Source organism: Methylocystis rosea, assembly GCF_003855495.1.
In the GTDB taxonomy this organism is placed as follows: Bacteria; Pseudomonadota; Alphaproteobacteria; order Rhizobiales; family Beijerinckiaceae; genus Methylocystis; species Methylocystis rosea_A.
Genome location: NZ_CP034086.1, coordinates 342,567 through 398,229, shown reverse-complemented (window position 1 = coordinate 398,229; position 55,663 = coordinate 342,567). Strand labels below are relative to the sequence as shown.

Below are 55,663 nucleotides of genomic sequence, written 5' to 3'. Positions count from 1 at the left end.
CGAAGACGTAATCCCGGCCGGGCTTCGCGCCAAGGGCGCCGCCGAGCCGCAGCGCCTCGCGGAGCCTGCGGCGAATGCGGTTGCGACCCACCGCGCCGGCGACCTTCCGCGTGACGGTGAGGCCGAAGCGGGCCGGCGCGTGCGAGTCCGTGAGCTCCCGCGGCGCCATCTGCACCGTAAAGGCGGGCAACGCAACGCGCGCGCCGCGCGCCGCGCGCACGAAATCCGCGCGCCGGCGCAGCGTCTCCGGGCGCGGGGACTTCTCATCTTCGGCGGGGACTTGCGCCTTCATGCAGTCATCCGCCTCGTCCGCATTCAGCCGGATCAGGCCGAGAGGCGCTTGCGTCCGCGGGCGCGCCGCGCGGCGATAACGTTGCGGCCGCCGACCGTGGCCATGCGGGCGCGAAAGCCGTGACGGCGCTTGCGCACAATCTTGCTAGGCTGAAATGTCCGTTTCACCGTTCTTCTCCGCTGGCGAAAGGGGCTTGCGCCCGGCTCCCGCGCTTGTCTTGCCTGTCGCCGTCGGCGGCCGCGCCGCAGACGGCTCAAAAAAGTTTCGGCGCCCGCGACGACGCACAGCCGTCACAAAACATTCGCCGCCCCTTTTGGAGCGGCGCCGATCGCAGGCATATAGGAGAAAGCGCAGGTTCAAGTCAATGTTCGTCCCGCCCGTTTTGCGCCGGCGCCTTGCGAAAACGGCCTAGTGCGGCGCGACCGAGGATCGGGGAGTTCCCGCCCGCCGGTCTCGCGTCAAAGCGCCTCAAGAAAGGCGACGATCGCGGCTTTTTCTTCTAGAGTCAGATCCAGCGGACGGATTTTCGGGTCGAGCGACGGATTGGCGCCCCCGCCGCCATCGTAGAACTCGACGACCTCGGCAAGCGTCCTCAAGCTTCCGTCGTGCATGTAGGGCGCGCTCTCGCTGACGCCGCGCAGCATCGGCGTCGTATAGGCCCAACGGTCGGCCGGCGCATTGGTGATCTCGAAACGGCCGACGTCATTCGGCGCGCCGGTCTGAGCGAGGCCGATCGCAGCAATGTCGACATTTTGGAGAATCCCGGGCGCGAGCTGCACCAGCCTTTTGCCGCCCGCCGCCCCGGACCGAAACGCGACGCCTGTGTTATGCCAGGACTGATCGGTGAAAAGCGCCATCTCAGGTCCAATCGCGTGGCAGGCGGCGCAGCCGGCCTTGCCGATGAAAAGCTCGTAACCGCGCCATTCCTGAGGCGTCAACGCCGACCGTTCGCCGCCATAGACGGCGCGATCGAAACGCCCGCCGCCGCGCAGCAGCGCAGCCTCATAGGCGGCGATGGCGCGCCCGAGCGTCATCATCGTCGCGCCTTCGCCCGGAAAGGCCGCCTCGAACAGCGGCCCATAGTCGGCGTCGGCGCGAAGCCGGGCGATGAGCGGACCGATCCCGGCGTTGCCCATCTCGTCGGCCGCGAGCAGCGGCCCCCAGACCTGCGCGGCGAGATCGGTCTCGCGGCCGTCGTGAAACAGGAATTTCTTGAAGGCGACATTATAGAGCGACGGCGCGTTGCGCCGCAGCGACCGCCCCTCCATGCCGATCGAGAGCGCGCTTTGGTTTGAGGCGAAGCCCTGTGCGGGAATATGGCACATGGCGCAGGACAGCGTGCCGTTCGCCGAAAGGCTGCGGTCGAAGAACAGTTTCTCGCCGAGATTGCGCATGGCCGGCGTTCCCGCGACCGTTGCGGGAACGGGCGGAAGCCCCAGCGGCGATTGGATGTCCTCCGCTGCGGCGTGGCCGACGCAAAACAATAGCGCCAGCGCTTGCAGAAAGCGCGCAATACCTCCCCCTTGCGGGGAGGTCGCGACACGTAGTGTCGCGGGTGGGGGAAAAAGCCACCCCACCCCGAACCGCTTTGCGGTTCGACCCTCCCCGTGAAGGGGAGGGATGACGCGCCCGTCCGAATGACCGCCGTTATTGCAAGGGAAGCGAAGCGATCCAGAGCTTCGCGTGCGGCGCTTGGACTGCTTCGTCGCCGCGCTCCTACGAATGGCGAACGGCAGGACGCTCACCTCGCAGCGCCCGCATTGTTCGCCTCCGGAAACTCCATGGCGAGCGTGCGCGCGTCATTGAGCAGATTTTCGGGCGTGAGGAAGGCGGCGCTATAGATCTCGCGCACCCAGCCGTCTGGATCAATCAGAAAGATCTTGAGCATATGATTGATCGCGCCCGAACGCCGCCCAGTTTGGTCGGCTTCGAAAGCGATGTCCTGACCCATTTGCGCGATCAGCGGCGAGAGGTCGCTCAGCGAACGACTGGTGACAAACGCCCAAGGAACCCTGTCGGCTTCGTTCTCGCTGCTTTGCAGCAGGCGCATGACGTTGGGCGTATCGTGCTCGGGATCGAGGCTCGCGAAGACGAGCCGCAATCTCGATTTGAGCAGCGGATCGTCGTTGGCGTCGCGCGCGACCGTCTCGAAGGTCGACCAGGCGAGAGGACAGCCTGCCGGATCGGCGCACTGCGCATAAAAGAAGGCGAGAGCCGTCACCGCGCCGCGCGTATAGGCGGAGAGCTGCGTCGCCCTGCCCTCGGCGTCGAGCAGTTGCGCCTCGGGGGCGCGCTGAATGCGCTGAAGAACATAAGCGCCGGGTCGCGGAAGATTAGCGGCCTCGGCCTTCGCAGGCTGCGCGCGCGTCTCAGCCGCGCGCAGCGGCGCGGCCAAGGGTGCGGTCCAGAGCGCCGCCAAAACCAGCGCGAGACCGACGAACGCGGCGAAAGGCGCGCGTGCGCACTCCGTCTGTCGTGCTCCGCCCGTCACCGCAGCTCGGCCTTTTGGGCGCGCGCGGTGAATTTCATGTGATGCGCGCGGCCGAGTCCCTCCTTATGAAAGTCGACGACGAAATCTTCCCTCAGCTCCTTCCCGTCCCAAGAGTAGCCCTTGAGGAACTGCTCGTTGTCGGCGTTCTTCTTGTCCCAGTTGGCGAGCAGCGAGGTCGTGAAGTAGACGCGCTTCCCGTCCCAGCTTTGCGAGACCATGTTCACCTGCGCGCCGATCTTTTTCGCATAGACCTGTTTCGGCGCTTCCGGATTGGAAAGATCAAAGAGCCGCGCCGTTCCATCCATGAAGGTGTTGACCCAGAGCGACGATGCGTCAGACGAAATCGAGATGTCGACAGGCAAGGGAATTTTCGATGGATCGCCGACGTCGGCGACGGCTTTCGCCTGCCACTCGTTCTTGTCGTCCTGCTTGATCAGGTAGAGTTTCGAAGTGAGCGCGCCGGCGGTGATCGCCCAATTGGCGCCCGGCTTCAGCGCCCAGCGAATTTCGAGCGGCGCGCCGGGAACGGAAAACACCTTGAGAGGCTTCATCGCCTTCAAGTCCCACATTACCATCGTGTTCCCGAAATTCTTCATCGCGGAATCGTCTTGGATGAGTTGGGAAAGATCCATCATGTAATTGGTCCAGCCGGTGAAGCTCGACGTCAGCATGCGGTTCTGGGCGGGATTGATGGCGATGTCATAGCCATAGCCGTCACCGCCGTCAGTGAGCGGCATCGGCGTCGTCGTCACGAGTTCGCCAGCGTTGTTGTAGGTGATCAGCCCGGTGACGCCGCCGTGATCCTTCTTGTTCGAAAGCGCTTGCACCAGCATGCGGCCGGGCAGCGCATAGAACGTGTGCGGGCCGACATAGCCCGTGCTCTCGGCGAGATTGTCGATGGTTTTGACAAGCTTCGGCGTCGAGGGATCAGAGCCGACGTCGAAGATGAAAATCTTGCTGTCGTCGAGACGGCCCGCCCAGAGATATTTGCGATCGTCGCTGAATCCCATGTGATGCGCTTCGCCGCGTCCGCCGACGGCAATCGTGTGAATCACCTTTCCGTAGGTCGCCGAGCCAGGAATGACGTCGATCGTGACGAGCTTGTCGGATCCGTCGCCGACGCCCTTCTCGCCAAGCGTCCAGACGTGGAGATATTGCTCCTGCCCCTTGATCAACCCGCTCATGAACGGCGAGTTGCAGGTCTCATCCGCGATGGCGGGCGCAAGCGCGCCCCCCAAAAGAAGCGCGCAGAGGACTGCGCGTGACGGCAAGCTTTTCATTTGAACCACTCTCCCTTGTTGGTCAGTCCCCGGTCAGGCGGTCGCAGGGTCTATGATCGCTCTGATTTCGCTGATCCGGTTGGCCGGAAAGCCTCCTTGCTCCGCATGTTCTTTGATCGCCGCCGCGTTCTCGGCGATGTAGACGCAGTAGACCTTATCCTCGGTGACATAGCTTTCGACCCACTGGGTCTGCGGGCCAAGCGCGCGCAGGACGGCGCAGGAGCGCTGCGAGATCGCCTGGAGATCGGCCCGCGTCATCTTCCCGGCGCCGGGGATGTCCCGTTCGATGATGAATTTCGGCATCGTCTTTCCCCTACTTGGAGCCCAAATTGATATGACCGGTCGTCTCATTAGGGCGCAAATGGATCACGCCTTGAAGTAGCCGTTGAGCAGCATGTCGCAGAACTGCGTCAGCGGACGCACCGAGCGCTCGATCTTCATGCGCAGCAACGCGCCCTGCCAGAAATTGACGAGAAGGTCAGCCATTTCCTTCGCGTCCATGTCCGTGCGGAAACCGCCTTCCCGCTGAGCGCTGGCGATTCCCTCGCGCAGCTTGTCGCGATAGCGGTGCACGGCCTCGCGCAGCGACGTCTGGCAGAGATCGCTCGTGTCGCCGATCTCGCCGATGAGATTGCCGAGCAGGCACCCGCCCCGGAACTCCAGGCGTTCGGTCTCTTCGATCAGCTCATCGAAGTAGGCGCGCAGCGCCGCCGCGGCGCCAAGATCCTTGCGCTGAAGCTGTGCGTCGAGCCGTTTGATGAACGGTTCGATGTAATGTGCGACGACCTCTGCGCTGAAGGCCTCTTTGCTCTCGAAATAATTGTAGAAGGAGCCCTTCGGCACGCCGACGCTCTGCACCAGCTCCTGCAGACCGGTGCCGTGATAGCCCTGCTCCATCAGCAGGACGACCCCCCGGTCCAGAAGCTTCTCCTTCAGCTCTTTGGCGTCGCGTCGGCTCATGGCGTCATAATATGACCAGTCGTCTTATCTTGGCAAGAGCGCGCGTACGACGCCGGCGCGAAACGACTGAATCAGAAGCGCGAAGCGTTTTGCACGTCATCGGCCGCGCTCGCTTCGCAAGCGTGTGTCGTCGCAAGCCTGACGTCGCCCCGCCTCATTGACGCCGCGCATTGGGCGAGGCGATGGCGCTAATGAGGCCATAAGCGCCGGATGAGCGCCCTGCCCGCATGCGCGCCGCGCGCCGCGCAATTCGTTACGCGCTCCGTATTTTGTCTTTGCCCACCGGACTCGCCGCGGCGTATAGATTGGAAACGACGCGTGATTCGCGCGTCGCTGTCCGTGTCCTTCCAGACGTAGCGTGACGCGTCCGCCTTGCTTACCGCCCAAGATTAAGATTTAGGGCAGCGTTTGAGGCGTAAGTGAAGGTTTATTAACCAATTCCGCTTACCTTCGCTGAAGGTCGGTCAGGTCGCTGAGGCGAGGACTCTCGCCGGCCGCCGGCGCGCGTCCTTCGCGCGGTCGGTCGCGGACGATGGAGCTCGGTGGGGAACCAACATGCGCGTTTTATTGATCGAAGACGACAGCGCGACGGCTCAAAGTATTGAGCTCATGCTCAAATCCGAGAACTTCAACGTCTATACGACCGATCTCGGCGAAGAGGGCATCGACCTCGGCAAGCTCTATGATTACGACATTATTCTTCTCGACCTTAACCTGCCCGACATGTCCGGATATGAGGTGCTGCGCACGCTGCGCGTCGCCAAGGTGAAGACCCCGATCCTCATTCTCTCCGGACTCGCCGGCATCGAAGACAAGGTGAAGGGCCTAGGCTTCGGCGCCGACGATTATCTGACGAAGCCCTTTCATAAGGACGAACTGGTCGCGCGCATTCACGCCATCGTCCGCCGCTCCAAGGGCCACGCCCAATCGATCATCATCACCGGCGACCTCATCGTCAATCTCGACCAGAAGACGGTGGAAGTCAGCGGCGCCCGCGTGCATCTGACCGGCAAGGAATATCAGATGCTGGAGCTGCTCTCGCTGCGCAAGGGCACGACGCTGACGAAGGAGATGTTCCTCAATCATCTTTATGGCGGGATGGACGAGCCGGAATTGAAGATCATCGACGTGTTCATTTGCAAATTGCGCAAGAAGCTCGCCAACGCCAGCGAAGGCCGCAACTACATCGAGACCGTTTGGGGCCGCGGCTATGTGCTGCGCGAGCCCAGCGAAGCGGAAGAACGCATCACCGCCTGATACGGCGCCATCGCCAACGCTGAAGCAAAAGCGCGATCACGAGCGAAACGCAAAACGCCGCGTCCGAGGATGCGGCGTTTTCTTTTTGCCAACTGAAGCATCTCGAGGAACAGGCGTGTGCGCGATCGGTTTACGGTGCGGGGGCCAAACGTCGAGGAGACGAAGATGAGGAAACCCCTGCTGGCCGGCGCCATGGCGCTTGCGCTTCTGGCGCCCAGTTACGCGCTTGCCGGGTCTTGGACGAAATCCGGCTCAACGGCCACGATGACCCGAACAAACCGAGTGGACGCCACGACCCAGAACTTCGTGGACAAGGCCTGGAACATCGGCAATTTTGAAATTCAGGCCGGACGCGAAGCTCAGAACAAGGCAAACACTCAGGACTTCCTCGACTATGCCCGTAGGATCATCAGAGATCACACGAACATGGACGACGAACTGAAGCCGATCCTGCAGCAAGGCGGGATTAACGCGCCGACCGCGCTCGACAAGGAACACCAGAATCTTCTGCAGCAATTGACCTCAGCGACGGGCGCGCGCTTCGAAGAGCGCTTCCGGACACAGCAGATCGACGGACACGAGAAGGCTGTGAAGCTTTTCGAAAGCTACGCCAAGAACGGTCAGAACGCCGATCTGAAGCGATGGGCGCAGAGCGCCATTCCGATGCTGGAGAACCATCTGCGCGACGCCAAGGCGCTTCCGCGCGCGACTCAGCGAAGCACCAGCGCCGATTAGTGCGTCTGCGCTTGGCTGAGACGCTTCATCGAAGACGGCAGGATCCGCGGGTCTCGCGCGGGTCCCGCAAGGCTCCACCCCGGGGCTTGGCTTCAGGCGACGGCGCTCTCTGCAGGCGCATCCATCCCCGCCGCCGCTTGGACAGGGATCGCCTCGATCGTCACGAGTTCCGGCTCACTGGAAACAACAACCTGCATGCCGCAGGCATTGGCCACAAGGCCGGCGTAATAGGCTTGAATGGCGCGGGCGTCTATCGCGCCCTCTTCCGATTCGCCTTCGAGCAGCCGAGGAACGTTCGACGCGACGCGCGCATTGACGCCTTTCGCCTCGATCCTGAACGTCACCCGATCGTCTTCACCCGCCGAGCTAACGGAAATCACGCCGCCACGCGGGATCGCCGCGTCGGCCAAGACGCAGAGGTTCAGCAGCAGCTTGACCTTGTTCTTGGACATCAGCACGCGCGGAACGCTCCAAAACAGTTGCGTGCGCTCGTCCGCGATCAGCTGGCGCGTCACCAGTTCGGCGTCGCCCGTGTCGATCGAGGCGCCCTTGGAACCGGCGGCGCCGAAGGCGAGCCGGCAAAACTGCAGCCGCGCCGACGCCTCATTGGCGCTCGATTTGATCAGCGCCAGCGCATGGCCGCGCATCTCGGCGTCCTTCTCCTCCTCGAGCACTTCAAGACCATTGACGATCGCGCCCACCGGCGAAATGACGTCGTGACAGACCCGCGAGGACAGGAGCGCGGCAAGATCGAGAGGGTCGAGCGAGAATTTGGTCATGATGCCATCCAAAGCGGGTGAAGGCGGCGACGTCTCAAGAAAGCTTGATCCCGTCTTCCTGTATGATGCGCGGCGGACTGACGCGGCGCGCGAATCACTGCGTTCAGGCTAAAACGAAACTAGCGGGCGCCGCGCGGATTGCAAATGACATGCGCCTGAATCGCAAACAAACGTTGGGGGAATCGAACGATGGCGGCGGAGAGATTTGTTCAGTCGGCGAGCGCGTCTGGCGACATCGAAGACCTCGCCCGCCTGTTCGCGAATATGGCGATTGCGGCGGGCGCGCTGGCGATGGAGACGCTGGCCAATGCAAGAATCGAGTCGCGACTCAAGGGCGATACATCGCCCGTGACCGAGGCGGACGAGCGGATCGAGGCCTATCTGCTCCGCGAACTCGAAGCGGCGCTGCCCGGCGTGCCCTTTTTGGCCGAGGAGAGCGCCGCGCGCGGCAAGACGCTCGGCGCCGGCGACGCCTTTTTGTTGATCGATCCGATTGACGGCACGCGCGAGTTTCTCGCCCGCAGCTCGGATTTCACCATCAATGTGGCGCTCGCGGAGAAGAACGCGCCGCGCGTTGGCGCCGTTTACGCGCCGGCGCAAGGCCGCGTCTGGTTCGCCGGCGCGCAGGGCTATGAGGCGCAGGCGGCCCCTGGCGGGTCCTTGCCGCCGATGCAGGACTGGCGTCCGCTGCGTGCGCGGCCGCGTCCCCCGGAAGGGCTGGTCGCGTTGATTTCGAAGTCTCACCTCGACGAGGCGACGAAAGCGTTTCTCTCGCGACAGCGCATCGCGCGCAGCGCGCCCGTTGGCTCCTCGATTAAATTCTGCCTGCTGGCCAATGGCGAGGCGGACGTCTATCCGCGTTTCGGACCGACGATGGAATGGGACACCGCCGCGGGCGACGCCGTGCTGCGCGCGGCCGGCGGCGTCACGCTCGATCCGGATGGCGCGCCGCTGCGCTACGGCAAGAAGGCCGACGATTATCGCAATGGTCCGTTCATCGCCTGGGCCGACGCGGCCGCGCTCGAAGCCGCCGCAACGCTTCCTTAACTACGGCGCGCGACTTTGGCGGGCGCAAGTCCGCCTGTCGCCTTTGCGACGCAACTGCGCCGCGGGTCGGCCATCGTTGACGCCGACGCATGGCGCTTGAACACGTTCGTCCTGGAGTTCGTCGTCATGAGCAAATCTTCGTTCAACGCCGCCTCGCGCCGCGACCTGTTTCGCCTCGCCGCCGCCTCGGCCTGCGCTTGGGCGGCTCCTGGTTCTTTCGCCCGCGCGGCGCAGCGGCCCGAAACCTATTCCAGCGGTGAGATCGTCGAGAACGGCCACCGCTTTTTCGGCTCTATTTCGCGCGGCCTCGCCGAAGGCGTCGAGCGCGCGTCGCGGCAGTGGGGCAGTCCCAACGCCTATATCCTTGGCCAGGAGGCGGGCGGCGCGTTCGTCGGCGGGCTCCGCTATGGCGAGGGCAGGATGTATACGCGCAACGCCGGCCAGCAACGCGTGTTCTGGCAAGGCCCATCGATTGGCCTCGACGCCGGCGCCGACGGCGCCCGGACGATGATGCTCGTCTATAATCTGCCGTCGGTCGACTCTATCTATCGGCGGTTCTCCGGCGCCGCCGGATCAGCCTATCTCGTCGGCGGCCTCGGATTCACCGCGCTCAACAATGACGAAGTGGTCGTCATGCCGGTGCGCTCGGGACTTGGCGCGCGGCTCGGCCTCAATCTCGGCTATCTGAAATTCACGCCGGAATCGACCTGGAACCCGTTCTGATCCGCTTCTCACGCGCCGACTTAAGGCGCAAAAGCCCCGTTCGCCCCCACACGGCGCGGAGACGGAGCGAGCGGCTCCCTGGCGACGAATCCGCAAATCCCGCAGGCCTCGTCGCCGCGCTGCCCGCGCCAGCGGCAATCATGACGAATGCTGCATTCGTAGGCGGGACTGCGCTTCACCGGCGCAGCCGCCTCAGCGAGCAGTTGCGCGATGCGGCCGAGCACGGCGCATCCGCCGCCGCTCCAATGCGCACAGTCGTTTTCAACACAAATCGGCGCGAATTGGATGCGCGCGGCCGGCGCGGCCTGCGTTTGCGCGGCGGCGAGAACGCTTTCATCCGCCGCAAGGGTAGTCGCGAAGACTCGCTCATTGGTGGCGCCTTGCGGGCTTCTTTCGGCCGGATCGCCGACAAGAAGCGCGGGCGCGCCGGGACAGCGCATGGCGCTCATCGCCGAGCCCGCCGCAATCGCGGCGCGCCGCGCGCGCGGCCCCCGCGAAAAACGCCAGCGGATAAAATCATTTGGCTTCTCCTGCTTTCAGCGAGCAACGCCAGCGGCCGTTGCTTCCGCCGTTCTGCGGCCCGCAGGCGGGAAAGTCGTCATTCAAACGGACGACGCGGCGCGCCGCGGTCGTATTGCATCGCGCGCGCCGACGAACCATAGCTCGTGCTTTGCGTTCCGCGTCATTACGTGGCAAAATCCGCAGCGCCGTCCACCTTGAGACGGATCAAGGATTGCTGCGTCTTGATCGAACAAGCGATGTATTTCGCGCTCGGCTTCCTCGTCGCCGGGCTTTTCGCCTTGATGTTCCTCCCCGCTTTCTGGCGGCGCGCGCTTCGTCTTTCGATGCGACGGCTGCAGATGCTTGCGCCGATGTCGATGGAGGAAGTCGTCGCCGAGCGCGATCTGCTGCGCGCGGAATTCGCCGTGCGCGAGCGGCGGCTCGAACAAGCGATGGAGGCGACGCAAGCCGCGCGGGCGCACGATCTCGCGACGGTCGGCCGCCATGTCGCGCGGATCGCCGATCTCGAAACGCAGCTCAATCGCGCCGAAGCCGACAATCGCGACATGAACCTGCGCGTCAATGAGGCGGAGAAGGTTTTGGGCGAGCGCACCGAGCTTCTGAACGCCACGGAGAGAGCGCTGCACGAAATGACCGACCGCGCCGAAGGCCGCGTCGCGCAACTGCGGCTGATTCGATCGGAAACGGCGGCGCAGGACGAAGGGGCCGGGGCGCAGCTGGACGGTTTCGTCGCCGCCTATGAGTCGCGCGTCGCGGCGCTGCATCAGCACAATAGCGAGATGCAGCGCGAGCTGCAGGTCTTGCGCGAGGAGCATGCGCGCGCCGCGCAGTCGGGCGCGCGGGCCACGGAGCTTGAAGATCTGCTGACGCGCATGTCGGGCGAACTTGCCGCGACCCGCACGCTGGGCGAGACGCTCGCCGCCGAGCTCGACGCGGCGCGGGCGCAGCTCAAAGCCGCCGAAGAACGCCAAAAGAGCGACGGCGACCAATTGGAGGGAGCGCTGCGCGTCGCGCGCGCCGAAGCGAACGAGGCCGCCGGAAAGCTCGAATCGGCGCGCGCCGACAACGCCATGCTGCAAGGCGCCGTCGAGGCGCTGCGCGCGGAGCGAGCCAATCTGCGCCGCGCCGCCAACGGGTCCAAGGCTTTGTCCATCGTCCCCATCGCAGCGAGCGACGCCGAAATCGCCGCTTTGCGCGAAGCCATCATCGATTTTGGCGACCGCGTCGTCGCGCAGGAGCTCGAGGCGCCGGCGACGCGCGCCTAAAGCGCGCCTTCCAGACCCGATCGCCTGGCACCTCCGCCTTCCCGAAGCCCTCGCCTCTTCGAATATGAAATCGTCATTTCGTCGGCGGCGCTGTTGACCGGCGGCGCGCGCTTTGGAACAAGTTGCGCCTTCGTCACGCTTACGCGAGGCCGCCTGTGTTCTTCGTCGCCCTTTGCCTGGATAAGCCCGATCACGTCGAGCTGCGCATGTCGACCCGCGCCGCGCATCTCGCCTTCCTCGACAAGCACGCCGCGCGCGTGAAGCTCGGCGGCCCCTTTCTCGACGGCGAGACCCCCGTCGGCTCCCTGCTCATTCTCGACTGCGAGAATGAGGCGGCGGCGCGCGCGCTGCTTAGCGAAGATCCTTACGCCGCCGCCGGCCTCTTCGCCTCGGTGGAGCTGAAACCCTGGAAACGCGTGGTGGGAGCGCAGCTCTAGTGGCGCATTGGCTGTTGAAAAGCGAGCCGTCGAGCTGGTCCTGGGATCAGCAGGTCGAGGCCGGCGCCAAGGGCACGTTCTGGAACGGCGTGCGCAACCATTCGGCCAAACTCAATCTGATGGCGATGAAGAAGGGCGAAAAAGGCTTCTTCTATCATTCGAACGAGGACAAGGCGGTCGTCGGCATCGTCGAGATCATCAAGACCTATTATCCCGACCACACCGACGAGAGCGGCAAATTCGGCATGGTCGATGTGAAGGCGGTGAAGGCCCTGAAAAAGCCGGTCACGCTCGCCGAGATCAAAGCCGAGCCGCGCCTCAAGGACATGGTCCTCGTCAACAATTCGCGCCTCTCCGTGCAGCCGGTGAGCGACGAAGAATGGCGCGTCGTGTTGGAGATGGCGGACGAGAAGGCGTAATCACCCGCCGTTCTGCGCCGCCTTGTCATGGGCGAGCGTCGGATTGTCGGCCAAGCCGTTGTTGATCTTGTCGAGAATCTTCGGCAGTTCGTCGGGCTCGGGATTGAGATCGCGCGCATGGTTCCACTGGAAACGCGCTTCGAGCTTGCGGCCCACGCGCCAATAGGCGTCGCCGAGATGATCGTTGATCACCGGGTCTGACGGCTTCAGGTCGATGGCCTTCTCCAATTCGCGCACGGCGTCGTCATAGCGCCCCAGGCGATAATAGGCCCAGCCGAGACTGTCGACGACATAGCCGTCGCGCTGCCGCAGATCGACGGCGCGGCGCAGCATCTTGAAGGCTTCGTCGAGATTGGAGCCCTTGTCGACCCACGAATAGCCGAGATAGTTCAACACGAGCGGCTGGTCGGGATTGAGATCCAGCGCCTTTTTGAGATCGGCTTCCGCCGCCGGCCAATCCTTGCGCCGTTCATTGGCGATGCCGCGATAATAGTAGAGCAGCCACAGACTCTTGTCCGCCTTCGACCGCAAATCGAGCACGCGCGTATAGGTCACGGCGGCGTCGGCGAAAGCCTTGCGCGAGCGCTGAAGATTGCCGAGCGCCGTCAACGCCTCCTGATTCTTGGGGTTGGCGGCGACGATCGCGGACAGATTTTCGCTGGCCTCTTTGGTTTTGCCGAGCGTCTCCAGCAGAAGCGCCGCCTGCACGTCGGCGTTGACGCGCAGCGGACTGTCTTTCGGCACGCTCTGATAAAGATCGATGGCGGCCTCTTCCTGCTTCATGCGCTCATAGACGTCGCCGAGCGTGACGATGGCGAGAGCGTTCTCCGGCGCAAGATGCAGCGCGAGGCGCAGATAGATGAGCGAGGCGAGTTCGTCGCCCTGGCGGCCGCCGACGGCGCCCAGCCCGTACAGCACTTCACCCGCGCCTTCGTCGGCGGTGCGCACGAAGGGCGGCAACGGCTTGCCTTCATCGAGCGCGGCGAGGCCGGCGACGACGATGGGATGATTGGGGGCGACCTCGTCGAAGGAGAGGTAGAGCTGCTTCGCCTCGTCGCGCCGTCCGTTCGTCGCGAGAAAGCGCGCATAGGCGTCGACAAGCCGCAGCGTGTTCTTCTCGGAGGTGTAGGCGGACTTGAAGCGCTTTTCCGCCTCCGCCTTGTCGCCGCCGAGATCGGCGATCAGGCCCGCATGATAGTCGCGAAACACCACGAAGGCGTCATCGGTGAGCGTATCGAGCGTTGCGAGGGCGCGACGCGTGTCCTTGGCGCCGGCGTAGCTCCATGCGGAGAGCAGCGTCGAGGTGATGTCGCGGCGCCGATCCCCGCCGCCCTTGGCGAGTTCGGCGCGCGCGGCGGCGTATTTGCGAGTCTTGATCAGATCGACGCCGCGGGCGAGATGCGCGAGCCCGTTCGTGCGGTCATGCGCGATCACGCGGCCGGTCAGCGAGAGGGCCTCCGACATATTGCCGTTGGCGAGCGCCGCGACGAAGGCGCGGTCGGCGAGATCGGTGTTCTTGGGATCGTCGCGCAAGGCCTCGCGGAAGAAGGTCGAGGCGGCGAGCGTGTCGCGCTGCGCGCCGGCGACGATCGCCGCGAGATAATTGCCCGACAGACTGGAGCCGACCTCGAAGGGCCGCGCGACGATGATATTTTCTCGCGCCGCGAGGCTGCTGTCGCAGGAGAGCCCGAAGGCGCTGGAGCCCGCAACCAAGATGCACGACAGGCGCGCCAGAGCGCGTCTCGCGCGGCTGGCCGGAGACGCAAACAGAAGAGCTGATTTGGGCACTGGCGCTTCCCTAAAAGGCGACGATCGCGCGCAAAGGCCGCCCCACGCGGAACAGCGGCCTAAAAGTCCAAGGTCGCGCCTAAAGATGGCCCTTTTGGGCCGATGACGCAAGGCGGAAGAAAGCTTGGCCAGTGGACTTAAGCGCGACTTTCGCAGAAAAATCCAAGCCGCAGCCCCACGCCGCTTCCGGAGACGCGCGACTCCTTCTCCTGTTTACGGGAGAAGGTGGCCCGGCGAAGCCGGGTCGGATGAGGGCGACCGCAACGCGCGGAAAATATCGTCTAGCGCCGCGCCGCCGATAACCCGCTCATTGGACAAGCGCAGAACGCGCCATCCATTCTTGATGAACCAAGCGTCGCGGCGTCGGTCTCGCGCCGCTTGACCCGGGTTTTCGTGTGGACGCCCGTCAGCTCCACGATCAGCCGGTGGTTCAAGCAAGCGAAGTCGGCGATGAATGGGCCGATCGGAACTTGTCGGCGAAACTTTGCGCCCTCCAGGCCGCGTCCCCGGAGATGTCGCCATAGCAATGTCTCCGCATTCGTCATGTCGCGACGAAGCGTCGGGGCTTGATGGAACCTTTCGATGGGGGTGTCGTCACGCATTTTGCGCCCTCATCCGACCCTCGCTTGCGCGAGGGCCACCTTCTCCCGTTTACGGGAGAAGGAAGAACCCAAAGATTCGCAACGGCGGTCGAGGGGCGGGTTTCGCGAAAAATTACCCCGCCCGGATCGCGGCGACGATTTTTTGCGCCGCGTCGTCGAGATCGTCGGCGGGAATGACGTTCAGGCCCGACTCATTGATGATCTTCTTGCCGAGGTCGACATTGGTGCCCTCGAGCCGCACGACCAGCGGCACTTTGAGGCCCACTTCCTTCACGGCCGCGATCACGCCTTCGGCGATGGTGTCGCAGCGCATGATGCCGCCAAAGATATTGACGAGAATGCCCTTCACGTTCGGATCGGCGGTGATGATCTTGAACGCGGCCGTCACCTTCTCGGTCGTGGCGCCGCCGCCGACGTCGAGGAAGTTCGCCGGAAACTCGCCGTAGAGCTTGATGATGTCCATCGTCGCCATGGCGAGGCCGGCGCCATTGACCATGCAGCCGATATTGCCGGGGAGCGAGATATAAGCGAGGTCGTATTTCGACGCCTCGATCTCCTTCTCGTCCTCCTCGCTCTTGTCGCGCAGCTCGACCATGTCGGGATGGCGATAGAGCGCGTTGTTTTCAAAGCTGACCTTGGCGTCGAGGCAGCGCAGCTTGCCGTCCTTGGTGACGATCAGCGGATTGATCTCCAGGAGCTCCATGTCCTTGGCCACAAAGGCGGCGTAGAGCTTTTCGGTCAGCGCGCCCGCCTGTTTGGCGAGATCGCCGGTGAGGCCGAGCGCCGCGGCGACCTGGCGGCCGTGATGCGGCATCAGCCCCGTCGCCGGATCGACCGAGAAGGTCACGATCTTCTCGGGCGTGTCATGCGCCACCTTTTCGATGTCCATGCCGCCTTCGGTCGAGACCACATAGGCGATGCGCGAGGTTGCGCGGTCGATCAGCATCGACAGGTAGAATTCCTTGTCGATCGCGGCGCCGTCTTCGATGTAGAGGCGGTTGACCTGCTTGCCGGCCTCGCCGGTCTGCTGCGTGACGAGCGTCGCGCCCAGCATCTCTTTCGCGAAGGCCTCGGCCTCGTCGATCGATTTGGCGATGCGCACGCCGCCCTTGTCGCCGGCGCTGGCTTCCTTGAACTTGCCCTTGCCGCGCCCGCCGGCATGGATCTGCGCCTTCACCACATAGACCGGGCCGGGGAGCTTTTCGGCCGCCGCGCGCGAATCTTCGGCGCGCAGCACGGCGAAGCCTTCAGCGACGGGCGCGCCGAACTCGCGCAGAACGGCCTTGGCCTGATATTCGTGGATGTTCATGGGCTATGTCTCCCTGGCGCAATGGCGCGCCGGCGCGGCGAAAAAATCGCGCTCAATGGGCATAGGCGGAGCCGTTTCGTCAAGGCGGCGGGGGGTCGCGGCGACGCGCGCATTCCGACAACGCGCCGCTTGGAACAATTCCGAGCGCCGACGGTTCAATGACACGGAGCTCCCCTCTCCCCTCTTCGACTGCGCTCGGCTAACCTGGCCGGGCGCTTTTTCTTGAGCCGAGGCGTTTGGCGTTGGGCGTGAGGCCTCCCTCCCTTGCCTGGGGTCGATCCACGTGATCGAGTGCGAAAAGCTCAGCTCAACGCGCGCGTGATGACCAGCATCGATAATCCCTTCGGCGAAGGCGCCCAAAAATACTGGGATCGTCGCTACGATTTGTTTTCGAAATGGGATGAGGGCATTAAAACCGACGAGGTGGGGCTGTTCTCCGTCAAGCCGGAGCGCTTTGCGGCAGAGATCGGCGCTCTCCTCAGCGGCGCCGTCGTGTTGGACGCCTTTTGCGGCATCGGCGGCTCGGCGATCGCATTCGCCCGATGCGGCAAGCGCGTCATCGCCGTCGATATCGACCGCGACAGGCTATCCATGGCGAAGCATAACGCCGAGATCTATGGCGTCTCGCAAAACATCGAATTCATTCATGACGACGTCATGGAGGCCTATCCCAAGCTCTCATTCGATGCGCTGAATATTGACCCGCCCTGGGGCGGACCGGACTACTTCACGAAAACGCGCTTCGGCTGGCGGGATTTTTCGCCGAACCCGCTGCCGCTCATTCGGGAAGCGATCCATTCGGGGATCGCCGTCGCCATAGGATTGCCAGCGAATTTTTCAGAAGGCGAACTGCGCGAACTGCCGCCTGAAACCGTCGTACGGGAGTCCCGGGACGCCACGCGCGTTTTGTTCAGAACGGCCTATTATCCGCCGGTGGCGTGAGCGCGGCTCGGCCGAAGCGAAATTTGAGAAACGAGCGACCGCACATAGCGGCTTCGGTTAGCGCCTTTGTAGAAATTTCTACCACCGCTCCGGCTTGTCAATAAAGCCCGAGGAAGTTAGTGGCATGCAGACTGGGCTGGCCAAAGCTTGTCCGGAACGGCGCCTGCGCCCATGCTGGGCGGATGGTTCGATTTTCGGGGGCGGCTCTGAGCGACTTTCTTTCCGGACTGCTTGCGTTCGCAGCCTATTTTGCCGCCGCCCTCGCATTTTGCGCGGCCTTTTGCATCACCTATGTTTGGCTGACGCCGCATCGCGAGTTCGAGCTCATCGTTCGTGAGCACAACGCCTCAGCCGCGATCGCGCTCGGGGGCAGCCTCATCGGCTTTTCCATCGCGCTCGCCGGCGCGATCCACAACACACAGGCGCCGCTCCAGTTCGTGGCCTGGGGCTTCGTCGCTTTCGCGGTGCAAGTGCTCGCCTATCGCCTCGCGAGGCTTGGGCATCCGGGTCTGTCGCACGCCATTCAGCAGAACGCGATCGCCGCCGCGCTCTGGGTCGCCGCCGTGTCGATTTCGGCCGGCATCCTCAGCGCGGCTTGCATGAGCCCGTGACATGACGGAGGCAGACGGAACGTCCGGCAAACGCGGCGTCCAACCGCCGCCGATCATCTCCAACGCGCCAGAAGGCTTCGCCGGCGCACCGTCGGGCTCCATGGACGATGAGCAACGGCAGGCGCACTACCTTGCCTACCTCGCCATCTGGGTGCCTCTCGCGGTAGCCTTCGTCCTGTTCATCGTCGTGCAGTGGATCGAACAATCCAGGTGCGCTCGGACGGACTCGACCAGTGAAACCGCCTGCTCCTCCGGCTCGTCGGGATCCGGCGGTGGCGGTGGTTGGGGCGGCGGGGGCGGAGGTGAAGGGGCCGCGAGATTCGGCGGCTTCGGGGCCTTCGGCGCCGGGCATGGCGGAGGCGGCTAGTGAAGCGTGAGGCCTCGTCGCCGCGTCCAAACTTCGAAGCCGAGGCAAAAAAGATAGGCTTCGACTACGCCTATGCGGACGGCGAACCTTATTGGGAAGAAAGCGCCCGCTACGTCTTTTCACTGGCGGAGATAGAGGACAGGCTCGAGGCGACGACGGCCGAGCTAAATGCCCTGTGCCTTGCTCTCGTAGAGAAGGTCGTCAAACAGGACGATCTGCTGCGGCGACTAAGAATTCCGGAATTCGCCTTCGATGTGATTCGCACAAGCTGGATCATGCGCGACCCCTCGCTCTACGGCCGCTTCGATTTCGTCTATGACGGGAAGAGCGATCCCAAGCTCCTCGAGTTCAACGCCGACACGCCGACAAGCCTTTATGAATCATCAGTCGTGCAATGGCATTGGCTCCAATCTCAAATCGCGCGGGGCGAGTTGCCGCCAATCGCCGATCAGTTCAACTCGCTACACGAGAAGCTTGTCGCGCGCTTTGGGGAGGTTGCGCGAGGCCGTTTGCTGCATCTCTGCTGCATGTCGAAAAGCGCGGAAGATGCGGGAACGACGACCTATCTCGCCGAATGCGCGCGGGAGGCGGGGCTCGCGACGAAGCTTCTCGACATCAGTGGAATAGGTTTGCGACGCGAGGAGTTCGTCGATCCAGATCGGCGCAAGATCGATTTGCTCTTCAAGCTCTATCCCTGGGAATGGATGTTCGCCGACCCTTTCGGCAAATCCCCCGCCGTCGGTCGGACGCGCTTCGTCGAGCCGCCCTGGCGGATGATCCTATCGAACAAGGGCGCGCTGGCGCTGCTCTGGGACATGGCGCCGGGCCATAAGAACCTCTTGCCCTGCTATTTCGAGGACGACCCGCGCGCGAAAGAGCTCGGCGCGCATTACGCGCGCAAGCCGCTCTACTCGCGCGAGGGGGCCGACGTCGAACTCATCGACGGCGGCTGCATCGCGCGCGGCGAGACGGACGGCTATGGCAAAGAAGGATATGTGCGCCAGGCGCTTTGCCCCCTGCCCGTTTTCGACGGCCGGCGTCCGGTCCTCGGCTGCTGGCTCGTTGGCGATGCGCCGGCGGGTCTTGCCATCCGCGAGGATAGGGCGCTCATCACCTCCAATCGCTCGCGCTTTGTACCGCATGCGATCGTCGGTTGAAATCGACGCGTCAAGGCGGCGACGCCTTGAGACTGCCCTTTAGTCAATTGCTGAGGCGGGTAACGCGATCGTCTGAAACGAATGGCCGGCGCCGTCGCGCGCGCTCGCCCCCAGCGGGTAGTTTCACTGGCGCTCCCTAGGGGACTCGAACCCCTGTTTTCGCCGTGAGAGGGCGACGTCCTAGACCGCTAGACGAAGGGAGCGGGAAGGAGCGTTCTATAGACCGCCGCCGCCCGCCGGGCAAGCTGTCGCGCCAAGCTGTCGCGCAAGGATCAGCCTCACCCGCCCGCCGAAGTTTTGCGGCCGAGCAGCGTCCGCGTCGCGACGCGCTTCGCCTCGCCCTCGGCGGCGAGATAGAGCGCGCCCTTGGCGCCTTTGGCGCCGCGCACCGCCTCGTTGATGCGATCGATCGAAGAGGGTTTCGGCGGCGCGCCGGCGATCTCCACGCGTTCGGCGGCGGGCTTGGCCGCCGGCGCGGCCTTCGCGGCGCGATAATCATCGATCGCTGTCAGTTCGCCGGCGATGACGGCGCCCTTTTCCAGCTCGATCTCGCCATAGGTGATTTTACCCTCGACGCGTCCGGTGGCGCGCACGACCAGCAGTTGCTTGATCTCGATATGATCGGAAATCCAGCCGCTGACGTCGGCTTCCGTGGCGCTGACCTTGCCGCGGATGACGCCGCCCTGCCCCACCTGAATGACGCGCGCGGAGACGTCGCCCTCGATCGCGCCGTCGACGATGATGAGATCCGAGGCCGAGATTTCGCCCTTGAGCGTCACGCCGGCGCCGATATAGGCGACATTCTCTTCCTCGGGCCGAAAGTCCATCGCGTTCTTCGCCATCGCCAAGCTCCTCGGTCGCTCAAATGCGCGGAAAAGCTTACGTTGAGCGCGTCTCAACATTCAACGGAAAAAGCGCCCGAGGCGGGCTCAAGGCGGCTCAGCGCGGCTTTTCCGTCGTCTCCGACAGCGGATGCAGATCGCGCACTATCGCCCGCATGCGCTCGTCGAGCACATGCGTATAGATCTGCGTCGTCGAGATGTCCGCGTGGCCGAGCAGTTCCTGCACCACACGCAGATCGGCGCCGTTCTGCAGCAGATGGCTCGCAAAGGCGTGGCGCAGCGCATGCGGATGCATCGCCGCGGCCGGCAGGCCGGCGGCGCCCGCCAGCGCCTTGAGATCGCGCGCGAAGGCCTGGCGGGTGAGATGACCGCTGTCGCTGTCGGCGGGGAACAGAAAGCTCGAGCCGGCGCGCTCTAGCGCCATCTCCTCTAGCAGCTTGCGGTAGGAAAGAAGCGCGCGGCGCGCGCGATCGGTCAGCGGCGCCAGGCGCTCGCGCCCGCCCTTGCCGCGAATGGCGATGAAAGGATCGCGCGAATGCGCGGCGGTTTTTGGCAGCGAGACAAGCTCGGAGACGCGCAGGCCGGTAGCGTACAGCGTTTCGAGCAGCGCATAGAGCCGCGCCGCCCGCAGCCGCTCGCCAGCAGGTCGCGTTTCGTCATCGAGTCCTTCACTCGCAACCGTGAGCAGCCGATCGATTTCCGCGGTGGAGAATACGCCGGGCGCGCTGCGCCGCATCCGCGGTCCATCGAGCGCCGAGGCAGGGTCGTCGTCGCGATGGCGGTCGACGTAGAGAAACTTGTGGAACTGGCGAATCGCCGAAATGCGCCGCGCCACGGTGGCCGCCGACATGCCGCGCGGCTCCAGTGAGGCGAGATAGGCGCGGATGTCTTCCGTCGTCGCGGCGCCGGGATCGCGGCCATTCGCGGTAAGATGCGCGATGTAATCGGAAAGATCGCGCCGATAGGCGTCTTGCGTGTTGCGCGCCGCGCCGCGCTCCGCGGCGAGCATGTCGAGAAAGGCGTCGAGCTGGCGCGCTGCGCCGGCTTTCATGCGCTTAACTCCCCAGCATCATTCCGCACAGGCGTCACGCATGACAGCCGTCACTTGTTCAACCGCTGCGCCGGGATCGTATAGGTCATCTGGCGCGGTTGCGGCGTCACATAAGCGACGAGCGCGACCATGACGCCATAGGCGATCGCGACGAGGGCGCCGACGATGATCAGAAAGCGGATGAGACTCGGCAAGGATTCGACTCAGCCCCCATAAACCTGAAGACTCTCTTCGCCCGAACGCGCGTCGATTGCAACCCGCGCGCGATGGGCGGCGCGCATGCGCTTGAAATCAACAGCGCGGGACGCGGCCGATCGCGTTCAACGGCGCGCGACGCCAAGCCTTAGAAATGCGATTCGGGATCTCCGTCCTCGGGGCGAATTTCGTGGCGCATGATGAGCGGCGCCTGCGACAGCGCGAAGACGAGCGTCAGCGGCAATATGCCGAAGACCTTGAAATTCACCCAGTCGTCGGTCGTCAGAATGCGGCGCAGGACTTCATTGAGCCCGGCAAGCGCGAAAAAGAACAGGCCCCAGCGTATGGTGAGCTTGCGCCAGCCCGCGTCGTCAATGTGGATCGCCATGTCGAAGACGATCGGCAGCAGCAGCTTGCCGAAATAGAGCGCGCCGATGAGGCCGGCGCCGAACAGCGTGTAAAGGATCGTCACCTTCAGCTTGATGAAGGTTTCGTCATGCAGAAAATAGGTGAGCGAGCCGAAAACCAGCACCAGCACGGCGGTGACGACGGGCATCGCCGGCAGATGTCGGGTGATCGCCCATGAAACGGCGAGCGTAACGACAACGCCGGCCATCAGCACGCCGGTCGCGGCGAAAATGCCGTATTTCGAATTGATGACGAAGAACAGCAGCAGCGGTCCCAGTTCCAGTGCGAGCTTCAGCCAGGGATTGAGCTTTCTTTTTGCCGCGACGGCCGTTTCCTGCGTCATCTCTCTTAGCTTTCCGCCTCTGACGTTTCTTCAAGCCCTGCAATCGCCCGTGCGAAGTCGCGCGCCGCGAACGGCTCCAGATCGTCGGCGCTTTCGCCCACGCCGATAAAGTGGATCGGCAGGCCGTAAGTCTCGGCGATTGCGACCAGAATGCCGCCCCGTGCGGTGCCGTCGAGCTTGGTCATCACCAGGCCGGTGACGCCGGCGACCCGCTCGAAAACATCCACCTGCTGCAGCGCGTTCTGTCCGACGGTGGCGTCGAGCACGAGCAGCACCGCATGCGGCGCCTCGGCGTCGGCCTTTTTCATCACGCGGACGATTTTTTCAAGCTCGGCCATCAACTCGGCGCGATTTTGCAGTCGGCCGGCCGTGTCCATGAGCAAAATATCGGCGCCCTGCTCTTTCGCGCATTTGATGGCGTCGAAGGCGAGCGCGGCCGGATCGGCGCCTTCCGCGCCCGAAACGACTTCGGCGCCCAGCCGCGCGCCCCAGACTTTGAGCTGCTCGACCGCCGCGGCGCGGAAGGTGTCGCCCGCCGCAAGCACGACCGTCTTGCCCTCGCCGGTCCATTTTGCGGTGAGCTTGGCGATGGTCGTCGTCTTGCCCGAGCCGTTGACGCCGACGACGAGGATGATGAAGGGCGTCTTGCTGTCGTCGACGACGAGCTCTTCGGCGACCGGCGCCAGCACGCGCTCGACTTCGCGCGCGAGGATTTCGCGCACTTCCTCGGGCTCGATGTCGCGCTCGTAGCGCGCCTTGCCGACCGCCTCGGTGATGCGCGTCGCGGCGCCCACGCCAAGATCGGCCCGCAGCAGCACGTCTTCGAGCTCCTCGAGCGTCAGCGCGTCGAGTTTGCGCTTGGTGAAAACGTCGGCGACGCCCTGGGTGATCGCTTGCGAGGTGCGCGAGAGGCCGCCGGACAGGCGCGACCACCAGGAGCGCTTTTCCTCCTCAGGCGCCTCTTGCTCAGGCGCCGGCTGGGGCGCCGCTTCGGGCGCGGGCTCGCTCTGGCCGCCGCCAAACAGGCGGGAGAACATGCCGCGCTTTTTACCTTCGGTTTCCTGGCTCATTCACCGGATGGACTACACGAGTTGCGCTAAAAGGGCCAGCGGCCGAAGCCCCCTGCGGCGCTCGTGGCGCCAATGCACGAGATGCCCGCAATAATGGCGGCGCTGCGCCATGGCGCCGGAACATCCCATGGAACGCCGGGTTGTTCTTCCGTCTAACGGTTCGACGGGAGGCGATAGCAATGCATGCCAGGACGCGACAGCTCTTCGCCGGCGCATTCGCCATGACGCTGATCAGCGCCACGGCAGGCTCGGCCTTTGCTCAGTCCCCGGGACATCATCCAGGCCCGCCCGGCTGGTATGGCAGGGCCCGGCCGCCCGCCTACGCGGGAGATTGTAAATTCCCCTATCCCCCGGGCTACCGTCACGACCTCAAAAACTGGCGCACCGGCCAGACCGATCGCGATTTTTCCTGTTACCGGCTCGATAACGACTAAAGCAGCTCAGCTCGACGAAGCTAGTAGGCTTTGCTCGTCTGCAGCCGCAGCAGCGCGCTGACCAGCGCGTCGACGTCCGCGCATGTGTTGTAGAAGGCCAGCGACGGGCGCACGGTGGCTTCGAGGCCGAAGCGGCGCAGAATCGGTTGCGCGCAGTGATGACCGGCGCGGGCGGCGATCCCCTCGCGATCGAGCGCTTTGCCGACCTCTTGCGAATCGTGCCCATCAAGCGTGAAGGAGAGCACCGAGGCTTTCTCCGCCGCCGTGCCGATGAGGGTCAGACCTGGAACGGTGGTCATCCTTTCGGTCGCATAGACGAGAAGATCGTGCTCGTAACGGGCGATCACTTCCATCCCGATAGCTTCGACATAGTCGAGCGCCGCGCCGAGCCCGACGGCGTCGGCGATATTGCCCGTGCCGGCCTCGAAGCGCTCCGGCGGTCCCTGATAGACCGTCTTTTCGAAAGTCACGTCGGCGATCATATTGCCGCCGCCCTGCCACGGATCGAGATGTTCGAGCACGGCGTCCTTGCCGTAAACGACGCCGATGCCTGTCGGGCCGAACACCTTGTGGCCGGAGAAGACGAAGAAGTCGCAGCCGATCGACTGCACGTCGACCGGCATATGTGAAACCGATTGCGCGCCATCGACGAGCACGCAGGCGCCGTAGCGATGCGCGATCGCCGTGATCTCCTGGACGGGCGTAACCGTGCCGAGCGCGTTCGAGACCTGCGAGACCGCGACGATCCGCGTCTTCGGGCCCAGGAGCTTCTCATATTCGTCGAGAATAAGCGCGCCGCGGTCGTCGACAGGCGCGACGCGCAGCTTCGCGCCCTTCTCGGCGCACAGCATCTGCCACGGCACGATATTGGCGTGATGTTCGAGGTGTGAGACGACGATCTCGTCGCCCTCGCGCACATTGCGCCGGCCCCAGCTCTGCGCGACGAGATTGATGCCCTCCGTCGCGCCGCGCACGAAGATAATATCCTTGACGTTGGGCGCCTTCAGAAATCGGCGGACTTTCTCGCGCGCTTCCTCATAGGCGTCGGTCGCGCGCGCCGCGAGCGTATGCGCCGCGCGATGGATGTTGGAGTTTTCATATTCGTAGAAATGCGCCAGCCGGTCGATCACCGACTGCGGCTTTTGCGTCGTCGCGGCATTGTCGAGCCAGACGAGCTGTCGTCCGTTGACGCTCTGATTGAGGATCGGGAAATCGCGCTTGACGCGATAGGGATCGAAGAGATGCCGCGTGGCGACGGTTTTCTCGGGTTGGCGTCCCTGCCGAGGCGCCGCGTACACGCCGTCGCCATAGAGCGCATGCACCGCGCCGGGGATCTCGCGACCGCCGGCGCCCGGCAAGTGTGGCGCGCTATGCGCATAATTGGACGCGTCGCCGCCTTGCGCGAATTCGCCCGGATGAAGCGGATAGGCTCCCTGCGTCGCGCCGCCTTGCGAGTGACGCGAGACGAGTTCGTCGCCACGCATCGCTCCGCTCGTCTGCTGCGGCGAGAACGGGTCGGGATGGCCATAGCCCGCGCCGGTCGAGGGCGCGCGCGTTTCATAGCGTAAGGGTTCTGTGGGTCCAGGCGCCGGCGCTGTTGGAAGAAAATAATAGTTGTTTGCCGGTCGTGCGACCGCGTCCGTCTCGACGAGCGAGAACTCCTGCGCAAGGCGGCGCGTCGGCGCGCTGTAATCCATTTCGCCAGGGACCGATGATGTCGCGCCGCCGAGCGAAGCGCCGGGCTGCGGAATATCGGCGAGGCCCAACGGCCGCGTCGACGAATGCAATGTCTGCGGCGCCGAGGGCGCCGGGACATTCGGAGTCGGGACAACGGAAGGAATCGTCGTCGGCGGAAAGTCCATGGGACCGAAAGGCGCGCGCGCCGGCGCATGCGGAGCGATAGTCGTCACGATCGATGGCGCCGGAATATCGGTCAGACTCGGCGTCACGGCGGGCAAGGCGCCGGCAAGGGCCGGCGCGCCTGATTGCTGCGTCACGGCGCCTGTCGCCGGCAGCGACGCATTGGGGAGCGCGCCAAAGAAGGCATTGGCCATGTGCGCGATGATCTGCGCGTCGGGCGCGTCGGCGTCATGATGCGTGAACGTCTCCTTAGACGGCAGGCCATCGATGGGGAAGTCGACAAATTGCGGCGTCTGCGGCGCAGTCGGCATATGTGCACACCTCAGGAGGAAGAATCGGCGCGCTCAGCGCCGATCCCATAGGGTTCACGCATATTCATCGGGATATTTGTGATATTTGCCGACATCGACATCTTCGAGCACGCCGAGCGCGTCATGCGTCAGCACGGCCGCCGAGCAATAGAGCGAGATGAGATACGAGGCGATCGCCTTGCGATTGATTCCCATGAAACGCACCGACAGGCTCGGCGCGACTTCTCCGGGGACGCCCGGCTGAAACAGGCCGACGACGCCCTGTTTCTTCTCGCCGGTGCGCAGCAGCAGAATATTCGTCTTGCCCGCCTCATCGACATAGAGCTTGTCGCTGGGGATCAGCGGCAGGCCGCGCCAGGTGACGAAGGGCGAGCCGAACAGCGTCACGGTTGGCGGCGGCACGCCGCGACGCGTGCATTCGCGCCCGAAGGCCGCGATGGCGCGCGGATGCGCGAGAAAGAAGGCGGGCTCCTTCCAGACTTTCGCAATGAGTTCGTCGAGATCGTCGGGCTGCGGCGCGCCGGTGCGCGCGCTGATCTTCATCGCCGGATGCGCATTGGCGAGGAAGCCATATTCAGCATTGTTGATGAGTTCGGCTTCCTGCCTCTCCTTCACCTTTTCGGTGAGGAGCCGCACCTGCTCCTGAATCTGATCGTAAGGATGATTGTAGAGATCGGAGACGCGCGTCTGCACGTCGAGGATCGTCGTCACCGCGTTCATCGAATATTCGCGCGGCGCATCCTCGTAGTCGACGAAGGTCTCCGGCAGGTCGGCGTCGCGGTCGCGCGCCGGGCTGCATTGAACGTCGGCGTCGCTCAGCGCCGTCGCCTCCTTGACCCGGTTGAGACGATAGATGCCGGCTTCCACCGGCACCCAGGGCAAGAACGACACCAGCCAGCGCGGCGTGATGCCCGACCATTGGGGACGCGTCTTCGTCGCATTGGCGAGCTGGCGGGCCGCCGATTCGCTCAATGTTCGGCGAACTTCAGGTTCTGCGGTCATCAATCCTTTTCCCTCAACGAGACATCTGAACGCGGGTCGACGCCTTTCGACGCCGCTACTCACTTACTATAGCTTGTCGATAGACTATACCAGTTATATGGTCAAGCCAGGGGTCGGCCCCATCGGCGAGCGAAAGCAATATGACGATGCTGCGAGAGATTTTTTCCAAGGACCACGACATCGACGCGATCGTTTCCGCCTTGAGCGCGCTGCGCCGAGCGTCGCAGGCGCAGCGTTACGGAAACGCCGCGCCGCCGCAGCTCCCGTCGAAATTCGTCATGGCGTCGATTGTCGAGGGGATCACTGCAGCTCTTTATCCCCGACATTATGGACCGCCCGAACTGCCCTTCGACAGCACCGACGAATTCATCGCGACGACGCTAAAGACGTGCCTTGGGGGTCTGCGCGAACAGGTCCGGCGCGAGTTCGCGCTTTTCCCGATCGACGCGCCGGACGAACAGCGGCTGCGCCCAACGGACATCGTCGACGCCTTCGCGCGTGCGATTCCGCGCGTGCGCATGCTGCTCGACGCCGACATCCGCGCGGCGTATGCCGGCGATCCGGCCGCGAAAAGCCTCGATGAGATTATTTTCTGCTATCCCGGCGTCGCCGCCTTGATCAAACACCGGCTGGCGCATGAACTCTATCGACTCGGCGTTCCGATGCTGGCGCGCATCGTCGCGGAAATCGCGCATTCGCAGACCGGCATCGACATTCATCCGGGCGCCGAGATCGACCAGGGCTTCTTCATCGATCACGGCACCGGCGTCGTCATCGGCGAAACGGCGCGCATCGGCAAGAATGTGCGGCTCTATCAGGCGGTGACGCTTGGCGCCAAGCGCTTCGACATCGACGAAAACGGCGCGCTCGAGAAAGGCAAGCCACGCCACCCGATCCTCGAAGACGACGTCGTGATCTACGCCGGCGCGACGGTGCTCGGCCGCATCACCATCGGCCGCGGATCGACGATCGGCGGCAACGTCTGGCTCACGCACTCCATTCCGCCCGGCAGCAACATCACGCAGGCGAAAGCGCGGATCGAGCTCTTCGATCACGGCGCGGGAATTTGATTGTGCTGAAACCAAACGGGCCGGCTTCCCGGCCCGTTTCTTCCTCAGGCCGTCGCTTCGGCGCAGCCCTGCGCCATCGCCGCGCGGCCCGCCTCGAGCATCTCTTCCGGCGTCATGTCGCGCACATGCGTCGCGATCGACCATTCATGGCCGAACGGGTCGACGACTTTCCCATAGCGATCGCCCCAGAACATGTCGGCGACCGGCATTTTCGCCGTTGCGCCGGCCGCGACCGCGCGCGCGTACACCTCGTCGACATTGTCGACCATGAGATGAATGGTCACGGGCGACCCCTTGAGCGACTTCGGTCCCAGCGCGCCCCACTCCGGCATTTCGTCGACAAGCATCACCATCGAGTCGCCGATCTTCACCGCCGCATGCATCAACCTTCCGTCAGGTCCGGGCATGCGCATCATCTCTTCCGCGCCGAACGCCTTCTTGTAAAATTCGATCGCGTCGGCGGCGCCGGCGCAAATGAGATGCGGCGTGATCGATCGCATGCAGGCGGGATTTTTCTCGACATTGGCGTTCATGCTTTGACGTCCTTTCCTTCGGTTTGAGTTTCAGCCCCTAATGTGCGCAGCGCTTTGCGCAGCCTTTGTCCTTCGCTGTGCGAAAACCCGGCGTCGAGCGCGGCATGTTCGCGACGCCAGATCGGCAGCGCGGCGGCGAGCAGGTCGCCGCCGGCGTTTGTCAAAAACAGTCTGCGCGCGCGGCGGTCCTTCTCGTCGAGACGCGTTTCGACGAGCCCGCGCCGCTCCAGGGATTTCAGCGCGGCGGTGAGCGTCGTGCGATCCATGGCGAGCGCCTGCGCGAGTCGCCCGAGCGTCGGCGCCTGCGGGGCGTTGAGCGACATCATCAGCGAGAACTGGCCGTTGGTGAGTCCGAGCGGCGCGAAGGCGCGGTCGAAGCGCCGCGCGAGGGTGCGCGCCGCACGCTGCGTCGCAAGGCAGAGACAGGCGTCGCGAACCTCATGAACGACCTCGATCGGCAGTTTTTTTGACATGGCGTCATTATGTTGATATCAACGTTTATCGGCGTTGTCCAGTTTTTCGTTCGAGGCCACAAATCTCGGGTGTCATTCCCGACAGGCCGCAGGCCTGATCGGGAATCCAGAGTCCCATCGAGCACTTTGGGTGAAGCTCTGGATTCCCGATCGCGCGCAAAGCGCGTCGGGAATGACAATGGGGAACCAAAGCAAGGAGCAGCCATGCAGTCGAAAGTCAGAACCTGTATCGCCTTCAAGGACCAGGCGGAGGAAGCGGCGCGCTTCTATGTCTCGGTCATTCCCGATTCAGTCTTCGAAGGCGTGTTCCGCCTCCAGCCGGACGCGCCGGCGCTGCTCGTCTCCTTCACCCTCGCCGGCACGCCCTATCAGGCGCTGAACATGGGCCGCGCGCCGAGCCACAATGAAGCCTTTTCGATCTCGGTGATGACCAAGGATCAGCGCGAAACCGACGCGCTTTGGGACAAGCTGCTCGCGGGCGGCGGCGCCGAGATCGAATGCAGCTGGCTCAAAGACCGCTACGGCATCCACTGGCAGATCGTGCCGGACGCCTTGCCGCGCATGTTCACGGACGACGACCGCGCCGCGGCGGGCCGCGCCTTTCAGGCGATGCTCGGCATGCGCAAGATCGACCTCGCCGCGGTCGAAGCGGCGTTTCGCGGCGATGCCCCTTAAGCCGGCGGCGAATGAAACGCGCCCACCGGGGCTTCTTCGCAACGATGCGAGCCTGGAGGCTCGCAATGCGCCTGCGACTGTCTTAGCGGCGCCTTAAGCCGAGCGCGCGATCGGCGCGGCGTCGCTTTTGGCGGCGACGGCGTTCCACTCCTGCTCCCAGAAATCGGCGACGCCGAAGCGCGCAATGACCGCGCCCTTTTCGTCGAGAACGATCACCTCGTCGAAATCGACGACGTCGAGGGCCTTGGGGCTGGAGAGCTCCATCTCGAAGAAGCGGCTCACTTCGGCGATGACGCTCGCCGGATCGGATGATTCCCGCTCATATTCACGCAGCGGCTTCAGCTTCACATGGCCGCCTTCGGTCTCAATGAATTTAACTTCACGAACGCGATAAATCGCCATTGTCTTACCCTCGCTTGCGCCGGGCGCATGAGGGTGAAATTGGCTGCGCAAGCGCCGCGTCAAGAGGACAGCAGAAGCCTCGCTTTCATCATCCCGCTTGCGAGTCCAGAAGCCGGGACCGGCCTGTCGTTCCCGATGACGTCCTCGCGATTGGGACTCTCGAAATAGGCCTTATCGCATGAAAAAATAGCAAGTATTTTTGCCTCTGCCACAGGCTGCCAAGTTCATGCCGCCTACTCTATCGGGCCTTCGCTCAAGAGCGATCGGGCGCAGCGCGAAATGCTTGCTCGGCGAAAAAAGCTAGGCGACTCCTTAAGCAGCAGCCGCATTCCCAACTTTCGGAATGAACTTCGTCCCATTAAAGGGGTAAAATTGCCGCATTGCGCTTTGAAACCAAGAAATCTTCACTCTCCTTTCACCCTTCCCGACGCTATCGCACGCAGCGTTATATGCGACGGCATCAAGCGCGCGCATGGGAGGCGGCTCCTCTCCGTAGAGAACCGTCAACTTTGCTCTGACTTCCGCAATTTTCGTCTGATCTTTGGGGGCGGGACCCTCTAGCTCGCTCAACAACTCATAGCAGCGACGCTGCAAATAGAAATGGACCCTTGCGGAAACACCCAAATCTCCAACAAGTTGAATCGTCGCCGCAAAGGTCGCCGCGGCGGCCAACCACTTCGGCTCGATATGCCCCTTGCCAATTTCAGCCGCAGCGCTCGTCCCAAGGGCAATAACGACAAAATTTAGGGAACGAGTACATAGGTCGAGGAACTGACCGCGCGCGGTATGATAGATCGCATTTCGCAATAGATCGAAACGCAAATCCTCTTCTAGCTGGTGGAGGTCAATCATGCCAGACCCTCATCGTCGCGGTGGCGGCTGAACGCCCGGGCCACACCTTGCGGCGCGCTTTTTCGCCGCGCTCTTCCTCGCAGTGGCATTCTTCTTAGCAGGGGCTTTCTTCGCTCCGGCCTTGCGTGCAGCCTTCTTCGCAACAGACTTCTTTGCCGCCGACTTACGCGCACCTTTCCTGGCCGCCGATTTCTTGGCCGGCCTGCGTTTGGTGGTTGCTCTCGCCATATTCAATAGTCCCCAATGACGACAGCCTATAGCGTCGCGGAGGAACCGTCGAGACTGCTAACGCCCTTATGAACGCGCCCCTTGCTTGCGGGGCGTTCTTTCTTATTCACCGGTTGCGCAGAAACCCTATGCTTCGGCCCTGACTTGACCGCAGCGTCTACGGCCCGCTCAAATTGATCCCATACGTCAGATTTTCTTTGGAATCCCAGTGGACGATTTTGACATGCAGCCCCTATCGAAAATTAAGCCCGACGCGATCACAACGTGGGGCGTCGATCGTGTCATGCTTGAACGTCCGAAAATCGCTGCCAAGGTCGCTCAATATATAACCAAGTGGACAGATGTAGAAACGCTCCTAGGCGTCTTCTTAGCTATCTTACTTCACGCTCACGAAGAAGCTGCCATGGCCATTTTCACTGGAATTGAAAACAGAACCGCTCAGCTAAAAATGATCACGTCTGCTGCCGAAGCGAGCCTGCCGGGAGCGACATTCGAGGCGGTCTCAGCGCTTCTTACATCCATGGTTAAACCTGCCATGAAGTACAGAGACAAATTAGCTCATTGGACTTGGGGATTGTCCGACGACCTTCCGAACGACCTTGTTATTAGCGAACCAAAGGACAAGCTAGCATCACACCTCAAGGCATTAAAAATTCAGGCAGCAGCGCAGTCCCGCCGCACCCCTGATGTCGAAACAGGGAATAAAGGCGTCTATGTCGTCCGCGAGAAGGATTTAGATGCGGCCATCATACGACTCGAAAAGACAGAAGATTGTTTGGCAACGGCGATGGGGACTTGTTGGCAAGCGAACGCGCCGAAAACACGCGAGAAACTGCTTGAGAAGCTATCAAACGAGCCTCCCATTCGGGAGGCGCTGAGCGTCCTCGCTCGTCGCAAAGGTAGTCGCGAAGCTCAGTAACGATCGCCTTAACAAGGTCAGACCTCTCAATCTTCGCTGAGTCGCTGGCGTGTCCGCGGCTTGCTCTTGACATCTCTGGAATAAATTCCTATCCTCCGCTCGCCTTCGTCAAGCGAGGGCGCGGCTCAGGGTCGAGCGGCGCCGGCGAAGGACGGATCCGGCGGGACGAACGACCCTCGTTCCCTGGTCCGGCGGCGCGTCGCCGGTCTGGGCTTCTCTCCTTTGCGCGGAGACGCATGAGCCAATTCGATAAGCCGCAAGGCTTAGCGGAACTCATGTGCAGGCTTTGAAAGCCCGGACCACAATATCCGAGGTTGGCGCAGGCGTCGGTTACCCGAACGATGGGGAGCGGCTCCCTCAGCCCGGAGGCGGCGAGACGACGCGATCCGTGTCCGGGAGAAACCGGCCGTCGAAGCAATTTTTTGCGCTGCGGCCAGCGACGGCCGGGGCGTCCCGGACCGCTCGCCCCCCGCGCCTTTACGGCGGCGGGAAATTTTCGCGCGCCCCGGTCTTTATGCGCCCTTATCAGCACACGTCCAGCACCGCCATCGCGCCCCGCCGCGACGATCGGATTCACCTCAGCCTCGTCGCCATCGCATCAGTAATACCGCACGCGTGCGACAATGCGTCCTCCAGCGCGTCGTATTGCGTGGCGAGATTTCTGCTTTGCAAAGTCTCTGGCAAGATAACGGGCCGGGCTGCCGCTTAGAATAACTCCGGTGAGCTTACATTTAGACCCGGATTGCCCCTTAAACGCCAAAACATGTCTGAGTTCAGACAAAAGGAGCAAAAACAGTGGCTAATGTGACATTCTCATCCCCCGTCCTTGCGCGCGACATTACTGTCTATGCGATCGCTGGAGACCGCGGCACGATCCTGGCGGTGGCCAAGGCGCATAAAATTCCCATCCCCTTCGACTGCCAGGACGGCGAATGCGGCTCCTGCCTCGTCGAGGTCACGCATCTCAGCCGCAATCAGAAATACGGCATCGCGCTGACCGAGAAGGAAAAGGAGATGCTGCGCCAGCTCGGCAAGATCAGCAAAGCCGAGATCGAGGCGGCGGAAGTCAACGACATGCCGCCGCGCTATCGCCTGGCGTGCCAATGTTTCGTCCGTAACGAGGACATCCTCGTCAAATTCGAAGGCGATCAAACGCTGCCGGCGCAAGGCGCCCATATCACCCATGCCGCGAAGCGCTTCACGGGCGGCATCGAGATTTCGACGGTGGATGAATTCATGGGATACGCCGTCAAGGTCGAAGAGGACGCGGCGATACATTTCGATGAACTCGCCGGCATGATGGAAGGCTGCGGCAATACGGAAGTCGCCAAACTGTTTCGACAGCTCGCCGGCTTCTCACGCCTGCATCTCGCCGAGGCCAAAAAGCGCGCGGGATCGATCGACCTTTCGGCGGTCATTCCGCCCGATTACGTGTGGCCAAATCATGCGACCCCGGAACGCACCGAAATCTGGGCCGCCGATCCAACGCTGTCGCGACTCGACGGCTTGAAGGCCGCCCTGCAGGGCGAACGCCGAGGCTATGAGTTCTATCGGGCCGTGGCCGCCAAAACCAAATCGCCGGAGATCGAAGCGATGGCGAAGGAATTCGTCAAGGAAGAGGCCGAGCACGTCAAAATTCTCGAAGCCTGGATCACGCGCGAAGAATGGACCATAAAGAACCCGCCAAGCGTCAACGCTTGAGCGAGGAGCCAGACAATCGGCTTGAGGCGGGGGCGGCCTTTTTTGGCCGCCGCTCGCTGACAAATCTGAGCTCGGCGAGCGAGGGGGAGACATGGAATCGGTCGAGGAATTTCTCGCTTATGCAATCCATCTCGAATTCGAAGCGGCGACCCGCTACGGACAATTGGCCGACGCCATGGAGTCAGGCGGCAATCGCGAAGTCGGCAAACTGTTTCGTCGATTGGCGGATTATTCCAGACTGCATCTGGCCGAGGCGCAGGCCCGCGGCGGCTTTCGTGAATTGCCCAAGATGAAGCCGGACGAGTTCGTGTGGCCCGGATTGGAGAGTCCCGAGACGGCGGCGATCTGGGCCGCCGATCCGTTTATTGGACGCGAACAGGCGCTCGAGATCGCGCTCGACGCCGAGACCGCGGGCCTCAAATATTACCAGCACGTTCTCGACACGACGTCCGACCCCGAGATCAAGATCCTCGCCCGGGAGTTTGTCGCGGAAGAGCTTAGTCACGTCACTGAACTGAATAAGTGGATCGCCGCGAACAAGGCCGGGAAAGTTCTGACCGTCGATCCTTGAGATCATCTTTTCGACGTCAGCACACTTGCGCCACCACCATGGCGACGTCGTCCGACGCCGGCGCCTCGCCGCGGAAGGCGCGCACGTCGGCGAGCACCGCCTTGATGAGGTCTCGCGGCGAGAGGCTGCGATGCTGCATGAACGCGGCGGACAGGCGTTCTAGTCCAAAGAAATCGCCCTGGCGGTTTTGCGCCTCGGTGATTCCATCGGTGTAGAACAGCAGCTTGTCGCCCGCGGCGAGTTCGAGGCCCCCCTCCTTGAATTCGACCGCGCGCAGGACGCCGAGCACCAGGCCGTCGGCGTCGAGCTGCACGCACACGGCGCCCTCCGCGCGCAGCAGCAACGGCGGATTTTGGCCGGCGTTGGCGTATTGCAGCGTGCGCGTGCGCGGCAGGAAGCGGCAATAGAACATGGTGATGAAGAGGTCCGCGGCGGTCAGGTCCTCGTGGAGGAGCTCATTAAGGTCGTGCAACAGCTCCGCCGGCCCGCTTAACGCGTTCGTCGCCTTTCGCGTTTCGGCGCGCAGCGTGCTGCGCACTTCGGTCATGATCAGCGCGGCGCCGACGCTATGGCCGGAAACGTCGGCGATGACGATGTCGATCACGCCGGAATTTTCGAAATAGTCGAAATAGTCGCCGCCGACATGCGTCGCCGGCACGCAAATTCCGGCGATCTCCATATGTGGGGTGCGCAGCGGCGCGTTCGGCAGCAGCGACAGCTGGATCTGCTTGGCGATTTCGAGTTCGTGGCGATTCTCTTCGACGCGCCGCCGGTCTGAAATATCCGCGTGAACGCTAACAAAATGGGTGATGCGCCCCGCCTCATTGGCGACCGGCGAGATGGAGAGTTCGTCCCAGAAGGAGACGCCGTCCTTGCGGTAGAATTTCACCACCACCTGGCAGCTCGTGCGATGCACGATGGCGTTGCGGATTTCCTCAAGCGCCGCCGGGTCCGTCTCCGGCCCGCGCAACAGATGCAGGCTGTGCCCGAGCAGCTCTTCGCGGGTGAAGCCGGTGATCCGGCTCAGCGCCGGATTGACGTAGATGTTCGGAACGCGGGGCGCCTGCGCGTCCCAGACCGCAATGCCGATCGGGACGGATTCGATGGCGCGATTGCGCACGCGCAGCGCGTCTTCGAATTTTTTGCGCGAGGTGATGTCGTGATCGACGCCGCGCCATTTCACCAGTCGGCCGCCTTCGTCGAAGATCGGCGCGCCGGTCGACTCGGTGAAGACGTCGCCGTCGTTCTTGTGCCGGTAGTGGTTGACGACGCGATGGAAGGCCCGGCGCAGCGCGATCGGGCTTGGCGAAGACTTGAGAACGGCGTCTTCTGCGCTCTCCTTGGCGAAGAGATCGAGATAGGACTTGCCGAGAATCTCGTCGGGGGTCATGCCGAGCACGTCCTCGACGGCGCTGCTGCTATAAGTGTAGCGGCCGTCCTGGTCCTGCTCCCACAGCCAATCGCCGGCCATGTCGGCGATCTGCCGGAAACGCTGTTCGCTCTCGAACAGCGCCTCCTTGTCGCGCTTCTGTTCGGTGATATCCTGCTGCATGGCGAGATAATGGGTGATTCCGCCATTCGCGTCGCGCAGGGGCGTGACGATTTCGGAAGCCCAATAGAGCTCGCCGTCCTTTCTTCTGTCCTGGATTTGTCCGCGCCATTCGACGCCGGCGCGAATGCTCTCCCAGAGCCGCCGATATTGATCGCCTTCGGTCCGCTTCGATTGAAGCATCCGCGGATTCCGGCCGATGAGCTCATGCGGCGGATAGCCGGTCAGGCTGGCGAAGCGGCTGTTCACATATTCAATTTCGCCATCCTTATTGGTGATCATCACCGCGATCGGACTTTGCTCGACGGCGGCGGAGAGCGTCAGCAGCCTGTCTTCGGCGCGTTTCAGCCGCGTCAGATCATGGGTGACGCCAACGAAGTAGCGCGTTCCTTCGAGCCAGATTTCGCCGATCGACAGATACATCGGGAAGGTGGTGCCGTCCTTGCGTCGCCCAACGACCTCTTGGCCAACGCCAATGATCTTCTTGACGCCGGTTCGCCTGTAGGCGGCAAGATAACGGTCATGCGCCTCGCGATAGGGCGAAGGCATCAACAGCTTGACGTTCCTTCCAAGCGCTTCCTCGGCGCGGTAGCCGAACAGCTTCTCCGCGCCTCTGCTGAAGAGCAAGATGTCGCCGGCCTCATTGATCACGACCAGACCATCGACCATGCCGCCGAAGATGGTTTCGAGCTTTTTCGTCGTCTCGTCGAGCGCATCGGGCTCATTCGGCCCGTCGAGCGAACGAAGTTTGAGCAACGATCCGCCATCGCCATTGCCGGAAAGCGGGTCGATCTCGCAGCGAACGTCAAGCGTTGGTCCATCCTTGCGCCGAATGCGCAGAGACAGCCCCTGGCGGCCGTGCAGCGAGGGCGACGAAGGCTCGAAATCATCGGCGTCTGGCGCGAGAACCCGCGGAAAGAAAGGCTGGCCGCGAAGCTCCCCTTCGCGATAGCCCGTGAGACGTTCGGCGGCTCGGTTCATCGATCGCAGGGCGCCCGACGGTTCGACGATGCAAAGAGCTTCATCAAAAGCGTCGAGAATGGCGCGATCGGCCGCGACCGTTTCCATGCGCTACGAAGCTCCTGCTTCCGAAGAACGCCGCCTTGGCTTTCGCGCCCTCTCCGCGCCCTCCGCCGAGCGGCTGCGATAAGCGGCGTCGCATGCGTCGACCAAGGCGTTCAGCTCGGCGACGAAGGCTGCGAAGGGCGTCAGCGTCGTTAAGAGCGAAGCCTCGAGTTTGAACGCCAGCCGCTCAAGCCCGGCGAGACGAAACTCCAGGCCGACGTTTCGAAACAAAGCCCGCGCGTCGGCGATGCCGCTCAGCAACTGCATAGACGCGATGCGCGCGGACGCATCCCGCATTCGCGCGTCGAGCGCGGCCTGCAACTGCTGCTCCCAGAGGTCTCTTGGCTTCACGTCCGCGAGAAGGGCGGTAAGCTTTTGCAATCCAAACAGATTAGCGGCCTTATCAAAATACGCGCCGGCGACCCGCATGTCCTCTCCCGATTCGCGGGTGAGCGCGACAAGGAAAGGGAAATTCCGCAGGCGATCGAAATAGGGCGTCGCCACAGACTGGTCGTCCTGCGCTTCGCTCACACCCACGCGTTCACGATAGGCGCGCAGATCGGAACGCCAGCGCTCGATGTCTTCGTCGTCGGGGCTCAGCCGATGTCCCCGTCGCATCGACCAATGGCACATGTAAGCCAGCGCGGCTTCGAGTTGGAGAAGCAGCGCATACTGGCGCGCGGCGTCCAATTCGCGGCTTTCGCGAAAACTGGCGCGCCATCGATCGCCCTCGAATATTCGATCGAAGGAAAGATAGAGCTTGACGGCATAGCTGAGCAGAGTTGGGACCAGCCCCTCGCCCAGCAGCAGGAAGCAAACTCCCGCCTGATCGACGACCTTGTTGCAGATCACCGTGACGGCGATTTCCCGCGCGAGTGAATGACTCCTGATCCGCTCCGAAAAATGAGCCCGCAAATATTCTGGGAAATACCTCGCCAGAAATTCATAGGACCAGGAACCTTGCAGAAACCCCTCGTCTTCCAGCAGCCTCTGCTTTAGCGCCAACTTCGAACTGGCCATCAGCAAGGCGAGTTCCGGTCGCGTCAACTCTTTCGTCTCGCGCGCCGAGACATCCTTTCGTGTCGGGAAGGCCTCGGCCGCAGGATTGATATAACCGGCGTTTTCAAGTTGCTCCGCGAGGTCCATGAAGGGATCGAGATTGATGCGGCACCGCGCGCGGTCAAGTGACAGGCAAAGACTCTGTCGGTCGTTGTCGTGCAATACGGACGCGCAAACCTCTTCGGTGAGGGATTGGAGCAATCGATCGGGATCTTCAACGTCTGGCGTGTGTTGGTCCGGCCGCGTGTGCAGCAAAGTCTTCAAATTGACTTCGTGATCGGAGAGATCAACGCCGGCCGAATTGTCGACCGCGTCGGTATTGATCCGGCCGCCTCTCAGGGCGTATTCAATGCGCGCCCGCTGCGTAAAGGCGAGGTTGGCGCCCTCGCCGACGACCTTGGCGCGAAGCTGCAGCGCGTCGACGCGCGCGCCGTCGTTGACGCGATCGCCAACGCTCTCATTCGTCTCCGAGCTCGCCTTGACATAAGTGCCGACGCCGCCCATCCACAACAGATCCACGGGCGCGATCAAGAGCCAGCGGACCAGCGCTTCGCCATCGATCGCGCTATGCCGCACGCCGAGCCATGCGCGCACCTCTGGGCTCAAAGGTATATCCTTGGCGTCGCGCCGATAGACGCCTCCCCCTTGTGAAAGCAGCGCCGGGTTATAGTCGCGCCACGTCGACTGTGGTAGTTGGAACAGACGGCGTCGCTCGGCGAAGGAAATGAGCGGATCGGGGTTGGGGTCGATGAAGACGTACTGGCCGTCGAACGCGCCCAGCAGCCGAATGTTTGGCGTGTGCAGCATGCCGTTGCCGAAGACGTCGCCATCCATCGAGCCGACTCCGACAACGGTAATCGGCTCCGCATCGACGTTGCGACCGAGCTCATGGAAGTGCCGTCTTACACAGACCCAGGCGCCGCGCGCAGTAATGCCCAAACGCTTATGATGATAGCCATGTGCGCCGCCGCTCGCGAAGGCGTCGCCGAGCCAGAAGCCATAGGAGTGCGAAATCTCATTCGCGACATCGGCCCAGGAGGCGGTGCCCTTGTCGGCCGCGACGACGAGATAAGGATCGGGGCCGTCATAAGCGACGAGCGCCGGCGGCCTGACGATCTGTGAATCCTTCAGATTGTCCGTGAGATCGAGAAGGCCGCGCAGGAACTGCGAGTATGCCTCCCTCCCGAGGCGCTGCCGCTGCGATGCGTCGTCAAAGGGAAGCTTCAAAACAAAGCCGCCCTTGGCGCCCTGCGGCACGATGAGGGCGTTCTTGATCATCTGAGTCTGCATTAGCGCCAGGACTTCGCCGCGAAAATCCTCGGGCCGGTCCGACCAGCGGATGCCGCCGCGCGCGACTTTGGCGCCCCGCAAATGCACGCCTTCCATTGAAGCGGAATGAACGTAGATTTCCGCCATCGGCTTTGGAGCCGGCATATTGAACACGCCCAGACTGCTGATCTTTAGAGAAATGAACTTCCGCGCCCAGTCGCCGCAAAAATAGAAGTTGGTGCGAACCGTCGCGTCGATGAGATTGAAGAGATCGCGAAGAATGCGATCGTCGCCGCCGTCCGTGACCTTGTCCAATACGTCTACAAGCTGAGCCCTGATCGGCGTGAGCGACTCCAACTCGATCTCGAAGGAGTCGCGTCCGCCGCCATCCGGCTCGAACCGCGCTTGGAAATAACGATAGAGAAGTTGGACGGCCGCCGGACTGTGCAAAAGCGCGCGATAGATTCGCGTGCGCTCGATCCGCAGACCGAGCTGCTGATAGTAGTTGCTATAGGCGCGAAAGAGATCGATCTGCCGCCAGTCAAGCTCCGTGACCAAGACCAGGCCGTTCAAGGCGTCGCTCTCAACCTCGGCTGAAAGCACGGCTTTGAGCGCCCCCAACAATCGACCGTGCGATCGTGCGACGCTCGCGCCGCTACGCATGGAGGGCTCGACGATAAAACTTCGAATGAAACGCGGGCCGATGCTGAGATCGAGCGCGAACTGAATTTGATCTGCGACGCGCAGTCCGAGGTTCTGCAGCATCGGCAGAAGTTCATCGAGCGCATGGTCATTGGCGCCGATCAGCCGAACCTCATATCGGCCTACATCCGCTCCGGGGCCTGGCAGCGGGCGCAATTCGACGATCTCGTTCCCGCTTTGGTTGGCTGCAATCAGCGAGAGATCGCGCGCGGCGCGCCGCGCCGGGACGAGATAGCGATAGGCTTTGGGCAGCGCGTCAAGCGCCTCGCCGGAGAGATTCAGCCCGGAACGGCGCCCGGCGCGGCGGAGGAAATCCCGCACCACGGAATCCCAATCCGCGACGCGGGGCGTCTCAAACGTCAATGTGTCCGGAGAGCGAAGCACGGGCAACCATCAGCTAGGCGATCTTCTTGCGCATTTCGAGAACATTGCCTGAATCCGTCTTGTGATATTGAACAGAGTCCATCACAGAGCGAATGAAGAATATGCCGCGGCCGCGTTCGCGAAGTTCATCGAACTCGGGCGTCGGCAGAGCAGCGAGGTCGAAACCTTCGCCGTGATCGAAAACCCGGACGGAAAGATAGGCGTCCTCCACCGAAAAGCAGATCCGCACGGAGTCGGTCGAATTTGCCGCGGAGCTATACTGAATGGCGTTGGCGACGGCCTCGGTTAGCGCAAGATTGAGGTGAAAAGCGAGGGTGTCGCGTGTGTCCTCCTGTACGTCCAGCTCCTTCGCAAGCTGCTCGGCGATCGCGCCAACGAGGCGCAGATATCGCGTTTGGCTGGGAACGACGATGTCCAGATTGACGAATGTCTCGCACATCTCGATCACACCGCCCACCTCATTCGCGGACTCACGCGCTCAGCGCCAACTGCAAGCTTGGATAGATGTCGAAAACGCGGTGCAGTCGCGTCAGCTCGAACATCGACCTGACACGCGGCTGCAGACCCGCCAAGGCGAACCCGCTCGAGCGCAAACTCGCATTCTTGTAGCCGGAGAGCAGCGCCCCGAGCCCTGAGCTGTCGATGAACTGAACTCTCGCCAAATCGATGACGACGTTTTTAGCGCCTCCCTCGAGCGTCTTGAGCACCAAGTCCTTGAGCTCGCCGGAGTTGTGCGCATCGATGCGATCCTCCTGGATGCTCAGAACGGTTCGGTCGTCTCGCACTTCCTTCGCTACTCTCATTGTCTAGTCTCAGCTCGATTATTACCACGAAAGTCTCTTGGAAATAGATATGTCTGCGGAGCGCGATTAACAGGCCCCAGCGCGCAGTCTCCGCTAAGCCGACCGCGACGGTTAACTTCGCGTTAAGCGAAAGCCTGCGCCAGATCGGCGATAAGATCGTCCGGATGTTCGATGCCGATCGATGCGCGAACGAGCGAAGGCGTAATGCCGATTTCGCGGCGGGCCTCTTCGGTGAGCCCCGAATGCACGGTGGTCGTCGGATGACAAATCAACGATTCGGTGCCGCCGAGGCTGACGGCGAGTTTGAAGATCTGCAGCCGATTGAGGAAGGCGAAGGCTTCGGCTTGTCCGCCCACGACCTCAAAAGAAAAGGTGGAGCCGGCGGAACTCGACTGGCGCGCCATCAACAACCTTTCGGGATGATCAGCCGGCAGCAGCGGCGGGTAGTGAACGCGAGCCACCTTCGGATGACCGGCAAGAAATTGCGCGACGATCGCCGCGTTCTCCGCCGCCCGGTTCATACGCAAAGACAATGTCTCCAGCGAGCGGCCAAGCATCCAGCAGGAATGGGCGTCGAGCTGCGTGCCGATGGCGCTGCGCATCGTGCGAATGGTCTTCAGATGCGCGCAGGATCCGACCACCGCGCCGCCGATGAGATCGCTGTGCCCGCCGACATATTTCGTCAGCGAATAAAGCGACAAATCGGCGCCGCGCCGGAGCGGCGACTGGAAAACCGGACCGAGTAGGGTGTTGTCGCAACAAATGACCGGCCTCGAGGCCTGTTTTTCCGCGACATCTTCCGCGATACGTCGCACCAGCGCGATATCAACGAGGCTGTTCATCGGATTGGACGGCGTCTCGATGAAGATCATCGCGATGCGTCCCTTTTCCATCGCGCGCGCGGCGGCGGCGCGGATATTGTCTTCGTCGAGCCCGTTGGTGAAGCCGACGCCGGTCAATCCGAACGGCGCCAGCGTCTTGTCGATGAGAACTTCCGTGCCGCCATAGAGCGGGCGGCTGCGCAGAATCGTTTCTCCCGGGCGCGCGAAGGCAAGAATTGTGGTGACGATCGCCGACATGCCGGAGGAAAAGACGAGACCGCATTCGGCGTGCTCGTAGATCGCCAGGCGGTCTTCGACGATCTCGAGATTGGGATGGTTGAACCGTGAATAGACGAGTCCGGATTCTTCGCCTTCCGGCGGCGCACGACGGCCGGCCATATAGTCGAAGAAGTCGCGCCCCTCTTCGGCGGTTCGAAACACGAAGGTCGACGTTAGAAATACCGGCGGCTTGACCGCGCCTTCCGACAGCGTCGGATCATAGCCGTAGCCCAGCATGAGCGTTTCCGGCTGAAGCAAGCGGTTTCCAATGCTCGCCTTATGGTAACGCGCGCTGTCCATGGATGCTTCCTCGGCTGTCGCCGCGCTCGAAAACAGGCGGCGCCGCCACGGTAGATAGCGCGCTAAAGCTGCTTCGCCCGCGCCAGCGGAACATTCGCCTCCGCCATTTCGGCCAGCGCCGCCAACGCCGCATCGATGTCGGCGGCCGTGTGATCCGCGCTGATCTGAAAGCGGATCTCCTCGTCGCCCTTCGGCACGACCGGATAGGTCAGCCCAGTAACCAATATGCCTCGCCGTCGCAGATGCTCGACGAGCGCCACGGTGCGGGCGCTGTCGCGGGTCACGAGCGGCGCGACCGGATGTTCCCCGGGCAGCGTCTCGAAACCAAGCCTGACAAGCCCCGCCTTGAAGCGGGCGGTCATGGCGCGCAGATGCTCGAGCAACGACAGTCCGTCCGGACTGTCGAGCAGGTCGATGGCCTTATGCGCGGCGGCGGCTTCCGCCGGCGTGATGGGATTCGAGTAAACGTAGAAGGGCGAGCGCTCGCGCAGGTAGCGGATGAGGATCTCGTCGCCGACCACATAGCCGCCATTGACGCCGAAGGCCTTGCCGAGCGTCGCCACCAGAATGTCGACCGGAGCTGACCGCGTATATTCCTCCGCGCCGCGCCCGGTCGCGCCAAGCGCGCCAACCCCATGTGAATCATCGACGACGACGATCGCGCCTTCGACGAAGGCGTTATCACGACTGCGCGCCAGCGTCATGATGCGATCAAGCGGCGCGTGATCGCCGCGCATGCTGAACACGCCGTCGGTCACGATGATGGCGCGGGTGCATGATTTCGCGGTCTCGTCGAGACAGCGCTCGAGTTCGCCCATGTCGAGATGTTTGTAGATCCGCTTCTCCGCAGGCGCGGCAAGTGAGATCGCATTGATGATGCAATTGTGGTTGAGCTCGTCGCTGATGACGGCGGTCTTCTTGCTGACGAGCTGCGGAATGAGGCCCATGATCGCCGCATAGGCCGACGAAAAGATGATCGCCGATGGCCGCGAGTGAAAGGCGGCGAGCCGACGCTCTAAGGCGACATGAGGCGACCAAGTGCCGCTGATGAAGCGCACCGCGCCGGGCCCGGCGCCATAGTTCGTCGCCGCCGCATCTTCGGCGTCGATCACCTCTTCGCGCAGCGACATGCCAAGATAATTGTTGGCGTTCATGCGCAGGTACGGCTTGTCGCCTTCGCCTTCGATGAGAAAGCGTGGACCGTAGCCGCCACGCGGCGCAATGACGCCACAGAGCACGCTTTCCGGGCCCTTGAGCAGCCCGGCCTGCGAAAGTTCGCCGAGCTGCGCGGCGAGCGCCTTAGCCAAACCCTGCATTGGCATTGGGGACCTCGTCAGAATTCGGATCGTCAAATGGATCTGTCGCCGCGCCAAGACGCGCGAGCATATCCCGCGTCATGGCGGCGAGATCGAAGCGCGGCTCAAAGCCCCAATCTTCCCGCGCCGCACTGGCGTCAAGCGACTGCGGCCAGGAGTCGGCGATCGCCTGGCGTAGCGGGTCAATGCGGTAGTCCACCGCGAAGGAGGGCGCGTGTTTGCGAATTTCCGCGGCGATTTCGCGCGGCGCGACGCTCATGCCGGTGACGTTATACGCGTTGCGAAACCGCAGGCGCTCGGGATCAGCCTCCATGAGCTCCATGATCGCGCGCGTCGCATCCGGCATATACATCATGTCGAGACGGGTCTCTGCGGCGAGGAAGCAGGAATAGCGCTTGCGCCGAACAGCCGCGCGAAACATTTCGACGGCGTAGTCGGTCGTGCCGCCGCCCGGCGGCGCCGCCGAGGAGACGAGGCCTGGCAGGCGCAATCCGCGCGCATCGACGCCAAAGCGCGTGGCGTAATAGTCGCAGAGCAATTCGCCCGCGACTTTGGTGACGCCGTAGATGGTCGTTGGCCGCTGGATCGTGATCTGCGGCGTGCCGCGGCGCGGCGTCGAGGGCCCGAACGCCGCAATGGAGCTTGGGAAAAACACCTGGCAACCGAAGCGGCGGGCAGCCTCCAGCACATTGTAGAGGCCGCTCATATTGACGCTCCAGGCGTCTTGCGGCCTGTCCTCGGCGACCGCCGAGAGAAGCGCCGCCATGTGGTAAACGACGCCGACGTCGCGCCGGCTCATGAGATCGGCGGCTGCTTCCGCCTGCGTGCAGTCGAGACGTTCATAATGATCGTCAGATGGCCGCGCTTCTGCGAGGTCTGAGGCGATGACGCACGCCGCGCCATATCGCTTTCGCAGCGCCGGCGTCAGTTCGGCGCCGATCTGGCCGAGGGCGCCCGTAACCAGGATGCGTCGCATGCGCCTTCCGATGCCACGGCGCCTCCGCCCATGCGTCGAACGCCCTACTCCTCAGTTATGGCTGCTTTCCGCCGCGCCAATAGGCGCAGAGCCCGTTTTTGGCGGTTGAAGCCAAGCGGCGCGATCGACGCCAAGCGCCTGCAGGCTTGCGCCTAAGGAACACGTCTCTGCTTCCTCATAGAGCGCGAGTTCATCCAAAAACGGCGCGCCGAGCGCGGCCTCGAAGGCGCGTCGGTCGGCGCGCTCGATCAATTCCTCTTCACCACGCTCCCCAAGATTGGAGCGAAAGATTCCTGCGGCGCTGACCGGAAGGAAATCCTCGTAAACGATCGGTTCGGCGCGCAGCGCGCCCGTCCGCAGAAGATCATCCAACGAGGGAGGAGACAGGGACTCACCTCCCCTCGCGCTTGGATCGACCGAATAATGGAAGAAGGCGAGCTTCTCGCGCCGCAGCGTCTCATCATCATCGGGGAACGCCGTGAAGCGCCGCGCCAGCTCCTCGTTAAAGGCGAGCGTATTGGCGCCGTCTGGCGTGAGCGGAACCGCGGCCTGAGCTTCGGCGAGAAGCCTGTCGTAAAGCGCGCGCCCCTTCGCGGTCAGCGCGGCGCCTCTCTGCTCGATCTCGCCGAAACGCGCGGCATGGACGCCCGTCACGCGCCGGTCGTCTTCCTCGATGAATTCGACAGGCTCGGGACGCGCCTTGAAGCTCGTCTGGCGCAACAGGATCGGGCAGCTGCGACGCGGGGGGCCCTCGACAATCGCTTTCGGATTCATGCCGCGCGCCGCCATGGCGCTGTGCGCGGCGTCGATATCGAGCGCATGCAACGTGAGATGATTGATGTGCGGCCCTTTGAAACAGACGATGTCGGCGAGCAGCGGATGCGCTGCATGGAGCATCCGATAGGCCGATGATGAAACCGTCGCCTGTCCGTTCCAGCGAAAAATCTTCGCCGCCTCCCGGACAAATTCGCGCGCCTCTCCCTCGTCAAACCCATGTCTTTCGAAGAGATCGATCAGGGCTCGGCAGCGCGGCGTAAGAATGTCGCGCTGCGCCAGAACCTTGGCGGCGATCTCGCGCGCCTGCGCATCGGCGATGAGGTCCAGCCTGAGAAGCGATGTAAAAATTCGAAATGGGCTCGCCCGCAATGCGTTCTCGCCGATCGGACGGAATGCCGTCGAATGCACTGGAATTCCGGCGATCGACAGATCGTAATAGCCGACGGGCGCCATTCCCATGATCGCAAAGAGCCGACGCAGCATCGACAGTTCCTCGGCGGTTCCGACGCGAATCGCGCCATGGCGCTCAACGTCGAGTCGCTCGAGTTCGTTGTTTTCCTCCAGTCGCCGCTTGAGTTGCGGCTCGTCGGCGAGCGTTTGCCGGTTTACCTCGGCGACGAGCGTCTTCATCGCGCGATACTGCGGCGCTTCGGCCTGATACATGTCTGAGATCGCCGATGCGAACATCGTCCGAATGGAGTCAGCGGAAGCGTCATTCATTTTTTTTGACCTTCGCTACCCTCGCATATGTAATCCATCAGCTGCGGAAATCATGAGCGTAGCGTCATGTGCTGAGATCGAATTTGACGCCCTGCGCCAGCGGCAGTTCGCCCGAATAGTTAATCGTGTTGGTGGCGCGGCGCATATAGAACTTCCAGCAGTCCGACCCCGCTTCCCGGCCGCCGCCCGTGTCCTTTTCGCCGCCAAAGGCTCCGCCGATTTCGGCGCCGGAAGGTCCGATGTTCACATTGACAATGCCGCAATCCGATCCGTCGGCGGCCATGAAGCGCTCGGCTTCGTCCAGACGCGCGGTGAAGATCGATGACGCAAGGCCATGTGCGACACCGTTATTCAGCGCTATCGCTTCGTCGAGGCTGCGGAACTTCATCACATACAGGATCGGCGCGAATGTCTCCCGCCGCACGACGTCCGTCTGCCCCAGCATTTCCACAAGCGCCGGGCGCACGTAGAACGCCTCGGGGAATGTCTCCGTCAGCACGCGTTCTCCGCCAAGGATGACGCCACCCGCAGAGCGCGCTTCGTCGAGCGCGGCGCGCATCGCGGCATAGGCGTCCTGATCGATGAGCGGCCCGACAAGCGAAGCCCCGTCTCGTGGATCGCCGACCGAAACTGATGCGTAGGCGCGCCGCAAGCGGCCGAGAAGTTCGTCATAGACGTCCTCATGCACGATCAGCCGCCGCAGCGTCGTGCAGCGCTGGCCAGCGGTGCCCATGGCCGCGAACGCGATTGCACGAACGGCGAGATCAAGCGACGCAGAGGCGCAAACAATGGCCGCGTTGTTGCCGCCAAGCTCCAGAATCGATTTTGCGAAGCGACCCGCGAGGCGCGGCGCGATAGCGCGCCCCATCGTCGTCGAACCCGTCGCCGATACGAGTTGAACCCGCGCGTCTTCGACAAGCGTTTCACCCACTTCGCGCCCGCCGACAAGCACGGTTGAAAGCCCGTCCGGCGCCTCGCCGAATCGCGCAGCCGCGCGCTCGAACAGCGCTTGGGTCGCCAGCGCCACAAGCGGAGTCTTTTCCGAAGGCTTCCAAATCAGCGTATTCCCGCAGACCAGCGCAAGCGCCGCGTTCCAGGCCCAAACGGCGACAGGAAAGTTGAAGCTGGTGATCACGCCGACGACGCCGAGCGGGCGCCAAGTCTCCATCATCCGGTGGCCTCGGCGCTCGGTGGCGATCGTCAAGCCGTGGAGCTGACGCGAGAGGCCGACGGCGAAGTCGCAGATGTCGATCATCTCCTGGACTTCGCCGAGGCCCTCCGTCGTGATCTTGCCCGCCTCGATCGTGACAAGATGCGCCAACTCGGTCTTGGCCGCCCTCAGCTCCTCGCCCAGCAGTCGCACGAACTCGCCACGGCGGGGCGCCGGAACGTTGCGCCAGATACGAAACGCATTCGCGGCGCGAGCGATGGCGCCATGCACTGCCGCCGAGTCCGTGCTCTCGACGCGCGCGATGATCCCGCCAGTAATCGGCGAGCGGGTTGCCACCGAGCCGCGCTCAAACGCCTGTGCCTGAACCCCCAGCCTGCGCAGGAGGGCCGCAGCTTCCCCGGCGAGGCCACGATCTAAAGCGCGCACCTCCATTGCAACTCCCGATGTTCGCGGCTGATGCGCGGCTGGCGCCGCGCCCCGCATGTTCCCATGTATGTAGTCAGCACATTGAACGTTCGCACGCATTTATCCAATGCGAATGCGCGCCAAAAGCTCTCGGATATGGACAATACGGAGTTCAGTAACCCGCACGTCGCCAGAAACTACGACCCGCTGCCTGTCATACTGACACGCGGTCAGGGAGCGTATTTGTGGGACGTCGAAGGCCGGCGCTACATCGACATGATGAGCGCCTATTCGGCTGTCAGCCTCGGTCACGCGCATCCCCGAATCCTGGCAAAGCTCGCTGAGCAGGCGCAGCGGCTCGCGGTGCCGTCCCGCGCCTTTTACAATGATCGGCTCGCTCCGTTTCTCGAGGAGCTCTGCACCCTGACGGGGCTCGACGTCGCTCTGCCGATGAACTCCGGCGCGGAGGCCGTGGAAACCGCGATCAAAGCGGCGCGTCGCTGGGCTAATCGCGTGAAGGGCGTCGCCGACCCAGAGATTATCGTCGCCGCGGGCAATTTCCATGGGCGCACCACCGCGATCATCAGCTTTTCCTCGGAACGCGAGTATCGGGACGGGTTTGGTCCGTTCATGCCGGGATTTCGCGCGGCGCCCTTTGGCGATCTCGCGGCCTTCGAAGCCGCCATCACTCCGCGAACCGCCGCTATTCTCGTGGAGCCGATCCAGGGAGAGGCGGGCGTCATCGTGCCGCCGGACGGCTGGCTCGCGGGGCTACGCCGACTGTGCGACGAACGCGGCGTTTTGTTGCTGCTGGACGAAATTCAATCGGGTTTGGGGCGCAGCGGCGCCTGGTTCGCCTTTGAGCATGAGAATGTCCTTCCCGACGGCGTGATGCTGGGAAAGGCGCTCGGCGGCGGCGTTCTGCCCGTCTCCGCTTTCGTGGCGAAACGCGAAGTGATGGATGTTTTCACGCCTGGCTCGCACGGATCGACATTCGGCGGCAACGCTCTCGCCGCCGCCGTTGGACTAGAAGCGCTGCATGTCATTCGCGACGAACGGCTGGTCGAACGCAGCCAAGCGCTTGGCGCGAGAATGCTGAAGCGGCTGCACGCGATGCGCGCCCCGGCGATCAGCGAAGTTCGCGGGCGCGGCCTGTGGGCCGGCGTTGAGATAGACCCGCGTTATGCGAGCGCGCGAGAAATCTGCGAAAGTCTGTTAAAAAAGGGCGTGCTGACGACCGCGACGCATCACACGGTCGTTCGCTTGGCGCCGCCCTTCGTCATTTCTCAAGAGGATCTCGATCTCGCGCTCGACGCCGTCGAGGAAGCGATCTCGAAATTTCACGCGCCGCGCAATCGTGGCGCCGCCGACGTCGGCCATTCACTTGAAGCATAGGCGCCGCGGCTAAGCGCGTATGCGTTCGGCTTTCGGATCGTAGAATGGCGAAAGAGAGACGGTCGCCTGCCGGCGCTCGCCGGCGATTTCGAGTTGATAGTCTCCCGAAAGAACAAAGGTTGGATCGACGCCGTCCGAGTTGCGAACATAGCCATAGCCGATCGCCTTGCCGATCGAATAGCCGTAGCCGCCGCTTGATAGCCATCCAACGCGCGCGCCGTTACGATAGATCGTTTCGCGCCCGAGCAGCGCGATCTCAGAATCGTCGACGGTGAAGCCGGCGAGAAGCCGCGGCAAGGGCGACCCCGCGGCTTGAACGAGCGCGTCTCTTCCCTGAAAAGGCGCGCCGGACTTCATCTTGACGGCCCAGCCGAGACCCGCCATCGGCGGCGTGTGATCCGGACCGATATCCGAGCCCCAGGCCCGATAGCCCTTCTCCAAACGCAGAGACTCGATCGCTCGATAGCCGGCGTCGACGAGGCCGAAGGGCGCGCCCGCCTCGATGAGCGCGTCATAGACCGAGACGGCGAAATCGACAGGGATGTGAAGCTCCCAGCCGAGTTCGCCCACATAAGTGACGCGGATCGCCAGCACCGGCGCGCCGGCCAAGCGAATTTCGCGAGAAGTCATGAATGGGAATGCGGCATTCGAAAGATCATCGTCGCAGCATGATTGCAGAATCTCTCTCGCGCGCGGACCCATCAACGCGAGCACCGAATTCGCCGAGGTGACGTCGATCACGCGCGCGTCCATGCCTTCGGGAATCGATCGCCTGATCCAGTCGAAGTCATGGGTGCCGAACGCCGTCCCGGTCACGACATAGAAGCGGTCCTTCGCCAATCGCGTGATCGTCAGATCGCATTCAATCCCGCCCTTGCGATTTAACAACTGCGTATAGGTGACGGCGCCCGGCGGCTTGGCGACATTGTTGGCGGCGATCCAAGACAGCGCCGCTTCGGCGTCTTTGCCGACAATGAGCGCCTTGGCGAAGCTGGTCTGATCGAAAAGCGCCGCCGCTTCCCGGCATGAACGATGCTCTCGTCCGACCGCATCGAACCAGCCGGGCCTGCCGAACGAATAACGGTCCCGCGGCGCTTCGCCCGCGCTCACACCCGCGAACCAATTGGGCCGTTCGAAGCCCATTTTTTCGCCGAAGCACGCGCCCTTCGCCTTGAGCCGGTCATAAAGCGGCGAGCGCCGCAGCGGCCGACCCGACGTAAATTCTTCGAAGGGCCAGGCGATGCTGTAGTGGCGCGCATAGGCTTCGAGCGTCCGCACCCGCACCCAATTCGGATCTCTATGCGGCGCGCCGAAGCGGCGGATGTCGACCGGCCAGAGATCGAAAGGCTGTTCGCCGTCCGCGGCCCACTCGGCGAGCGCCATGCCGGCGCCGCCCGCCGACGCGATGCCGAAAGCGTTGAAGCCCGCGCCGACGAAGAAATTGCGCACCTCCGGCGCTTCGCCGATCATCCAATTGCCGTCGGGCGTGAAGCTTTCGAGGCCGTTGATCATCTGCTTGACGCCGGCCTCGGCGAGCGCCGGCACGCGGCCAAGCGCCAGATCCATGATCGGCTCGAAATGATCCCAATCGTCTTCGAGAAGCCGAAAGGCGAAATCCTCCGGCACGGCGCCGGATGACCAAGGCACGGGGTTGGGCTCATAGCCGCCCATGACAAGGCCGCCGACCTCCTCCTTGTAATAGGTGAGCCGATCCGGATCGCGCAGCGTCGGCAGATCGCTCGTCACGCCGTTGATCCTTTCGGTCACGAGATATTGGTGATGCACCGCCGAGAGCGGAACGGCGACACCCGCGCGCGCCGCGAGCGGCTGGGTCCAAAGCCCGGCGCAGAGCACGAGCTTCTCGCAGGCGACGGCGCCGAGATTCGTAACGACGCCGCGCACGCGATCGTTCTCGATGATGAAGTCCGTGACGGCGACGCCCTCGACAAGCTTGGCGCCGGCAAGCCGCGCGCCTTTCGCCAGCGCCTGGGTGATGTCCGATGGATTCGCTTGTCCATCAGTCGGCAGGAAAGCCGCGCCGATGACGTCATCGACATTCATCAGCGGCCAGAGCGCCTGCGCCTCCTTGGCGCTCAGGAGCTGCATCTCCAGGCCGAAGCTCCGCGCGGACGTCGCCTGCCGCTTGACTTCGATCCATCGGTCGGCGTTGCAGGCGAGACGAAGACCCCCATTGCGCCGCCAGCCGGTCGCATAGCCCGTCTCTTGCTCAAGCCGATCGTAGAGTTCCACCGAATAGCCGAGGAGTTTGGTGATATTGGCGTTGGTCCGTAATTGACCGATCAGTCCCGCCGCATGCCACGTCGAACCCGAGGACAGTTGATGGCGCTCAAGCAGCAGCGTCTCCATGCCGCGCTTGGCGAGATGATAGGCGACGGAGCAGCCAACGATGCCGCCGCCGATGACAATGATCTGGGCGCTTCGCGGCAGGTCCGTCATGCTCTTTCCATTTGTTGAAACGCCGCCCAGGCCTCATCGAAGCGCGTCAGATTTTGTTCTGAGTAAGCGACGTAATCGAAATCAATCGACGACCGATGTTCCGAGACAAGGCTCCACAACGCTTCGCGCAACAGCGAAGCGCAAAGCATCGCCTTGAATCGGCGCCGCAGCGCGTCGGTCGGCGCCGCCTCGAAATAGTCCTCGAGCATCGCGTCGTCGTCCGCGGCGTCAAAGCCATTATTCGACGAGAGTCCGCCAAGATCGAACAGCGGCGTATTCCATCCCGCATAGTCCCAGTCGACGAGCCAAAGGCGACGCCCGTCGTCGATGAAATTGGCGGCAAGGAGATCATTATGGCCGAAGACAAGGTCGATCGGGCCCATCGCTTTTTCCAAATTCTCGCTCGCGGCGAGCAAGCGCGGCAAATTCGCCGACATCCGGCTATTGTCCTCGATCAGCGTATGGGCGTAGTCGCGAATGATATGGAAGACGTTGAACGCCAGGGTCGGCCCGCGCAAATGCAGCGCAACCTCACGATGAACGCGCTTGATGAGATCGACGCAGCGTCTGCGGTTCGCCCGCATGTCTTTCGGCTCGTAGGTGCGGCCGGAAATATATTCGAGCGCCATCGCCATCGGCGCGGCATACAGAACTTTCGGCGATATGCCGGCGGCGCCCGCGGCCCTGCTCGCCGCCAATTCGTTAAAGCGTATGACGCCATGAACCGGAATGTCGCCGCCAAGGCGAACGACGACGGATCGATCGCCGTCCTTGACGATATAATTTTTGTTGGTGATGCCCCCGAGCAACGGCGCGATCTCGATCGGCCCACGCCAGAGCGGAAGCGCGCGTATCAGGGCTTCTGGATCTGCGGTATGGGCTGACATCGGCTCCGGCGGGGCAATATAACAAACTCTGACTGAGCTAATATATGCGGCTGGCGCGCAAAGGCCATGGGCTACGTAGGGCCTGGGGAAAACCTTACGCGCGGACAGTGACATGTCTGCTGGGGCGCCATAGCCTGTGAGAAGGTCTTTCGAGGTCTGGCCATGTATGCAACGACGATACGTGGAACGAGCTACAGGTTCCCAGACCTTAAAACGCTGATGGCGAAGGCGACTCCATTGCGTTCCGGCGACTGCCTCGCCGGCATTGCGGCGACGAGCGCCGCGGAACGCGTCGCGGCGCAGATGGCCCTCGCCGATCTGCCCTTGAGCGTGTTCTTGAACGAAGCGCTTGTCCCCTACGAGGAAGACGAGGTCACGCGATTGATCCTCGACGGCCACGACCGAAACGCCTTTGGGCCGATCGCCTCGTTGACCGTCGGCGAATTTCGCGACTGGCTTCTCTCCGACGCCGTCGATGAGGACGCGCTTGCCGCCGTGACCTTCGGACTGACGCCGGAAATGGTCGCAGCGGTCTCGAAGCTCTGCCGCAATCAGGACCTGATCCTGATCGCCGCCAAGCGGCGCGTCGTCACGAAATTTCGCGACACGCTCGGCCTGCGCGGACGGCTGTCATCGCGCATTCAGCCGAACCATCCGACCGACGACGCGCGCGGCGTTCTCGCCAGCGCCATCGACGGGCTTCTGCTCGGCAATGGCGACGCCGTCATCGGCGTCAATCCCGCGTCCGACAGTCCGGAGCAGTGCTACGAACTCCTGAGCCTTCTTGATGAATTGCGGGAGACGCTGAGCATTCCGACGCAATCCTGCGTGCTCGCCCATGTCACCACAACGCTGCAGCTTATCGAGCGACGCGCGCCCGTCGATCTGGTGTTTCAATCGATCGCCGGCACGCAGGCCGCCAATACCAGCTTTGGGATCGACCTCGCGGTGCTGCGCGAGTCGCGCGAGGCGGCGCTTGCGCTCAGACGCGGAACGATCGGCGACAATGTCATGTATTTTGAGACCGGCCAGGGCAGCGCGCTTTCGGCCAACGCCCACTGGAATTGCGATCAACAGACGCTGGAAGCCCGCGCCTATGGCGTGGCGCGGATGTTCGATCCCCTGCTGGTCAACACCGTCGTCGGGTTCATCGGCCCTGAATATCTCTTCGACGGCAAGCAGATCACGCGGGCGGCGCTCGAAGACCACTTCTGCGGCAAGCTGCTTGGACTGCCGATGGGCTGCGACGTGTGTTACACGAACCACGCCGAAGCCGACCAGAATGATATGGATGATCTGCTGACGCTGCTCGCCGTCGCCGGCGTTAATTATGTCATGGGCGTCCCCGGCGCGGACGACATCATGCTGAATTACCAGAGCACCTCCTATCATGACGTGCTTGCCGTTCGGCGCATGCTGAATCTGGCGCCCGCTCCCGAATTTGCGCAATGGCTCGCTGACGTCGGTTTGACGGACGCGCGTGGCGAATTGCAGCCGCTGGCGCTGCCGGCATCCTTTGCGCCGCTTCTCGAAAGAGCCTGAGGATGGCCGATGATCGCCCGACGCTTCTCGACAAGATGGCGATCCTCCGTTCGGCGACGCCGGCGAGAATTTTCCTCCCACGCGCCGGAGCGGCGCTGACGACGCGCGCCACTCTGGATTTTCAGCTGGCGCACGCCGAAGCGCGGGATGCGGTCGAAGAGCGACTCGACGCCGACTTGCTCTTCAATGAGCTGACCTCGCGTGGGCTGACGGCCATCCGCGTGAAGAGCGCCGCCCGCGATCGGCGAAGCTTTCTGCTGCGTCCCGACCTCGGTCGAAAACTCGACGACGATTCCCGCGAGCATCTCAAAGCGCTCGCGGGAGATTACGACCTTGCGTTCGTCATCGCCGAAGGACTTTCCGCCCGCGCAATCGCCCGGCATGCAATTCCGGTGCTCGAGAAAGCGCAGCAATCTCTCGGCCAAACATCGTTGAAAATCGCGCCGATCGTTCTCGCCGAACAGGGGCGCGTGGCGCTCGGCGACGATATCGGCGAAACGCTTGGGGCAAGGCTTGTGGCGGTTTTCATCGGCGAACGACCAGGACTCTCCTCGCCGGACAGCATGGGCGTCTATCTCACATTTGCGCCGCGCGTCGGCCGCACCGACGCCGAGCGCAACTGCCTCTCGAATATCCGCCCGCAAGGGCTTTCCTACGCCGACGCCGCGCACAAGCTGATTTATCTTTGCAACGAAGCGCGCCGACGCCAGCTGACCGGCGTCGATCTCAAAGACGAAGCGAGCACGCTCCCATCGGGAGAACGGCGCGCGATCGACGCCAAAAGTTAGCTGGCCGCTCTCGCTCTTGCCGCAGGCTTTACGATCCAACTTTGGCGCAAGCGCAAACGTATCGGAACTATCGTCATCGCCGTGAGTTGAGACCTCTCTTGGCGCTTGGGGCGATGGATGCAACTGGATCTCTGCTCTGACGAGACGGCTACCGCGCCGTCGACGGCTACTCACCAAGGTCTGAGCGTCGCGGACGAGGCGCTGCTTCGGCTGGGCGCGTTCCTTCGGGACCAGAACTACCGCTTCACCACTACAACGCCGCTGACGCATAACCGCGTCGTGCAACGTTCGGCAGTGGATGGATCGCATTTGACGCGCGCATTCGGATGGAGTCTGCCTTTTTATGCGAGCGATCTGCCGGTGCCGGTGTTGCGCATACTTGCCGAGGCCAAGGCGCTGGCGCATTGCAACGGTCTGCTGCGCAGCAAGGTGCGATTCTCGACTCTCAAGAACCAGCTCTTTGCGCACTCGGCCTTTCCCACAGACGCCGCCGATTCTGTTTTTTTCGGACCTGACACTTACCGTTTCGCACGCTGCGTCGAATCTGTCCTCAATTCGCAGCCTATCTCGGGCTCGGCGCCCGGCCGTTTCCTTGATATCGGATGCGGCAGCGGCGCCGGCGGGATTTTCGCTGCGAGCCTAATGAGACCCGGCGTCGAGCTGCTGCTCGCCGACATCAATCCCCAAGCGGTGCGATATGCGCGCGTCAACGCTGCGTTGAACGGATTAAAACGCACACAGGCGATTCACAGCGATCTCTTCCAGAAGGCTGGCGGCCCGTTCGACTATATCATCGCCAATCCGCCCTATCTCGTTGATGACTACCAACGTCTCTATCGCCATGGGGGCGGCGAGTTCGGCATCGCCCTTTCCGTCGATATTGTACGGGAGGGCATCCCGCGTCTGACGGAAAGCGGAAGGCTGCTGCTCTATACCGGCTCGCCGATTGTCGGCGGCGTGGATCAGTTCCTTGCCGCCGTGACGCCGATCCTCGACGCTTCGCCGGTAACCTTCGATTACGACGAGGTCGACCCCGACGTCTTCGGCGAAGAACTGGAGCGCTCCGCCTATGACC

The 55,663-nt window shown here is 63.0% G+C and carries 54 protein-coding genes, 1 tRNA gene and 1 pseudogene (2 of these 56 only partly in view); 21 read left to right on the top strand and 35 right to left on the bottom strand.

Going from position 1 to position 55,663, the window contains the following annotated elements:
• The 7 genes from rnpA to EHO51_RS01810 all read right to left on the bottom strand — a co-directional run.
• Positions 1-292: the 5' portion of a ribonuclease P protein component gene (rnpA, locus tag EHO51_RS01840; protein ID WP_245434702.1), read on the bottom strand. The gene continues 140 nt to the left of window position 1, outside the view; only the first 292 of its 432 coding nucleotides appear in the window; its start codon is at positions 290-292; the stop codon falls past the left edge of the window.
• 32 nt (positions 293-324) lie between these two features.
• Positions 325-459, bottom strand: coding sequence for a 50S ribosomal protein L34 (rpmH, locus tag EHO51_RS01835; RefSeq protein WP_083858773.1), 135 nt, complete (start codon positions 457-459; stop codon positions 325-327).
• A gap of 291 nt (positions 460-750) precedes the next feature.
• The gene (locus EHO51_RS01830) at positions 751-1,686 is read right to left on the bottom strand and encodes a cytochrome-c peroxidase (RefSeq protein WP_245434701.1); all 936 of its coding nucleotides are present in this window, start codon (positions 1,684-1,686) and stop codon (positions 751-753) included.
• A 347-nt stretch (positions 1,687-2,033) separates the two neighbouring features.
• On the bottom strand, positions 2,034-2,783 hold the full coding sequence (locus EHO51_RS01825; RefSeq protein ID WP_164479328.1) for an SCO family protein: 750 nt from the start codon (positions 2,781-2,783) through the stop codon (positions 2,034-2,036).
• The gene (locus EHO51_RS01820) at positions 2,780-4,063 is read right to left on the bottom strand and encodes a selenium-binding protein SBP56-related protein (protein WP_124737452.1); all 1,284 of its coding nucleotides are present in this window, start codon (positions 4,061-4,063) and stop codon (positions 2,780-2,782) included. The genes EHO51_RS01825 and EHO51_RS01820 overlap by 4 nt, the downstream gene beginning before the upstream one ends.
• A gap of 33 nt (positions 4,064-4,096) precedes the next feature.
• Positions 4,097-4,366 (bottom strand): DUF4242 domain-containing protein, encoded by a 270-nt coding sequence (locus tag EHO51_RS01815; protein ID WP_124737451.1) that lies wholly within the window; start codon positions 4,364-4,366, stop codon positions 4,097-4,099.
• A 63-nt stretch (positions 4,367-4,429) separates the two neighbouring features.
• A complete protein-coding gene (locus tag EHO51_RS01810; RefSeq protein WP_124737450.1) occupies positions 4,430-5,023 on the bottom strand; it encodes a TetR/AcrR family transcriptional regulator in 594 nt (197 codons plus the stop codon).
• 555 nt (positions 5,024-5,578) lie between these two features.
• Here EHO51_RS01810 and ctrA point away from each other — a divergent pair.
• Both ctrA and EHO51_RS01800 read left to right on the top strand, forming a co-directional pair.
• Positions 5,579-6,280 carry a response regulator transcription factor CtrA gene (gene ctrA / locus EHO51_RS01805; RefSeq protein ID WP_018407261.1) on the top strand — a complete coding sequence of 234 codons (702 nt, stop codon included), beginning with the start codon at positions 5,579-5,581 and terminating at the stop codon, positions 6,278-6,280.
• 165 nt (positions 6,281-6,445) lie between these two features.
• On the top strand, positions 6,446-7,015 hold the full coding sequence (locus EHO51_RS01800; RefSeq protein WP_245434700.1) for a DUF4142 domain-containing protein: 570 nt from the start codon (positions 6,446-6,448) through the stop codon (positions 7,013-7,015).
• A 92-nt stretch (positions 7,016-7,107) separates the two neighbouring features.
• Here the strand turns inward: EHO51_RS01800 and chpT are convergent, their stop codons facing one another.
• Entirely contained in the window at positions 7,108-7,794 is a 687-nt protein-coding gene (gene chpT / locus EHO51_RS01795) for a histidine phosphotransferase ChpT (RefSeq protein WP_124737449.1), read from the bottom strand.
• 189 nt (positions 7,795-7,983) lie between these two features.
• On the opposite strand from chpT, the gene cysQ reads away from it, so the two are divergent.
• Together cysQ and EHO51_RS01785 are read left to right on the top strand one after the other, a co-directional pair.
• On the top strand, positions 7,984-8,841 hold the full coding sequence (gene cysQ / locus EHO51_RS01790) for a 3'(2'),5'-bisphosphate nucleotidase CysQ (protein WP_124737448.1): 858 nt from the start codon (positions 7,984-7,986) through the stop codon (positions 8,839-8,841).
• Positions 8,842-8,967: 126 nt separating this feature from the next.
• Complete coding sequence (locus tag EHO51_RS01785) at positions 8,968-9,564, top strand: DUF1134 domain-containing protein (protein WP_124737447.1); 597 nt, start codon at positions 8,968-8,970, stop codon at positions 9,562-9,564.
• Positions 9,565-9,584: 20 nt separating this feature from the next.
• On the opposite strand, the gene EHO51_RS01780 is transcribed toward EHO51_RS01785, so the two are convergent.
• Positions 9,585-10,013, bottom strand: coding sequence for a hypothetical protein (locus EHO51_RS01780; protein ID WP_164479327.1), 429 nt, complete (start codon positions 10,011-10,013; stop codon positions 9,585-9,587).
• Positions 10,014-10,307: 294 nt separating this feature from the next.
• Between EHO51_RS01780 and EHO51_RS01775 the strand changes: the two genes are divergently transcribed.
• From EHO51_RS01775 to EHO51_RS01765, 3 genes are all read left to right on the top strand, one after another.
• Positions 10,308-11,351: a hypothetical protein gene (locus EHO51_RS01775; RefSeq protein ID WP_245434699.1), complete on the top strand. Its 1,044-nt coding sequence runs from the start codon at positions 10,308-10,310 to the stop codon at positions 11,349-11,351.
• 155 nt (positions 11,352-11,506) lie between these two features.
• Positions 11,507-11,788 carry a YciI family protein gene (locus tag EHO51_RS01770; RefSeq protein WP_026222783.1) on the top strand — a complete coding sequence of 94 codons (282 nt, stop codon included), beginning with the start codon at positions 11,507-11,509 and terminating at the stop codon, positions 11,786-11,788.
• Positions 11,788-12,207, top strand: coding sequence for an EVE domain-containing protein (locus tag EHO51_RS01765; RefSeq protein WP_124737446.1), 420 nt, complete (start codon positions 11,788-11,790; stop codon positions 12,205-12,207). The genes EHO51_RS01770 and EHO51_RS01765 overlap by 1 nt, the downstream gene beginning before the upstream one ends.
• On the opposite strand, the gene EHO51_RS01760 is transcribed toward EHO51_RS01765, so the two are convergent.
• The 3 genes and pseudogenes from EHO51_RS01760 to sucC form a co-directional block, all read right to left on the bottom strand.
• Positions 12,208-13,920, bottom strand: a complete 1,713-nt coding sequence (locus EHO51_RS01760) for a tetratricopeptide repeat protein (protein WP_124739996.1) — start codon at positions 13,918-13,920, stop codon at positions 12,208-12,210.
• A gap of 288 nt (positions 13,921-14,208) precedes the next feature.
• Positions 14,209-14,540: pseudogene (locus EHO51_RS01755) on the bottom strand (endonuclease domain-containing protein).
• Between the two features lie 169 nt (positions 14,541-14,709).
• Entirely contained in the window at positions 14,710-15,906 is a 1,197-nt protein-coding gene (gene sucC / locus EHO51_RS01750) for an ADP-forming succinate--CoA ligase subunit beta (RefSeq protein WP_124737445.1), read from the bottom strand.
• Positions 15,907-16,227: 321 nt separating this feature from the next.
• Between sucC and EHO51_RS01745 the strand changes: the two genes are divergently transcribed.
• From EHO51_RS01745 to EHO51_RS01730, 4 genes are all read left to right on the top strand, one after another.
• The gene (locus tag EHO51_RS01745) at positions 16,228-16,848 is read left to right on the top strand and encodes a methyltransferase domain-containing protein (protein ID WP_124737444.1); all 621 of its coding nucleotides are present in this window, start codon (positions 16,228-16,230) and stop codon (positions 16,846-16,848) included.
• 182 nt (positions 16,849-17,030) lie between these two features.
• The gene (locus EHO51_RS01740; RefSeq protein WP_164479326.1) at positions 17,031-17,459 is read left to right on the top strand and encodes a DUF350 domain-containing protein; all 429 of its coding nucleotides are present in this window, start codon (positions 17,031-17,033) and stop codon (positions 17,457-17,459) included.
• A 1-nt stretch (position 17,460) separates the two neighbouring features.
• Entirely contained in the window at positions 17,461-17,826 is a 366-nt protein-coding gene (locus EHO51_RS20425) for a hypothetical protein (RefSeq protein ID WP_164479325.1), read from the top strand.
• A complete protein-coding gene (locus tag EHO51_RS01730; protein WP_124737443.1) occupies positions 17,826-18,983 on the top strand; it encodes a glutathionylspermidine synthase family protein in 1,158 nt (385 codons plus the stop codon). Before EHO51_RS20425 ends, EHO51_RS01730 begins: the two co-directional genes overlap by 1 nt.
• A gap of 127 nt (positions 18,984-19,110) precedes the next feature.
• Here EHO51_RS01730 and EHO51_RS01725 read toward each other — a convergent pair.
• From EHO51_RS01725 to ftsY, 6 genes are all read right to left on the bottom strand, one after another.
• Positions 19,111-19,186, bottom strand: a tRNA-Glu gene (locus EHO51_RS01725).
• Positions 19,187-19,261: 75 nt separating this feature from the next.
• The gene (locus tag EHO51_RS01720; protein WP_124737442.1) at positions 19,262-19,825 is read right to left on the bottom strand and encodes a bactofilin family protein; all 564 of its coding nucleotides are present in this window, start codon (positions 19,823-19,825) and stop codon (positions 19,262-19,264) included.
• A 97-nt stretch (positions 19,826-19,922) separates the two neighbouring features.
• Entirely contained in the window at positions 19,923-20,876 is a 954-nt protein-coding gene (locus EHO51_RS01715) for a tyrosine recombinase (RefSeq protein WP_124737441.1), read from the bottom strand.
• A 50-nt stretch (positions 20,877-20,926) separates the two neighbouring features.
• Entirely contained in the window at positions 20,927-21,070 is a 144-nt protein-coding gene (locus EHO51_RS01710; RefSeq protein WP_124737440.1) for an oxidoreductase, read from the bottom strand.
• Positions 21,071-21,219: 149 nt separating this feature from the next.
• A complete protein-coding gene (locus tag EHO51_RS01705) occupies positions 21,220-21,822 on the bottom strand; it encodes a septation protein A (RefSeq protein ID WP_124737439.1) in 603 nt (200 codons plus the stop codon).
• Positions 21,823-21,827: 5 nt separating this feature from the next.
• Positions 21,828-22,892, bottom strand: a complete 1,065-nt coding sequence (gene ftsY, locus EHO51_RS01700) for a signal recognition particle-docking protein FtsY (RefSeq protein WP_124737438.1) — start codon at positions 22,890-22,892, stop codon at positions 21,828-21,830.
• A gap of 179 nt (positions 22,893-23,071) precedes the next feature.
• On the opposite strand from ftsY, the gene EHO51_RS01695 reads away from it, so the two are divergent.
• Positions 23,072-23,326 carry a hypothetical protein gene (locus EHO51_RS01695; protein WP_124737437.1) on the top strand — a complete coding sequence of 85 codons (255 nt, stop codon included), beginning with the start codon at positions 23,072-23,074 and terminating at the stop codon, positions 23,324-23,326.
• Between the two features lie 20 nt (positions 23,327-23,346).
• On the opposite strand, the gene EHO51_RS01690 is transcribed toward EHO51_RS01695, so the two are convergent.
• Positions 23,347-25,497 (bottom strand): family 2A encapsulin nanocompartment cargo protein cysteine desulfurase, encoded by a 2,151-nt coding sequence (locus EHO51_RS01690; protein WP_124737436.1) that lies wholly within the window; start codon positions 25,495-25,497, stop codon positions 23,347-23,349.
• Positions 25,498-25,551: 54 nt separating this feature from the next.
• A complete protein-coding gene (locus tag EHO51_RS01685; protein WP_124737435.1) occupies positions 25,552-26,499 on the bottom strand; it encodes a family 2A encapsulin nanocompartment shell protein in 948 nt (315 codons plus the stop codon).
• 140 nt (positions 26,500-26,639) lie between these two features.
• Here EHO51_RS01685 and epsC point away from each other — a divergent pair, with 140 nt between their 5' ends.
• The gene (epsC, locus tag EHO51_RS01680) at positions 26,640-27,569 is read left to right on the top strand and encodes a serine O-acetyltransferase EpsC (protein WP_124737434.1); all 930 of its coding nucleotides are present in this window, start codon (positions 26,640-26,642) and stop codon (positions 27,567-27,569) included.
• 44 nt (positions 27,570-27,613) lie between these two features.
• On the opposite strand, the gene EHO51_RS01675 is transcribed toward epsC, so the two are convergent.
• Together EHO51_RS01675 and EHO51_RS01670 are read right to left on the bottom strand one after the other, a co-directional pair.
• Positions 27,614-28,102 carry a VOC family protein gene (locus EHO51_RS01675; protein WP_124737433.1) on the bottom strand — a complete coding sequence of 163 codons (489 nt, stop codon included), beginning with the start codon at positions 28,100-28,102 and terminating at the stop codon, positions 27,614-27,616.
• A complete protein-coding gene (locus EHO51_RS01670; RefSeq protein WP_124737432.1) occupies positions 28,099-28,575 on the bottom strand; it encodes a MarR family winged helix-turn-helix transcriptional regulator in 477 nt (158 codons plus the stop codon). Before EHO51_RS01670 ends, EHO51_RS01675 begins: the two co-directional genes overlap by 4 nt.
• A 204-nt stretch (positions 28,576-28,779) precedes the next feature.
• Between EHO51_RS01670 and EHO51_RS01665 the strand changes: the two genes are divergently transcribed.
• Positions 28,780-29,250: a VOC family protein gene (locus EHO51_RS01665; protein WP_124737431.1), complete on the top strand. Its 471-nt coding sequence runs from the start codon at positions 28,780-28,782 to the stop codon at positions 29,248-29,250.
• Positions 29,251-29,343: 93 nt separating this feature from the next.
• On the opposite strand, the gene EHO51_RS01660 is transcribed toward EHO51_RS01665, so the two are convergent.
• Entirely contained in the window at positions 29,344-29,652 is a 309-nt protein-coding gene (locus tag EHO51_RS01660; RefSeq protein ID WP_018407231.1) for a hypothetical protein, read from the bottom strand.
• Positions 29,653-29,964: 312 nt separating this feature from the next.
• A complete protein-coding gene (locus EHO51_RS01655) occupies positions 29,965-30,504 on the bottom strand; it encodes a hypothetical protein (RefSeq protein ID WP_124737429.1) in 540 nt (179 codons plus the stop codon).
• A gap of 436 nt (positions 30,505-30,940) precedes the next feature.
• Here EHO51_RS01655 and EHO51_RS01645 point away from each other — a divergent pair, with 436 nt between their 5' ends.
• The 3 genes from EHO51_RS01645 (at position 30,941) to EHO51_RS01635 (ending at position 33,923) form a co-directional block, all read left to right on the top strand.
• Complete coding sequence (locus tag EHO51_RS01645) at positions 30,941-31,651, top strand: hypothetical protein (protein WP_124737427.1); 711 nt, start codon at positions 30,941-30,943, stop codon at positions 31,649-31,651.
• A 795-nt stretch (positions 31,652-32,446) separates the two neighbouring features.
• Complete coding sequence (locus EHO51_RS01640; RefSeq protein WP_124737426.1) at positions 32,447-33,352, top strand: ferritin family protein; 906 nt, start codon at positions 32,447-32,449, stop codon at positions 33,350-33,352.
• A 91-nt stretch (positions 33,353-33,443) separates the two neighbouring features.
• Complete coding sequence (locus tag EHO51_RS01635) at positions 33,444-33,923, top strand: ferritin-like domain-containing protein (protein WP_029648287.1); 480 nt, start codon at positions 33,444-33,446, stop codon at positions 33,921-33,923.
• Between the two features lie 16 nt (positions 33,924-33,939).
• On the opposite strand, the gene EHO51_RS01630 is transcribed toward EHO51_RS01635, so the two are convergent.
• The 9 genes from EHO51_RS01630 to amaB form a co-directional block, all read right to left on the bottom strand.
• On the bottom strand, positions 33,940-36,540 hold the full coding sequence (locus EHO51_RS01630) for a PAS domain S-box protein (protein ID WP_124737425.1): 2,601 nt from the start codon (positions 36,538-36,540) through the stop codon (positions 33,940-33,942).
• A 3-nt stretch (positions 36,541-36,543) separates the two neighbouring features.
• On the bottom strand, positions 36,544-39,888 hold the full coding sequence (locus EHO51_RS01625; protein ID WP_245434698.1) for an NAD-glutamate dehydrogenase domain-containing protein: 3,345 nt from the start codon (positions 39,886-39,888) through the stop codon (positions 36,544-36,546).
• A 76-nt stretch (positions 39,889-39,964) separates the two neighbouring features.
• Positions 39,965-40,390 carry an ATP-binding protein gene (locus tag EHO51_RS01620; RefSeq protein WP_124737423.1) on the bottom strand — a complete coding sequence of 142 codons (426 nt, stop codon included), beginning with the start codon at positions 40,388-40,390 and terminating at the stop codon, positions 39,965-39,967.
• Positions 40,391-40,421: 31 nt separating this feature from the next.
• Positions 40,422-40,754 carry an STAS domain-containing protein gene (locus tag EHO51_RS01615; protein ID WP_029648291.1) on the bottom strand — a complete coding sequence of 111 codons (333 nt, stop codon included), beginning with the start codon at positions 40,752-40,754 and terminating at the stop codon, positions 40,422-40,424.
• A 122-nt stretch (positions 40,755-40,876) separates the two neighbouring features.
• Complete coding sequence (locus tag EHO51_RS01610) at positions 40,877-42,154, bottom strand: cystathionine gamma-synthase family protein (protein WP_124737422.1); 1,278 nt, start codon at positions 42,152-42,154, stop codon at positions 40,877-40,879.
• A 62-nt stretch (positions 42,155-42,216) separates the two neighbouring features.
• Positions 42,217-43,476: an aminotransferase class I/II-fold pyridoxal phosphate-dependent enzyme gene (locus EHO51_RS01605; RefSeq protein WP_245434697.1), complete on the bottom strand. Its 1,260-nt coding sequence runs from the start codon at positions 43,474-43,476 to the stop codon at positions 42,217-42,219.
• Positions 43,454-44,446, bottom strand: a complete 993-nt coding sequence (locus EHO51_RS01600; RefSeq protein ID WP_124737421.1) for an NAD-dependent epimerase/dehydratase family protein — start codon at positions 44,444-44,446, stop codon at positions 43,454-43,456. Before EHO51_RS01600 ends, EHO51_RS01605 begins: the two co-directional genes overlap by 23 nt.
• A 51-nt stretch (positions 44,447-44,497) precedes the next feature.
• Positions 44,498-45,943: a 2-oxoadipate dioxygenase/decarboxylase HglS gene (gene hglS, locus EHO51_RS01595; RefSeq protein WP_124737420.1), complete on the bottom strand. Its 1,446-nt coding sequence runs from the start codon at positions 45,941-45,943 to the stop codon at positions 44,498-44,500.
• A 64-nt stretch (positions 45,944-46,007) separates the two neighbouring features.
• Positions 46,008-47,546, bottom strand: coding sequence for an L-piperidine-6-carboxylate dehydrogenase (gene amaB / locus EHO51_RS01590; RefSeq protein ID WP_124737419.1), 1,539 nt, complete (start codon positions 47,544-47,546; stop codon positions 46,008-46,010).
• Between the two features lie 129 nt (positions 47,547-47,675).
• On the opposite strand from amaB, the gene rocD reads away from it, so the two are divergent.
• On the top strand, positions 47,676-48,914 hold the full coding sequence (gene rocD / locus EHO51_RS01585; RefSeq protein ID WP_124739993.1) for an ornithine--oxo-acid transaminase: 1,239 nt from the start codon (positions 47,676-47,678) through the stop codon (positions 48,912-48,914).
• 9 nt (positions 48,915-48,923) lie between these two features.
• On the opposite strand, the gene EHO51_RS01580 is transcribed toward rocD, so the two are convergent.
• Entirely contained in the window at positions 48,924-51,371 is a 2,448-nt protein-coding gene (locus tag EHO51_RS01580) for a GcvT family protein (RefSeq protein ID WP_124737418.1), read from the bottom strand.
• Positions 51,368-52,258 carry a choline kinase family protein gene (locus EHO51_RS01575; RefSeq protein ID WP_124737417.1) on the bottom strand — a complete coding sequence of 297 codons (891 nt, stop codon included), beginning with the start codon at positions 52,256-52,258 and terminating at the stop codon, positions 51,368-51,370. The genes EHO51_RS01580 and EHO51_RS01575 overlap by 4 nt, the downstream gene beginning before the upstream one ends.
• 162 nt (positions 52,259-52,420) lie before the next feature.
• Here EHO51_RS01575 and EHO51_RS01570 point away from each other — a divergent pair, with 162 nt between their 5' ends.
• The 3 genes from EHO51_RS01570 to EHO51_RS01560 form a co-directional block, all read left to right on the top strand.
• On the top strand, positions 52,421-53,800 hold the full coding sequence (locus EHO51_RS01570) for an ethanolamine ammonia-lyase subunit EutB (protein ID WP_124737416.1): 1,380 nt from the start codon (positions 52,421-52,423) through the stop codon (positions 53,798-53,800).
• A gap of 2 nt (positions 53,801-53,802) precedes the next feature.
• Positions 53,803-54,588, top strand: coding sequence for an ethanolamine ammonia-lyase subunit EutC (gene eutC, locus EHO51_RS01565; protein WP_124737415.1), 786 nt, complete (start codon positions 53,803-53,805; stop codon positions 54,586-54,588).
• 117 nt (positions 54,589-54,705) lie between these two features.
• Positions 54,706-55,663: the 5' portion of a methyltransferase gene (locus tag EHO51_RS01560; RefSeq protein WP_124737414.1), read on the top strand. Its footprint extends 50 nt past the window's final position; only the first 958 of its 1,008 coding nucleotides appear in the window; the start codon lies at positions 54,706-54,708; its stop codon lies off the right edge, out of view.

Excerpts from the sequence above, each read along its gene's own strand:
- amaB (WP_124737419.1), bottom strand. The coding sequence starts at position 47,546 with ATGGAGGTGCGCGCTTTAGATCGTGGCCTCGCCGGGGAAGCTGCGGCC.
- EHO51_RS01830 (WP_245434701.1), bottom strand. The coding sequence starts at position 1,686 with ATGCGCAATCTCGGCGAGAAACTGTTCTTCGACCGCAGCCTTTCGGCG.
- sucC (WP_124737445.1), bottom strand. The coding sequence starts at position 15,906 with ATGAACATCCACGAATATCAGGCCAAGGCCGTTCTGCGCGAGTTCGGC.
- EHO51_RS01670 (WP_124737432.1), bottom strand. The coding sequence starts at position 28,575 with ATGTCAAAAAAACTGCCGATCGAGGTCGTTCATGAGGTTCGCGACGCC.
- EHO51_RS01780 (WP_164479327.1), bottom strand. The coding sequence starts at position 10,013 with ATGAGCGCCATGCGCTGTCCCGGCGCGCCCGCGCTTCTTGTCGGCGAT.
- EHO51_RS01600 (WP_124737421.1), bottom strand. The coding sequence starts at position 44,446 with ATGCGACGCATCCTGGTTACGGGCGCCCTCGGCCAGATCGGCGCCGAA.
- EHO51_RS01715 (WP_124737441.1), bottom strand. The coding sequence starts at position 20,876 with ATGAAAGCCGGCGCAGCGCGCCAGCTCGACGCCTTTCTCGACATGCTC.
- EHO51_RS20425 (WP_164479325.1), top strand. The coding sequence starts at position 17,461 with ATGACGGAGGCAGACGGAACGTCCGGCAAACGCGGCGTCCAACCGCCG.
- EHO51_RS01810 (WP_124737450.1), bottom strand. The coding sequence starts at position 5,023 with ATGAGCCGACGCGACGCCAAAGAGCTGAAGGAGAAGCTTCTGGACCGG.
- EHO51_RS01720 (WP_124737442.1), bottom strand. The coding sequence starts at position 19,825 with ATGGCGAAGAACGCGATGGACTTTCGGCCCGAGGAAGAGAATGTCGCC.
- ctrA (WP_018407261.1), top strand. The coding sequence starts at position 5,579 with ATGCGCGTTTTATTGATCGAAGACGACAGCGCGACGGCTCAAAGTATT.
- cysQ (WP_124737448.1), top strand. The coding sequence starts at position 7,984 with ATGGCGGCGGAGAGATTTGTTCAGTCGGCGAGCGCGTCTGGCGACATC.
- EHO51_RS01695 (WP_124737437.1), top strand. The coding sequence starts at position 23,072 with ATGCATGCCAGGACGCGACAGCTCTTCGCCGGCGCATTCGCCATGACG.
- EHO51_RS01815 (WP_124737451.1), bottom strand. The coding sequence starts at position 4,366 with ATGCCGAAATTCATCATCGAACGGGACATCCCCGGCGCCGGGAAGATG.
- rocD (WP_124739993.1), top strand. The coding sequence starts at position 47,676 with ATGGACAATACGGAGTTCAGTAACCCGCACGTCGCCAGAAACTACGAC.
- EHO51_RS01745 (WP_124737444.1), top strand. The coding sequence starts at position 16,228 with ATGACCAGCATCGATAATCCCTTCGGCGAAGGCGCCCAAAAATACTGG.
- EHO51_RS01580 (WP_124737418.1), bottom strand. The coding sequence starts at position 51,371 with ATGACGGACCTGCCGCGAAGCGCCCAGATCATTGTCATCGGCGGCGGC.
- EHO51_RS01665 (WP_124737431.1), top strand. The coding sequence starts at position 28,780 with ATGCAGTCGAAAGTCAGAACCTGTATCGCCTTCAAGGACCAGGCGGAG.
- EHO51_RS01635 (WP_029648287.1), top strand. The coding sequence starts at position 33,444 with ATGGAATCGGTCGAGGAATTTCTCGCTTATGCAATCCATCTCGAATTC.
- hglS (WP_124737420.1), bottom strand. The coding sequence starts at position 45,943 with ATGAATGACGCTTCCGCTGACTCCATTCGGACGATGTTCGCATCGGCG.
- EHO51_RS01630 (WP_124737425.1), bottom strand. The coding sequence starts at position 36,540 with ATGGAAACGGTCGCGGCCGATCGCGCCATTCTCGACGCTTTTGATGAA.
- EHO51_RS01570 (WP_124737416.1), top strand. The coding sequence starts at position 52,421 with ATGTATGCAACGACGATACGTGGAACGAGCTACAGGTTCCCAGACCTT.
- EHO51_RS01615 (WP_029648291.1), bottom strand. The coding sequence starts at position 40,754 with ATGAGAGTAGCGAAGGAAGTGCGAGACGACCGAACCGTTCTGAGCATC.
- EHO51_RS01705 (WP_124737439.1), bottom strand. The coding sequence starts at position 21,822 with ATGACGCAGGAAACGGCCGTCGCGGCAAAAAGAAAGCTCAATCCCTGG.
- EHO51_RS01655 (WP_124737429.1), bottom strand. The coding sequence starts at position 30,504 with ATGATTGACCTCCACCAGCTAGAAGAGGATTTGCGTTTCGATCTATTG.
- EHO51_RS01785 (WP_124737447.1), top strand. The coding sequence starts at position 8,968 with ATGAGCAAATCTTCGTTCAACGCCGCCTCGCGCCGCGACCTGTTTCGC.
- EHO51_RS01685 (WP_124737435.1), bottom strand. The coding sequence starts at position 26,499 with ATGACCGCAGAACCTGAAGTTCGCCGAACATTGAGCGAATCGGCGGCC.
- EHO51_RS01660 (WP_018407231.1), bottom strand. The coding sequence starts at position 29,652 with ATGGCGATTTATCGCGTTCGTGAAGTTAAATTCATTGAGACCGAAGGC.
- epsC (WP_124737434.1), top strand. The coding sequence starts at position 26,640 with ATGACGATGCTGCGAGAGATTTTTTCCAAGGACCACGACATCGACGCG.
- EHO51_RS01610 (WP_124737422.1), bottom strand. The coding sequence starts at position 42,154 with ATGGACAGCGCGCGTTACCATAAGGCGAGCATTGGAAACCGCTTGCTT.
- EHO51_RS01800 (WP_245434700.1), top strand. The coding sequence starts at position 6,446 with ATGAGGAAACCCCTGCTGGCCGGCGCCATGGCGCTTGCGCTTCTGGCG.
- ftsY (WP_124737438.1), bottom strand. The coding sequence starts at position 22,892 with ATGAGCCAGGAAACCGAAGGTAAAAAGCGCGGCATGTTCTCCCGCCTG.
- EHO51_RS01620 (WP_124737423.1), bottom strand. The coding sequence starts at position 40,390 with ATGTGCGAGACATTCGTCAATCTGGACATCGTCGTTCCCAGCCAAACG.
- eutC (WP_124737415.1), top strand. The coding sequence starts at position 53,803 with ATGGCCGATGATCGCCCGACGCTTCTCGACAAGATGGCGATCCTCCGT.
- EHO51_RS01740 (WP_164479326.1), top strand. The coding sequence starts at position 17,031 with ATGGTTCGATTTTCGGGGGCGGCTCTGAGCGACTTTCTTTCCGGACTG.
- EHO51_RS01605 (WP_245434697.1), bottom strand. The coding sequence starts at position 43,476 with ATGCCAATGCAGGGTTTGGCTAAGGCGCTCGCCGCGCAGCTCGGCGAA.
- EHO51_RS01820 (WP_124737452.1), bottom strand. The coding sequence starts at position 4,063 with ATGAAAAGCTTGCCGTCACGCGCAGTCCTCTGCGCGCTTCTTTTGGGG.
- EHO51_RS01575 (WP_124737417.1), bottom strand. The coding sequence starts at position 52,258 with ATGTCAGCCCATACCGCAGATCCAGAAGCCCTGATACGCGCGCTTCCG.
- EHO51_RS01675 (WP_124737433.1), bottom strand. The coding sequence starts at position 28,102 with ATGAACGCCAATGTCGAGAAAAATCCCGCCTGCATGCGATCGATCACG.
- chpT (WP_124737449.1), bottom strand. The coding sequence starts at position 7,794 with ATGACCAAATTCTCGCTCGACCCTCTCGATCTTGCCGCGCTCCTGTCC.
- EHO51_RS01690 (WP_124737436.1), bottom strand. The coding sequence starts at position 25,497 with ATGCCGACTGCGCCGCAGACGCCGCAATTTGTCGACTTCCCCATCGAT.